This is a genomic window from Maribacter polysiphoniae, from assembly GCF_003148665.1.
GTDB lineage: Bacteria > Bacteroidota > Bacteroidia > Flavobacteriales > Flavobacteriaceae > Maribacter_A > Maribacter_A polysiphoniae.
On record NZ_QGGQ01000008.1, the window covers coordinates 175,580 to 223,141 of the forward strand.

General features: G+C 40.4%; 23 protein-coding genes, 1 tRNA gene and 1 rRNA gene (1 of these 25 running past the window's edge). 12 read left to right on the top strand and 13 right to left on the bottom strand.

The window, feature by feature from the left end:
* The 5 genes from LX92_RS16005 to LX92_RS16025 form a co-directional block, all read right to left on the bottom strand.
* A protein-coding gene (locus tag LX92_RS16005) for a carbohydrate binding domain-containing protein (RefSeq protein ID WP_109652827.1) crosses the window boundary here: on the bottom strand, nucleotides 1-315 show its beginning. It extends 951 nt beyond the left edge of the window; only the first 315 of its 1,266 coding nucleotides appear in the window; it begins with the start codon at nucleotides 313-315; its stop codon lies off the left edge, out of view.
* Nucleotides 316-435: 120 nt separating this feature from the next.
* A complete protein-coding gene (locus LX92_RS16010; protein WP_109652829.1) occupies nucleotides 436-1,926 on the bottom strand; it encodes a RagB/SusD family nutrient uptake outer membrane protein in 1,491 nt (496 codons plus the stop codon).
* A 12-nt stretch (nucleotides 1,927-1,938) separates the two neighbouring features.
* Nucleotides 1,939-4,929 (bottom strand): SusC/RagA family TonB-linked outer membrane protein, encoded by a 2,991-nt coding sequence (locus LX92_RS16015; protein WP_109652831.1) that lies wholly within the window; start codon nucleotides 4,927-4,929, stop codon nucleotides 1,939-1,941.
* Between the two features lie 388 nt (nucleotides 4,930-5,317).
* A complete protein-coding gene (locus LX92_RS16020) occupies nucleotides 5,318-9,502 on the bottom strand; it encodes a two-component regulator propeller domain-containing protein (protein WP_170117875.1) in 4,185 nt (1,394 codons plus the stop codon).
* A gap of 14 nt (nucleotides 9,503-9,516) precedes the next feature.
* A complete protein-coding gene (locus tag LX92_RS16025; RefSeq protein WP_170117876.1) occupies nucleotides 9,517-12,378 on the bottom strand; it encodes a DUF5060 domain-containing protein in 2,862 nt (953 codons plus the stop codon).
* 650 nt (nucleotides 12,379-13,028) lie between these two features.
* Here LX92_RS16025 and LX92_RS16030 point away from each other — a divergent pair.
* The 9 genes from LX92_RS16030 (at nucleotide 13,029) to LX92_RS16070 (ending at nucleotide 32,616) form a co-directional block, all read left to right on the top strand.
* Entirely contained in the window at nucleotides 13,029-17,240 is a 4,212-nt protein-coding gene (locus LX92_RS16030; RefSeq protein ID WP_109652837.1) for a two-component regulator propeller domain-containing protein, read from the top strand.
* Nucleotides 17,241-17,482: 242 nt separating this feature from the next.
* Nucleotides 17,483-20,590, top strand: a complete 3,108-nt coding sequence (locus tag LX92_RS16035; RefSeq protein ID WP_109652839.1) for a SusC/RagA family TonB-linked outer membrane protein — start codon at nucleotides 17,483-17,485, stop codon at nucleotides 20,588-20,590.
* 17 nt (nucleotides 20,591-20,607) lie between these two features.
* Complete coding sequence (locus LX92_RS16040) at nucleotides 20,608-22,071, top strand: RagB/SusD family nutrient uptake outer membrane protein (RefSeq protein ID WP_109652841.1); 1,464 nt, start codon at nucleotides 20,608-20,610, stop codon at nucleotides 22,069-22,071.
* 526 nt (nucleotides 22,072-22,597) lie between these two features.
* The gene (locus LX92_RS16045; protein ID WP_211315886.1) at nucleotides 22,598-24,040 is read left to right on the top strand and encodes a sulfatase; all 1,443 of its coding nucleotides are present in this window, start codon (nucleotides 22,598-22,600) and stop codon (nucleotides 24,038-24,040) included.
* A 74-nt stretch (nucleotides 24,041-24,114) separates the two neighbouring features.
* Nucleotides 24,115-25,437: an MGH1-like glycoside hydrolase domain-containing protein gene (locus LX92_RS16050; protein WP_109652843.1), complete on the top strand. Its 1,323-nt coding sequence runs from the start codon at nucleotides 24,115-24,117 to the stop codon at nucleotides 25,435-25,437.
* 26 nt (nucleotides 25,438-25,463) lie between these two features.
* Nucleotides 25,464-27,488 carry a six-hairpin glycosidase-like protein gene (locus LX92_RS16055; RefSeq protein ID WP_146197852.1) on the top strand — a complete coding sequence of 675 codons (2,025 nt, stop codon included), beginning with the start codon at nucleotides 25,464-25,466 and terminating at the stop codon, nucleotides 27,486-27,488.
* Nucleotides 27,489-27,575: 87 nt separating this feature from the next.
* Nucleotides 27,576-29,021, top strand: a complete 1,446-nt coding sequence (locus tag LX92_RS16060; protein WP_109652847.1) for an arylsulfatase — start codon at nucleotides 27,576-27,578, stop codon at nucleotides 29,019-29,021.
* 42 nt (nucleotides 29,022-29,063) lie between these two features.
* Nucleotides 29,064-30,788, top strand: coding sequence for a hypothetical protein (locus tag LX92_RS16065; protein ID WP_109652849.1), 1,725 nt, complete (start codon nucleotides 29,064-29,066; stop codon nucleotides 30,786-30,788).
* A 286-nt stretch (nucleotides 30,789-31,074) separates the two neighbouring features.
* A complete protein-coding gene (locus LX92_RS16070; protein ID WP_109652852.1) occupies nucleotides 31,075-32,616 on the top strand; it encodes a family 20 glycosylhydrolase in 1,542 nt (513 codons plus the stop codon).
* Nucleotides 32,617-33,113: 497 nt separating this feature from the next.
* On the opposite strand, the gene LX92_RS16090 is transcribed toward LX92_RS16070, so the two are convergent.
* The 7 genes from LX92_RS16090 to LX92_RS16120 form a co-directional block, all read right to left on the bottom strand.
* Nucleotides 33,114-33,188 (bottom strand) — tRNA-Val (locus tag LX92_RS16090).
* Between the two features lie 58 nt (nucleotides 33,189-33,246).
* Complete coding sequence (locus LX92_RS16095) at nucleotides 33,247-34,458, bottom strand: bifunctional folylpolyglutamate synthase/dihydrofolate synthase (RefSeq protein WP_109652858.1); 1,212 nt, start codon at nucleotides 34,456-34,458, stop codon at nucleotides 33,247-33,249.
* A complete protein-coding gene (locus tag LX92_RS16100) occupies nucleotides 34,459-35,358 on the bottom strand; it encodes an energy transducer TonB (RefSeq protein ID WP_109652860.1) in 900 nt (299 codons plus the stop codon).
* A complete protein-coding gene (locus tag LX92_RS16105) occupies nucleotides 35,358-35,744 on the bottom strand; it encodes an ExbD/TolR family protein (RefSeq protein ID WP_109652862.1) in 387 nt (128 codons plus the stop codon). Before LX92_RS16105 ends, LX92_RS16100 begins: the two co-directional genes overlap by 1 nt.
* Nucleotides 35,745-35,753: 9 nt before the next feature.
* Nucleotides 35,754-36,446, bottom strand: coding sequence for a MotA/TolQ/ExbB proton channel family protein (locus tag LX92_RS16110; protein ID WP_109652864.1), 693 nt, complete (start codon nucleotides 36,444-36,446; stop codon nucleotides 35,754-35,756).
* Between the two features lie 50 nt (nucleotides 36,447-36,496).
* Complete coding sequence (nhaD, locus tag LX92_RS16115; RefSeq protein WP_109652866.1) at nucleotides 36,497-37,834, bottom strand: sodium:proton antiporter NhaD; 1,338 nt, start codon at nucleotides 37,832-37,834, stop codon at nucleotides 36,497-36,499.
* 14 nt (nucleotides 37,835-37,848) lie between these two features.
* Entirely contained in the window at nucleotides 37,849-39,081 is a 1,233-nt protein-coding gene (locus LX92_RS16120) for a Glu/Leu/Phe/Val dehydrogenase dimerization domain-containing protein (RefSeq protein WP_109652868.1), read from the bottom strand.
* 270 nt (nucleotides 39,082-39,351) lie between these two features.
* Here LX92_RS16120 and LX92_RS16125 point away from each other — a divergent pair, with 270 nt between their 5' ends.
* The 3 genes from LX92_RS16125 to LX92_RS16135 all read left to right on the top strand — a co-directional run bounded on the left by LX92_RS16125 (nucleotide 39,352) and on the right by LX92_RS16135 (nucleotide 46,778).
* A complete protein-coding gene (locus tag LX92_RS16125) occupies nucleotides 39,352-40,494 on the top strand; it encodes an acyl-CoA dehydrogenase family protein (RefSeq protein WP_109652870.1) in 1,143 nt (380 codons plus the stop codon).
* 300 nt (nucleotides 40,495-40,794) lie between these two features.
* Complete coding sequence (gene gltB, locus LX92_RS16130) at nucleotides 40,795-45,303, top strand: glutamate synthase large subunit (protein ID WP_109652872.1); 4,509 nt, start codon at nucleotides 40,795-40,797, stop codon at nucleotides 45,301-45,303.
* An 8-nt stretch (nucleotides 45,304-45,311) separates the two neighbouring features.
* Nucleotides 45,312-46,778 (top strand): glutamate synthase subunit beta, encoded by a 1,467-nt coding sequence (locus LX92_RS16135; RefSeq protein ID WP_109652874.1) that lies wholly within the window; start codon nucleotides 45,312-45,314, stop codon nucleotides 46,776-46,778.
* A gap of 465 nt (nucleotides 46,779-47,243) precedes the next feature.
* Here the strand turns inward: LX92_RS16135 and rrf are convergent.
* Nucleotides 47,244-47,355, bottom strand: a 5S ribosomal RNA gene (gene rrf / locus LX92_RS16140).
* Between the last annotated feature and the right edge of the window lie 207 nt (nucleotides 47,356-47,562).

The window sequence follows — 47,562 nt, forward strand, 5'->3', positions numbered from 1 at the left end:
GGTGGTTTGTAAATAAGAACTGGTACCGACCATTGTCAACGTAACGGTCTTATCCCCAGCAGTACCGAATTGATGTTCCAAAACCCCATTATCAGCGTATTTAGCAGTTTCATCCGAAAACTCCCAATAACTATAGAATTCCCCTTTATCAGCAGTGGTATTCTCCAAGTAATAAATGCTGGAGTTCTCAGCTGATTCGGTTATCGTAAAAGAAGGTTGCTCGGAAAGAGTTACAATATCAGAATCGTCATTATCATCGCAAGACCATATCAATAGTCCCAGAAAAAATAAGTAGTATAATTTATTTGATTTCATAATTGTGATAGTTGAATTAATAATTTACGTTTTGAGTTTGGGAAAATTTGGGAAGAGACAGTGCATATCCCTATGCACTGTTCCCCAAATTAAACTAACTCTAAAACTAATTTTCTTAAATTAATAACCAGGGTTTTGGTCAGCACTGGTCAAATTGGCGTTAGAACTAATTTCCCTGTCAGGGATAGGCCACAATTCGTGCTTACCTGCCTGAAAATTAGTGTCCGCCAATTCTGAAGCAACTATGCCCCAGCGGATCATATCATCAAAACGAACCTGCTCGCCATTCAGTTCTACCTTGCGTTCGTGTACAATAGCATCGAAAACCTGTGCCTTTGACAAGTTAAGTGGTAGATTGGCCAAACCGGCCCTTGTCCTTACCCTGTTTATTAACCCTATCGCATCCGCCTGTGTTCCCACTTCATTCTCACACTCGGCCATCATCAAAAGAACATCGGAATAGCGAATGATTTTTACATTGATGCCTGACTCCGATGCCTCATCGGTCTGCTTGTAATAATTTTGATATTTTTTCCAAGCAACGCTACGGACATTACCCCCATTTTCTGCAAAATCATCTGCAACAAAGGTATTCTGCCCATTATTATAGGTATCTCCTGGGACATAAAAACTTCCTTGGAACCTATTGTCGCCAGGTTCAAACTCGGCAACCAAATCATCTGAAGGATATACGTTGAACCAGTTAAGAACACCATAATCCTGACCTCTAAATGTGGCATGGTTTGGTCCTGAACCACTAACAGGGGAATCCCATTTAGCACCTGTACCCAAAGCAATATCATATTCAACTTCAAACACGGATTCTATTCCATGTTCAGTCTCTTCCTTAAAGTTATCGTAATAATCAGTTTCCAAATCATAACCGGACATTGCCTGAAAAGCATCCAAAGCCGCTCCATATTCCTTTTCATACAACAACACTTTTCCTAGGAATGCCTGTGCAGCCCCTTTAGTGGCCCTACCTTTATCTTCCTCAGACTTACGCAATAAATTGGCCGATGCAAAAGTCAAGTCCTCAACAATCAGATTGATTACCTCAGCCTTGGTACTCCTTGGTGAACCTTCAGGAACATCTTCGGCAGTTCCCGAACGTATAGGGACACCACCAAACCTATTGACCAACAACCAATAATAATATGCTCTCAAGAACCGTGCTTCACCAATAAACTTCCGCTTCCTGGCTGGACTCAATTCACTGTCTGAAATTTCATTGATCTTATCGGCATTACCGATTATAAAATTGGCCTTATTGATTCCTCTATAGCAACTATCCCAATAATCGAATATTTGATTATTACTTGAATCGAATGAAAAATCCGCGAACGTAACCTTATCACCTTCCTGCTGGGAATTTCCCGCATTTTCATGTGACATGTTATCCATCATATAAAACATCAATCGTCCATACAGACCAAAGGGCTGAAGGTTTGCATATGCTGCATTTATTGCCGATTGAACCTGGGATTCATTCGAGAAAAAGGTGTCTGGTGACAATTGATTGGGGTTTGACAATTCCAGATCGTTCTCTGAACAGGAATCCACCAAAAACACTCCCATTAACAATATTACTAGTAGTTTATATTTTGACATGATTATTTTTATTTAAAATGTTACTTGAAGTCCTAACAAAAATGATTTTGGTTGTGGGTATAAACCTCGATCAATACCAAATTCATTACCGCCCAATTCCGGATCCAAACCTGAATAATCAGTTATGGTAACTAGATTTTGTCCACTGATATAAATTCTGAACTTGGATATATACTCTTCCAAGAAATTGCTTGAAAGGGTATAGCCTAAAGTCACATTCTTTAACCTGGCGTAAGACCCATCCTCAACAAAACGATCGGACACTCCGTTGTTTTGTGGTGCTCCCAATGCCCTAGGTTCCGTACCCGATGGGTTTGATAAAGACCAACGATTATTATTGTAGTCTTGGCTGATATTGAACAATCTATTGGCACCCCCTACCAAATCATAGGTGTTGGTATTGAATATTTCATTGCCGGATACCCCCGTTACGAATAGATTAAAATCGAAATTCTTATAATTGGCATCGAAATTAAAACCATAGGTAAGGTCTGGGAAAGGGTTGCCTATGATATCCCTATCTTCAGAAGTAATATCCCCATCATTGTTTAAATCCTTAAATCGAATATCTCCAGGTTGAACTGTAGTTTGACTAGGGTTCGCCGTGAATACAGCATCTACCTCCGCTTGATTTTGGTAGATACCATCGCTAACCAAACCATAGAAGTGAAAGAAAGACTCCCCAACCACTGTACGTGTAATGTTACCACCACCTTTAAAAGTTGAACCTACAACTCCATCAACTCCAGCTAAATTCAAAACTTTATTCTCTGTGGTACCCAAATTCAAGTTGGCCGACCAAGTAAAGTCACCTTCACTGTCCCTATACCCTAGGCTCAATTCAAATCCTTTGGTTTCACTAGACCCCAAGTTTACTGGTAAGCTACCTGAGTTAATACCGTTTGATGCTGGTGGTGGAATGTAAATCAATAAATCCTTACTGGTGTTTTTATAATATTCCAATGAAGCGGTAACCTTCTCTTGGAATAAACCAACGTCCAAACCAACATTCATGATTTCCTTGGACTCCCACTGTAAATCCTCATTGGCTCCACCATTGGCGGTAACCCCAAATGCGACCTCACCATTTATTGGGTATTCAAAGCCACCGGTCAATGTGGGCGCGTATAAATAGTCACCGATACCATCACTACCCGTTGTACCATAACTAGATCTAAGTTTTAAGGTACTGAAAGCCGTGTTTTTCATAAAGTTCTCTTTAGCGATATTCCATCCTAAAGAACCTGAATAGAAATTCGCCCAACGACTGTTGGCTCCAAAGCGGGAAGAAGCATCGCGTCTAATTGAAGCCGAAGCAATATACTTGTTGTCATAATTGTAGTTTACACGTCCTAAATACCCCAATTTATTGGTTTCATAGGAACTACTACCCAAGCTAGAATCCTCATTAGACAATTGGTCAACTTCATCGGTAACGGCATTTCTACTTCCCATGCCCACATTACTGGATTTACCTTCATATTTTTCAACCAATGCCAACAATTCAATATTATGATGGTCGGCTATGGTTCTATTATATCTAAGGCTGTTATTGAAAATAATGGTTTGTCCGTAACCTTTACTTCTTGAAATGGACGCATAATCCTGTGCATGGGTTATACTGCCCGTTACACTATCATCACTAAAGGAAGGTACAAAACGTTTATTGTCATATGTATAGTAATCCAACCCTACCTGGGATTTGAAATTAAGTCCGTCCAGAATCTCGAGTTCAGCATAAATATTCCCGATAATACCGACATTCTTATTTACCGCATCACCAAGTGTTTGCACCCTAACCGGGTTTTCTGCATCCTGACCATCCACTGAGGAGGAAGGCCCTTGAAAACCACCCAAATTATTTGGATTGTAAACCGGCAAATAAGGAGCGGCTTTTACGGCATGTTCCAATACCGTTCTACCCCCAGAGCTCAACTCTGGATTCTGTTTGCTAAAGGCCACGGACATAGACTCCCCAACCGTTAGTTTTCCAAACTTCGCTGAACTGTTGGCCCTAAAGGAATACCTTTCAAAACCAGTTTTCACCAAGGTACCTTCTTGCTTTAAATATTCAGCGGAAAAATACTGTGAGCCATTTTCATCCCCCTTGGAAAATGATAAATTATAATCCTGGATTATACCTTGCCTAAAAACCTCATCTTGCCAATCTGTATTATTTTGATAAAGCTCCAAAGGCCTATCTGGAAATACCCCCAAGTCAGCAGCATATTTTAAGTATTCAACAGTATTTAAAACATCATAACGCTTTGTTACGGATTGGTAACCTGTATAAGTATTAAAGTTAAGTTGGCCCTTACCCCCTTTTCCTTTTTTCGTGGTCACCAGGATTACCCCGTTAGATCCTTGTGCACCATAAACCGCTGTGGTAGATGCATCCTTTAAGACCGATACATTTTCTATATCATTTGGACTAATACCTGAAAGGTTACCGACAATAACCCCATCTACAACAAATAATGGACTGTTGTTGTTTAAGGAACCTAATCCACGGATCAACACCGAGGGCGTAGAACCGGGAACCCCACTATTGGCAATGGTGAGTCCTGCCGATCTTCCTTGTAAGGCAGATTCCGCATTGGTCACTGGCAAAGCACTGATCTCTTCAGACCCTACTGTTGAGATGGCCCCTGTCACTGCCACCCTACTCTGTTTACCGTAACCAACGATTACGACTTCCTCCAATTGTTCCGAAGAAGTTTCCAACACAACATTGATGGTGGTCTGATTACCTACCTGAATCGTTTGTGTGCGTGTACCAACGTAACTAAATACCAGTACGTCCGTGGCGTTAAGGTTATCGATGGAATAATTTCCGTCAAAATCCGTTGAAACACCGTTCGCTGTCCCTTGTACCACAACCGAGGCTACGGGTAGGGGCATACCTGAATCATCTGTCACAGTCCCTCGAACAGTCTGTTGCGACAGCATGCTTTGTGAAAAAATCATCACAACTGCGATAATTGCAATTTTCAATTTGGTCATCCTTGAGTTTGTTTAAGTTAATTTTAGTTTATTTAAAAGGTTGGTTTCTTTGAGGGAATTCCAGTTCCTTCAAATCACATACGTAAAAAGAAATCCGATAAAAATCAAGATCAAACCTATAAGCAAGACTTCTCCCAAGATTTTTAATTTTGAATATTTTTTCTTCATCCCTAATACGACTATGCACCACTATCAAAAATATATTTGTATTATAACTTTGAATGCCAAGTATTGAGCAGTAGGTGAAACTAATGTTGCAAATGGGCCGTACTTTACCCTTTACACAACATTTGTGTTAATTGACGCAACATTTGTTGTAAATGACTATGAATCATTAACATTAAAACAAAAATGAAGTGATAAAGGTGGTAATTTGTGCTAGGAAAAGTTAAGGTCTCACCACATCTGTCGGAAGGACCCCAAATAATGCCTTGAAACATTTTGTGAAATAGGAAGGGGATGAAAACCCTACTTGATAGCAAACCTCGCTGATGTTTATTTCCACATCAGTTTCAATGATCTGCTTGGCTTTCTGCAATCTGACGTTTCGTAAAAATTCATTTACGGTCTGCCCAGTAAGTGTTTTAATCTTTCGGTATAGTTGGCTACGACTTAAATTGAGCTCTTTGGCCAATAACTCCACACTCAAATCGGGATCGCTTATGTTCTCATGGACATAATTCAACACCTTTTGTATAAATCCTTTATCCAGTGAGGTGTTATTTGTGTTTTCATCACCACCACTGATATTCCTAAAATATTTATCAAAGATGATTTGTCGACTTGTGATCAATTGATTGAGTCTAAGCCTTAACAGCCTCATATCAAATGGTTTGACCATATAGGCATCGGCACCGAATTCTATTCCCTCGATCCTATCGTCTATTTTGGCTTTTGCGGTCAGCATCAACAAAGGTATATGGCTGGTCCTCAAATCCTCCTTAATAAACTTACAGAACATAAACCCATCCATATTCGGCATAATGACATCTGTCAAGATAATGTCCGGTAAAATATCTTTTGCGATTTTTAGCCCTTCTTTACCGTCTTTGGCCACGACTACCTTGTATTGTTCCTTAAACTCATCTTTTAAATAATTGCGTAGCTCCGCATTATCCTCAACGATCAACAGTGTGTAAGACTTATATTTAGGGGGTGATTTTTCCTCTTGCCCCTCCATTTCCCCTTTTTCACTATCAATTACCCCAAAGGATTCCCTAGAAGAAGGTCTCAAGGCTTTCGATTCTTCCAAAAGAAGCTCATTTTCACTAAAATACTCCTTCCCTTTGGGCAAAACTATTCTAAATGATGTGCCCTTTCCTAATTCACTGGTCACCTCAATCTTTCCTTTATGCAACTGCACGAAGCTTTGTACCACCTCGAGTCCTATACCGGTTCCCCCGTAATAGGTTTCATTAAGGTTTTTTACTTGATAGAAACGTTCAAATATTTTCCCGACCTGTTCTTCCGTTAACCCTGGTCCTGTATCGGAAATAACTATTTCGACAACCTTTATTGGTTCATTTTCATCAACCAATGGCAATTTTTCAAAAATATCGTTTGATACGATATCCAAGGTTATACCCCCACCCTCATTCGTAACTTTCATTGCATTGGAAAGAATATTGAAAATGATTTTCTCCAACATTTTCTCATCGGCATAAATGGGAATATGATCTTGGTCTTTATCGATGGTCAAGTGTATGTTCTTGCTTAATGCCTCCGCTTCGAAATAATCTATTACCTCATTCGATAATACACTTAAATCAAGTTCCTTTACTTTGATATTCACTTTGTTATGTTCCAGTTTCCTGAAATCCATAAGCTCATTGATAAGCCGATAAAGCCTATCCGTATTCTTATAGATAACGTTGTGTTTATCCCTGATCTTCGCCGGTAGGTTAAGGGTCTTATCCCCAATAATATCTTTAAGAGGGTTTATTATAAGTGTCAAAGGGGTTCTGAATTCATGAGAAATATTGGTAAAGAATTGTAGTTTCTGCTTATACAATTCATCTTCCCTTGCCCGTTGGTCCCTTTCGGCACGAATCAATTGTTTTTCCTTTATTCGTTTCTGTGTGACCAAATTCAACAGATACACCCCTAACATGAATAAACACAGATAACAAAGAAGTGCGATATTCGTTTTCCACCAAGGAGGTAGTACGGTAATCTTTAGTTCTAAGGGAGTCTCATTCCAAATTCCATCATTGTTCGCTGATTTTAATTTAAAGGTATATTCCCCCTGATCCAAATTGGTATAGGTCGCACTTCTTTGACTCCCCACATAATTCCAAGAATCCTCCAATCCCTCAAGGTAATAGGCATATTGGTTCTTTTCTGGTCGCGTATAATTAATGCCGACATAGTCTATGGTGAAAACAGACTGTGTATGATCTAATGTGATTTCTTTTGTTTCGGAAATGACCTTTTTCAAAGGGGATCCTTCCCCATTGGCAACTACCCCCTCATTAAAAAGCTTAAACCCTGTCAAATATAATCTTGGAACCCCTTTGTTTTGGCTAATCTCGTTGGGGTCAAAAAAATCAATGCCTTTATAATTCCCAAAATAGAGGATGCCTTGGTCATCTTGCAGTACTGCATTGAAATTGAAATCATCGGAAAGCAATCCATCGTTTTGGGTATAGTTGGTAAACTCCCCTTGCGACAGATTGATTTTGGTAATACCCGAGTTACCACTTATCCAAATATTGTCGTTATCACTTTCTAAAACACTGGATACCGTTTCATCATTTAGACCAATGATCTCATTGTAAAAAACATATTCATTCGTTTCATCATCATAACTACATAGGCCCGAGCCCCTAGTGCCTATCAAAATTTTACCATCCTTACTTTCATATAAGGAAAGTATATGATTCGCACTGGTCTTATTTTGACTTGTGTTATGAACCTTTTCCGCAAGGGATTTCACTACGAACCCTCCCGAACGTTCCTGAGTGACCTTAAAAAGGCCTTGGGTCGTACCCAACCATAGGTTATTCTTGGTGTCGACCAATACTTTTCGGATAGCACTGGTATGGATTTCATTTTGTACGAAGGGCTCTGAAGTATGCCGAATAAACTCCTGGGTTTTCGGATTGTACGAAATGAGTCCATCGTAGAAGGTCCCAATCCAAATTGTACCATCAGCACCCTCCGCAAAACTCATTATACGGTTGGAATTAAATACATCGGGTAGATTTTTGCTACTGAAATTGGTAAAAGAATAGGAGCCTTCCTTCAAAAGAAATAGTCCATTTTGCCAGCTTCCGACCCACAAATTTTTATGACTATCAAAAAATATGGTTTGAATATCCGAACTTTTTAGCCCGGAATACCTGCTTTTACCCCGCCCAATATGCTCAAACCTATTCGTCGTAGGATCATAGGTGTCAATACCCCCACCATCCATGCTTATCCAAAGTTTTCGATCATCACCCATTAAAATACCGGTAACAGACCCCACATCCAATGAATTTGTTTTATAGGGCAGACTTTCAAGACCCTTGAATTTATCGTACAAACTATCGTAAACAGATATACCACTGTTATAATAGCCGACCCAAATCCTGTTATCGGTATCCAATAACAACGCCCAAATTGAATTTGAACTAATGCTTTTTTTATCGGTTTTATCCTGAACATACCTATTGATGAGATTGCCATTGACCCCCATATGAAATAGACCGTCATTCTCTGTACCCACCAAAACAGTACCATCGGCAAGTTGGACCATATCCAGTATTCGTTTGTCGGTAATATCGTAATGGCTAATGGCATCCAAGCCACCCTTTTCGATCCCTTTTTCAATTTTATAGACCCCTTGCGATACGGTGCCTATCCATATAGAACTGTCATGGGCCAACAAAATGGACTGAACCTGATGCTTAAAGGTAACCAAGCCTTTATCGGTATTGAAATACGAAAATTTGAACTTATTGTCCTCTTTATGGTATTCCTCCAGACCTAAACTGGTACCCGCATAAATTTTGCCTTCCCCACTAACCTTTATATCATTGACATTCACAATATTCCTTGAGGAAGCAAAATTGGAAGCCACCCGTCTAATAATCGAATCCCCTGCCGCCAATCTGAAATAACCATTCTCAAAACTCCCAATGAAGATATTATCCGAAGCATCGCCATAAATCGTAAATGCCGAAAAATTGTAAATACCACTTTTATTGTTCCTTTCGAATGGAATCCGTACGAATTTATCCAAGTCCCTATCATAAAGGTTCAACCCGTTCTCGGTGCCTATCCAAAGTCTATTTTTCGTATCTAAATAGGTGCAGTGTATTAAGCTACTATTTAAGGAAGTAGAATCATTAATCCGATGTTTGTAAGATGTATAATCAATACCATCGAATTTATACAGGCCTTCACCGTTGGTTCCCATCCATATAAAACCATTTTGGTCCTGTATTATGGTAGAAACCGCAACCTTGGAAATACCATCTTTGATATTCTCAAATTCAAAGCGCTTGGTTGCTTCCTGAGCCATTACAAGCACAGAACCCAGTGTACTAAGAAATACAAAAAAAAGATTTATCCTATTTCTATTGCTCATATATATAACAGGGATTATTCAAGGGTTATGCTACCATCTGTGGTAAGAATCCATCTATCCATTTCAAAACCATCCTCCCTCATGGAGAACGATATTATATAATCCCCTGGTGAATCAAAATTAAGAAAAATAGTTTTTGGAATACCGCAATGGTTTTCTGGAACCCGCTGTGCCGATGACCATGTCCATTGGTTTTTATTATCACACCATTGCATCCTGGCACCACTTTCGGGCCATGTACCATCAACCCCAACATGCACCCCATTATCTTCGGATCCACTCGAATAGGCACTTACCCAAACATAATATTTTCCTGGAGTATTTATTTTGACTTTATAGGATACGATACCACCAATACCTGCTATAGGGAAAAAATTTACACCGTGCACCAAAGGATCGCCATGCGTAACCCTAGTGTCGGGTAAAGCTTCAATATAAGCACCATTGCTGGATGTTTCTAGATGGTGTTTTATTTTGGGATTGGAAGTTTCCTGTGACCGTAAAACCCAATCGCGTTTTGTGCCATTATTTGATTTATAGTGAAAGGATTCCGCCTCTACCTCCAAATACCCATTGTTTTCCTCAAATGGGGCTACGTTCTTCAATTGTTCTTTTACAGAAAGTCCGTCCGGAACCAATTTAAGGGCATTCCATCTACCTCTAGACCAAGCGGTTTCCCCATTTTCCGGTATTTTCCCATGGGTCATGACCTTTGATTCTATTTGGATGACATCATAGGTATATAAGTACATCTTATCCAAAGCATGCCTAATAGTCTTAAAGTTTTCAGTGACCTCTGGATTCACCAGTGTATCCAGTACCGTTCCATTAACACGGACAATATATTGTGATTCGCCATCGTTTTCAGCCATACTGATAAAAGATGCCTTATACAGGCCTTCCTTGCCCGTAAAAACGGCATATGCAGAAGCAAAACCTTTGCGTTGATCCTTTTGGGAGGCATCAATGGCCAAAACCCCGTTTAATTCATCACGGTAAAACGAAGGTTTTTCATTATTCTGTTCATAGACAAAATCACTCAAGGCATCCAAGGTTATAACCTCTGGTTTTGATTTTGCTTGTGTGCCTACAACTTTCTTGCGTTTTATAAGGGCTACCCAATCCCCTTCTTTGTTTGGAGGGTAACCAATATCCACGGCTTTCCCCCCTTTGATTTGTTTTAAAGTCCCTTTTTGGAGTTTCCCTCCGGTTCTCGGATTGAACCATGCTACCGTAAACATTGATGTTGTATTCAATATATCGATGGTCGTTTTCTGGACCTTTGGAAGGTATATGGCATAGATTTCCCTGTTTTTCACAAAGACATAATCATCATTATTACTTGTTAGATCATCCGCACTATGCATATCATAAAAAGGTAGATGGTCATGAAAAAAATCAAGGGCAATTTTCGTTTGGTCCCACAAGGCATCCCGCGACCTCCAGTCTTCACAATTCAAATCCATATGGGCAAACTTGTAACCAAAATACCATTCAACCCCTGCTCCCCCTGCCATTAAATTACCCCAAAGCACTGGCCCCCTTACTTCATCATGTGTTGGATCATCCGCATCGGGTTTTGCCCCGACATCCGCAGGGCCTATCTCATCGAGATTCACTACCCAGGTTTTTTCGGTTTTATGGGACTCCTGAATCCACTTTTTAGTTGTTTCATGCACCAGATGTGGATCATGGATTTGGATGGATGGCCCATCTAAATATGGGTTACCAAGAAGCGGTCGCAAGATCTGGTCTTGTTCTTTAGGAACTGAATGTGTGTGCAAAGCCACAAAATTTTGATACGGATCATTACGCTTAATGTACTCCATCATTGCCTTTCTATCTTCATCATCCTGACCTTTTGGCGACCAATGAACGGGACCGTTCTCTTCACCCAAATTCCAAGTAACACCCAAATGGTGGGAAAAACGGGCTATCAATTCCCTTAAGTATAACTTTCTTTGCACCCCCAGTTGTCCTATATCCAACAACAATTCATTTTCTGTCTCTTGCAAAACAATATGGAGCATTAATCCCAGTTTGTCCATATGGTCAAAAACAATCTCCCACTGATCCAACTTGCTACAATCGAATCGATACCTTTCATTTTCATGAATCCAGGGCCAGACATCCTTTCCATCCCCTTGAACGTTCATGGTTAGAAAATAAACAGCGTTCATTCCCTTAGATGCCAAATAATTCAATGCCCCTATTATATTTTTTCCCTTATTACCCTGCCATATCGGGTCACCTTGCTTCCAATCCCCGGCATGAGGGCCATATTTGTGGGAAGCAGGTGTTTGATCAAATTCATAATATCCCAAAAAATCCTCAGGGCTATCTGCACCTCCTTTTAAAAAAACCTCTTTGGTTTCGGCATATCTTAAATATCGTTCCCCTGTATATTGAATACGCCCTTTTGATTCCGGCCCCATAGAACCATCTTCTATATCGGTAATCACAAACGAACCTTTGACCCCGTCAAAAGACACGGGGCTCCCAGCATCCACTGAGTCGTTAACCGCAATGTTCTCTCCCTTCCTAAATGAAACTTCATACTTCCATTGCCCTATTTTATCAGGTCTAAATCGGACTTTCCAAATCTTCCCCTTGGTTGAACTGCTTTCCGATGCATTCCCATCAGCAGCATAAAAACCAGGTATAACATATTCGGTATTCCCATTTTTAAAAGTAACGTTGAGGCGATAATTCAAAAAGGGATTATAAGCGTCATCCTCACTCAATTCTTCCCCCTCAAAAGTTAAGGTCACTTTATGCCATTTCTGTAATTCCCCTTGTATTCTAACCTCTTGTCCAAGCAGATTGTTAAAACCGCAAACAATAATGAAGAAAAATAATGCCTTTGTACTTCCCATCAATAATCTCATTTAGCCGTTACGTTCGACGAACACAATTTCTATTTGTAATAGGCTTTAAAAATATTCAGTTATCCATATCATTCTTAGTACGCATGAAGCATCCTATGCGACAATTGTGGCATTTTAAATTTTAAACCCTAACCGGAAATACGATATGGGAATCCAATTTGGGCTTTGTAGCTTTTTACTGCTAATTAACATGAAGGTAATTTCCCTTTGAAATTTATACAACTAATGGGGTACAGAAAAAATTATGGACAAAGTAGCATGTTATTAGAAAAGGATTGGCCAAAGGCATATTATAGTGAATTACCCCTATAATGTTATGGGACATGAACCGTAAGGAAAAGGCATAAAATACTAGAATCAAGGATTCTTAATCCGTAATACTTTTTATGCCCAAGCTTTTTCCGACTACCTTTGATGCTCTTTCGTTATAATTTTATCCGAATAAATTTAATGGTTAAATCTATCTTCTACAGTCTTAGATTTGCAACCCGGGAGAATGCAACCTTCACTAAAAATAGTTTAAGTTACAGAACGATAGTATTACTATGGATGAATGAATGTATAAAGATTTTTTTAAAATTCTATTTCACTAACTTTATCCATAATTAACTCCAATTTCTTCAAGCCCAATTCTATTCATGCAGAAAAATAATTTGCTATTAATTACTCTGTTTGCTTTTATCACCTTTACTTCAGGTGTGGGACAAAGTTTCGATTACAAAATCAATTCGCTTAGTGATAATTTGAGTATTACCGACAATGTTACCTCCTCTTTTTATAAGGATAAAAAGGGCTTTTTATGGATAGGTAAGATGGATGGGTTGTATAAGTACAATGGTTATGATTATGAAATTTTCCCAAATACCTTTAATGGTGAAACCGGGTTGAGCAACCCATGGGTGACGGCCGTAAATGGTTTGCGTGATTATTTGGTGGTCGGTACCAAGAATGGCTTGAACTTATTTAATAAGACTAATCATACCTTTACTTACATTTTTCCATCGGAAACCAATCCGGAACAGAGTAATTATATCACTTGTTTAGATGTTGACGGTAATGAAGACGGTATTTATTTGGGTACGACAAACGGACTTTTTCGGGTTAAACTAAAAACAGAAGGCTCCTATGCTATCCAAGAAATTGAATTTGAAGGATCAAAGACCATAGAACAAACCCCAGAGGTTTATCAAATAATCGCTATGGCCGGGGGGGCACTAATAAGAACTTCCAAAGGGCTTTTTTATTTAAGTGTGGATGCTCCCGCTGCCACCCCTGTTTTGGTGGAAATGGATCAAGGTGATAAGACACTTAAGGAGTATAGAACCCTGTATCTTACCAAGTCTAACGGTTTACTGATCTTTGCGGATGGACAGACCTACTTTTCAAAGCTGAATATTGGCGCCTTTGCAAATGGCGTTCCTTTAAAGGTTCAGAAAATCTCAAGTATATACAGTAATTGGCCCAATCCTGAACTTATCAATAATTTTCTAGAGGACATAAATGGGTCTATATGGATTGGCACCGAAGGGGAAGGATTATTCGTGTACCATAAACAAACAAATAATTGGCAGAACTATAGGCATAAAATCAATTTTGCCAATGTACTGAACAACGATTTTGTAAGAACATTGTTTGAGGATCCCTCGGGAATGATCGTTGTTGGTACTGATGCTGGGGTAAATACCGTGGTTACATTGGAGCAGAGGTTCCATATTATCAATAAAATTGACAAAGGTGATAGGGTTGGAACAGAAATTGTCAACGTTCATGGAATTTTGGAAGATAACGATTCCAATTTATGGATAGGAACCCGTGGGAAGGGACTTTTTGTATTGAAAGGGGAAAAACAATTAAGTGTAGGCGCAGATGTCAACAACGCATTGGGGCATGTTAGATCAATAATTCAAGATAAAAAGGGATCCATTTGGGTGGGAACCCAAGGAGGGATTTATATCATAGAGAAACCGATACGGGATAATGAAGACCTCAAAAGGCAATTTCACCTTAAAAAACCAAGTCTTTTGCCAGGAGAGGGTGTTTATGCCATTTTGGAGGATAAGGATGCCAATAAATGGATTAGTACTTCCAGTGGATTGTATGTATCTACAGCCTTGGGAGAATTGAAACGGATAACAAACACTTCGATTGGAACTTCGCTAGACAACAAAATCATTTATTCCTTAATGCTCGATAGTAAAAACAGGATATGGTTGGGGACATTGAACGGAAGGATAGCTTATTTGGAGTATAAGGATTACGGCATTTACATATCAAAGTATAAGAATCTAGGAAAACCATTGAACTTTAAGATCATTAGGATTGCAGAAGCCTATAAAAAGTATTTTGAGAACTATGAATCCTATAATCTATGCGAGGTGGCCGATAACACCATTTTAGTAGGTACCAATTTTGGTATTTGTGAAATAGATTTGCCAAATAAGGAAATAAAGCCATTCCTTTCGCTAAAAAGGTCATCCAATCCGTTAAAGGTTGGTATGGGGTATGTATACGGGCTATTGTATGATAAGGACAAGAATAAAATATGGGCGAGTTCGAATAATGGTGTATTCAACTATGATTTCGATTCATCCGAAGAGGAACGGTTTGGTATTAAAGATGGATTGCAGTCTTTGGAATTTAATGGCAACTCTGTTTATGCGGGTAAATCGGGGAATTTTTATTTTGGTGGTTCCAGCGGTTTGAATAGCTACGATTCATCGATCAATATCAATAAGAACGACTACCGTCCAAATCTTGTATTGACCAAGTTGATCGTCAATGGCAAACAAGTCCGGGTAAATGATGACAATCAAATACTGAAAGAAGAAATATCATATGCCAAAAACATTAGGTTAAAAGCAAAAGAAAATACGGTCGGACTCGAGTTCGCTTCATTGCATTTGCCATATTCCAGTAATAATATGTATCAATGCAAATTGATCGGGGTTGACGATGATTGGCGCTATTTAGGTAATGAACGATCCATTAACTATGCAAACCTTCCCAAGGGGGATTATCAATTTCATCTAAAGGGGACCAATAATGATGGGGTTTGGAATGCCGAAGAGCTTGTTGTGCAAATTGAGGTTATGCCAGCATGGTATGCAACATGGTGGATGGTGTTCCTTTGGTACTTGTTAGGGGTGGGGATCATTATTTCATTCGTTTATATCCTAATAAAGAACCGGGACAGTCGTAATGAGCTGAAAATACAGGAAATAGAACGAAAGAAACTATCGGAAATTTATGAATCCAAATTAATATTTTTTACGAATATCTCCCATGAGTTAAGAACACCACTATCGTTGATTGTAGACCCTATACATAGTTTGATTCAACAAAAGCATGCAAATCGGAACAACGAATTATTGGGTATAGTTCAAACAAATGTAGAGCGATTAAGAAGATTGGTCGATCAAATAATGGATTTTAGAAAATACGAATACGGAAAATTGGAGTTGAATATAGGCGAAGGTGATATAGTGGAGAGTGTTCGAGTGATAACCAATTCGTTCGTACATGTATCAAAAAACAAGAATGTCGATTATCAGGTCAAACTTCCCAAGCACCCTATAATCATGTTCTATGATCATGATAAGATGGAAAAAATCCTATACAACTTATTGTCCAATGCATTCAAGGCTGTGAAATATGGAGGCCAAGTACGCGTTTCGATAGGGGTTTTAAACACTAAGAAAGGAAGGTTTGGTGGGCGTGGATACAAGCTGATCTGTGGCAAAAAGGAATACTCCGACAAGGACAATCATATTTTCTTGAAGGTAAAAGACGACGGAGGTGGCATTTCCGAAAAACATGTGCAAGATATTTTTACCCGTTTTTATCAAGATGACAGTGTAAACTCAGGTACAGGAATTGGTCTATATATGGTAAAACAGCTTGCTGAAATGCACTATGGATCAATATTATTGAAAAGCAAAAAGAACAAGGGAGCCTCTTTTGTGGTATTATTACCCAAGAACAAAGATCTTTATAAAGTTTCAAAAACGGTATCACCATCAATAATACCGGCGAAAAGCCAAGTGGAAACACTAGTCGTTCCCGTTTCAGAAGAATCACTGGCCGTTGACAAAATTAAGCAGTATAGTGTGGCCCTTATTGAGGACAATGACGAATTGCGCATGTATTTAAAACGGATACTGCAAAATGATTTTAATGTTTATACCGCCAATAATGGTCTGGAAGGAATAGATTTAATTCGGGAAGAAACCCCTGATGTGGTTGTCAGTGATATTGTAATGCCGGAAATCAATGGCATTGATCTTTGTAAAAGGATAAAAGGTGATTTCGAGACAAGCCATATCCCCATAATCTTGCTCAGCGCCAGGGCTTTCGACCAGCAAGTGGTTGAAGGTATAAATTCAGGGGCTGATGCATATATTACCAAACCTTTCAATAAGGATATTCTGATTGCCAAGATCAATAACCTAATCAAAAATCGAGAAAAGCTCCGATTAATGTTCCAAAATGCCAAAATATTGGAACCTTCAAAAGTAACGGTAACCTCCATTGATGAAAGATTTCTGCTAAAATTGAAACAAACCATCGAGAAAAACATCCAAGACCAAAACCTGACTTTGGAAATACTGGCCACCGAGACCGGTGTAAGTAGGGCCCAGATATTCCGGAAGGTGAAGGCGCTGACCGGACTTACCCCTAATAACTTTATAAAATCAATTCGGTTAAAATATGCCGTCCTATTGTTGGATGAGGGCAAATTCCAGATAGCGGAAATCGCTTTTCTCTCCGGTTTCAAAGAACCGAGTTATTTTTCAAGATGTTTCAAAGAAGCGTATGGATGTAGTCCAAAAGAGTATAAAAAAGACATCTAGAAAATCATTCTAAAATACACATCCATTATCCATAGTAATTTCATCGTATTTGTCGATGACCCCGTTAAACTTCGGTTATATGGAACCTATGGTACTATTTTATACGTATTTGATACGGAATTATAAGTTTTCAGGCCAATGATTCCGATAATTTTACAAGAAACAAATCCACTTTTTTTATTGGGTATTTGTTGAACCGAATAGAATAGGTTCTGAACAAACTAACTAAAAACTTTAAATCTATGATGAAACAAATTGAAAGCGTGGTCACTAAAGCCAGGATTCTCGGCTTTTTAATCTGCTATGTAGCTTTTGTATCCAGCGCAAGTGCCAACTACGGTCCGGCATTCTCGTTGGACAACAAGGAAAAGGAAGTAAAAGGTAACGTTGTCGACGACCAGGGTATACCTTTACCTGGAGCGGCTATAGTAATTAAAGGTACTACAGATGGTACGACTACCAACTTTGACGGTAATTTCAAAATTCAAGTACCTTCAGAAAGTTCAGTATTGGTATTTTCTTATTTAGGATATAAGACCCAGGAAATTATCGTGGGTGCACAAACCAATATACGGGTGCAGATGGAGCCAGAAGCCAATTCCCTTGAAGGAGTCATGGTTGTGGGTTACGGTAAGCAAAAAGTCAAAGATCTGACAGGGAGTGTCGGTTTTGTCAATGAAGATGTTTTAAAGGAGAGTTCCGTTCCTACGGTATCCCAAGCGCTTCAAGGAAAAGTTGCCGGGGTACAGATTACTGCGGATTCCGGTGAGCCGGGAGGAGGAGTTGCAGTGAGAATAAGGGGTACAGGTACTTTTGGCAACAATGATCCATTGTACGTTATAGATGGGTTTCCGACAAAATCGGGAATCAGTTCAATCAATCCATCGGATATAGCCTCCATTTCCATTCTTAAGGATGCTGCAGCTTCCGCCATTTATGGTGCCCGGGCAGCCAATGGGGTGATTATAATTACGACCAAAAAAGGAAAGGCTGGGGTTTCCAAAATCAGCATCGAGAGTTATTATGGTTTTCAACAGGCTGCCAAGCAGATTGATGTGTTGAATTCGCATGATTATGTTATGATAACAAAAGAAGCTTACAGAAACTCAGGTCTACCTGACGATGCGTTTTGGGGAGATCCCAGTGAGTACGGTCCAGGTACAGCTAATCCAACCGATACCAATTGGCAAGATGAGGTGTTTCAAAATGCACCCATTCAAAACCACCAATTTACTTTTTCAGGAGGATCTGAAAAATCGGATTATTTGTTTTCCCTTGGGTACTATCAGTTAGACGGCATCGTTATTGGTAGTGGATTCGAAAGAATTTCCGCACGTGTCAATGGAAGTACAAAATTTTCGGATAAATTTAAGGTTGGCACTAATTTGTCATTGACTACCAATACGCAGGATGTAGTACCTGATGACCATTCCTGGACGAGTGTCCTTTTCGGTGCATTACGGGAAAGGCCCATGGTTCCGGTAAAAGATGCCAATGGGGATTGGGGAGGAAACATCGGCCCTGCGGAATATGTAGGTGATGGTGGTAACCCCGTGCGCCTGGCTTTGATGAATTATGATACCAGAAAAAGTTATCGGGTCTTGGGCAACTCTTATTTAGAGTATACACCTATCTCCAATTTTACTTTTAAAAGTTCTTTTGGATATGATTTCCTATACTCTAAAGGAAAGGATTTTGATCCTACATATACAGAAGGTAGCTCACAAGCCATTCAAAACCAGCTTTCCGAAACATCTTCATTGTATACCACTTGGGTGTGGGAAAATACGGTTAATTATACCTTTGATATAGGGCAAGATCACCATTTTGATGTTTTGGCAGGTATTACCAAAGAGGAAAATAGATATGAAACCTTAAACGCCAGTAGAAAGGATTTCCCCAATAACCAAAAGTATATTTGGTATTTAGGTGCGGGAACAGGAACTAGGGACAACAGTGGCGGTACTTCGGAATATGCACTTATGTCCTATTTAGGAAGACTTAACTATAACTACAAAAACCGATATCTTTTTCAAGCGAATGTAAGGCGCGACGGCTCTTCCCGATTTGGGGAATCCAATCGCTTCGGAACCTTCCCTTCCGTATCGGCAGGATGGATTATAAGTGAAGAAGGTTTCTTCGATAACACGAAGGTTTTTAACTATGTTAAGCTACGTGCGAGTTATGGTAAATTAGGGAATCAGGATATTTACAGTAACTACCCTTGGGCGAACAATCTTGATTTGGTTTATTATCCTTTTGGTACCTCACAAGGGACTGTGCCAGGATACGCTCCCAATGCCGCTTCCAATCCGGATGTTACCTGGGAAACTACCATTCAAAGCAACTTTGGTCTAGATCTTAAAATGTTCAATAATAGTGTTTCTGTAACTGCGGATTATTTTATAAAAGACACAGAGGATATGTTGCTGACCTTGCCGGCACCGGCTACTTCGGGTTATTCAACTACGGCCTATACCAATGTCGGTAAAATCAGGAATAGTGGTATTGAGTTGGCCTTGGATTACCAGTCACCTTCCGATAAGGAATTTACCTATAATATCGGGGGTAACTTTACCAAAATAAAGAATGAGGTAAAGGACCTTGGTACCGTAGATTATATTTGGAGTGACCAGGCTTATTTGGGGGAACGCTGGACACGTACCGAGGTAGGTATGCCGATTAGCCAGTTTTTTGGTTATGTTGCGGACGGACTTTTCCAAAACAATGCCGATATTTTGGCACACGGGGTGCAACCTGATGCCAAACCGGGCGATATTCGATTCAAGGATGTCAATGAAGATGATGTTCTGGATGATAAGGATCGTACCTATATTGGTGATCCCAATCCCGATTTCACTTTCTCGGCCTACGCACAGACCAATTATAAAAACATTGACTTTAGTGTACGCCTTTACGGTTCTTACGGTAATGATATTTACAATGGTATGATTCGTCAGGTAGAGACAGCTTCTGAACCCTACAACAAATGGACGAACATTTTGAACCGATGGACAGGTGAAGGGACTTCCAATTCAGTGCCAAGGGTAACCCGTGATGATGTGAACCAAAATACAAGAAGCTCTTCACGTATGGTAGAGGATGGCTCTTTCCTAAGAATCAAAAATGTACAATTGGGTTATTCTATGCCGGAAAGTATCCTTGAAAAGTTAAAAGTAGACCGTCTGCGTTTTTATATTAGTGCCGAAAACCTCCACACCTTTACTTCTTATCGCGGTTTTGATCCGGAAATGTATCAGACTAAAGGGTCAAGGACCGACCTTGGTGTCGATAGGGCCAAATATCCTGTGGCCAGTTCTTTGGTACTTGGCATAAACTTATCCTTATAATTCAAATAAACGAAACCATGAAGAAATACATATATATCACTTTACTGGCTTTAAGCGTATGCGCTTGCGATGACTCTTTTTTAGACAAAGAACCCTTGGGTTCATTAAGTGTGGGTACTTTTTACACCAATGAGGAAGAGGCCACACAGGCGGTCAATGCCATTTACGACGGAATCCAAAGTTATACCGTCTACGGTGCAATGTCAATCGTAGAAGACGTACAATCCGATGATGCGGAAAAAGGAGGGGGCGGACCTTCTGATCAACCCGGTATGGATCAAGTGCAAAAATTCATTGCATCTGCCGATAACCATATCTACGTAGACAAATGGAAAGCATATTTCGTTCCGGTGTTCAGGGCAAATCTGGCTATCCAGAAAATCCAGGGAATGGCAGAGGAAGATATAGATTCGGACATTAAGAATACATTATTGGCCGAAGCCAAGTTCCTTAGGGCATTGTGTTATTTTGATTTGGTGATACGTTATGGCGATTTACCCATTGTAACAGAACCCAACAGCCCTGAGGATTATGACATTTCAAGAAGTCCCGAAAGTGAGGTTTGGAAGTTTATCGAAGATGATCTTAAAGCAGCGATGGAAGGACTAAAAACGCCTGACGATCTTTCTGACAACGATTTGGGAAGGGCTACTGTAGGAGCCGCAAAGGCCCTTTTGGCCAAGTCTTATGTCTTTCAGAAAAAGTGGAAGGAAGCAGATCCATTACTTACGAGTGTGATCAACGATTATGGCTATGGCCTTTCTGATGATTTTTCCGCCATTTTCGGTATCGGAAACGAAACGAACAAAGAAGTGATTTTTCAGATAAACTTCCAAACAGGGGGTGCCAGTGACCGTGAAGGATATAACCGTAACGGATGGATGTCTCCAAGATCCTCGGATATTGATTGGGGTGGAATCGGCTTTATGTTACCAACACAGGATTTGGTAGACGAGTTTGAACCCGGCGATATACGATTGGAAGCCTCCGTTCTAAAGGATGGTGACATTTTTAGTGGTGATGTCTATAAAGGGGAATGGTCTCCTACTGGATATAACTGTAAAAAAGGATTGGTGGCTTTTGATGACTATACGGCTGGAACACCATATTTTGTCGATAACAATTATGTAGTTATACGTTTAGGGGATATTTTTCTCCTAAAGGCTGAGACGTTGAATGAACTTGATCGAACAGGTGAGGCAGTCGATTTCATCAATCCCATTAGAAAACGTGCACAAGTGCCGTTTGTCGATGCGACCATTTCCAAAGAACAAATGAGGGAAGCTCTTTATCACGAAAGAAGGGTTGAATTATGTTTTGAACAAAAACGATATTTTGACCTTGTTCGTTGGGGCAAGGCAGCTGAAGTAATGACTGGCAAAGGGTACGGTTTCGTAGCTGGTAAGAACGAATTGTGGCCCATACCGCAAAGTGAGATTGATATCAATCCGAATTTGGCCCCCAATAACCCTAATTGGTAAGTTAGAATTTTTAAGAATTGAGTTAGTTGTTGTTAGTAGTAGAAAGAACGTTTCAATAGGCTTTGGAGCATCCGTGGATACCGGGGCCTAAAACGTTCTTTTCTACTAAATTATTGGGCAGAGCAAACAAATTATTGTGTTCTTTTTAGGAAAGTACCAAACACAACGGTTTTATTCTTTTATTAAAATATTTTATGAAAAGGATTCACGGGCATTTAAGCCTGTAAATCATAAATTTTATTAAATAGATGAAGAAAACACTTCTACCTTGTTTGAACGTGAAGATTATTGCTAGTTGTAAACAAAAAAAGCTGTAAAGAACGAAGCTATGTTGAATACTAGGCATGTAGATGAATTATCAAGTGAAAATAACCCAAAGGGTTATTACGTCCTATTGAGTGGGGGTTTTGTGGGACATATACATAAGGAATTTTAAATGCTCATTGTTTTTACCCTCCTTTACATAGGGTATGTTTTTCACACAATCTTCATATATATAACAAGAACCATCTATTAACTTTTAAAAATGCAATTTTTCAACTTCTCCAAGAAAAAAATATTGTTGGTTACCTTATCCATATTATGCCATGGACTATACGCACAGACCAATAAAAAACCAAACATCGTTTTTATCCTAGTTGATGATTTAGGATGGATGGATATTGGCGCCAACGGCAGTACCTTTTATGAAACGCCCAATATTGACCAATTGGCTGAGGAAGGCGTTCGCTTTACCCAAGCCTATGCTGCTTCACCGGTTTGTTCCCCAACAAGAGCTTCAATCCTAACCGGGAAAAATCCTGCTCGTATTCACCTTACTCAATGGATTGGCGGACCTGGGAATCCAAATTATGTAAAAAACCTTCCTCTCGAAGAAGTACTGTTCCCCGAAGTTCTAAAGGATGCCGGGTACAAAACTATTTTCTTGGGAAAATGGCACCTAAACAATGAGGCAGGCGAAGGCAAGTTCTGGCCGGACAAACAAGGTTTCGACATTAATATAGCAGGGCACTTTAGAGGTGGACTGTATATAAAAAACAAGTATTTCTCTCCATGGAACATACCAAATTTAAAAAATGGCCCAGATGGTGTATATATGACAGACCGCTTGGCAAAGGAGGCCGTTGACTTCATCGACAAAAATGCAAATGAGCCCTTTCTTCTGTATTTTTCCTTTTATTCTGTCCATGCTCCCTTTAGTGCCCCGGAGGATAGGATTAAAAAATATAACGGGAAAAAGGAAAAACTCGACTTGACCGATGAAGAGCGATTTGAAGAAGAAAAGAATAGAGGAAAACCGTTTCTCTACAGAAAAAAACAAGATCACCCCACTTATGCGGCCATGGTAGAATCCATGGACATAGCGGTTGGTAAAATACTCCATAAACTTAAAAAAAAGGGCATTGCGGATAACACGATCGTAATCTTTTTTTCTGATAACGGTGGACTATGCTCTTCAGAAGGGACTCCTACCGCAAACACTCCTTTAAGAGGAGGTAAAGGCTGGTTGTATGAGGGGGGCATAAGGGAGCCTGCTATTATTAAGTGGCCAGGAACAACAAAACCTGGAACCGTATCCGATGCTATCATCACCAGTATGGACTTTTATCCCACCATTCTTGAGATGACGGGGCTGCCTTTACGTCCAGACCTACACAAGGACGGCAAAAGCTTTGTACCTATTCTTAAAAACAAAAAACAAAAAATCCATAAAGCCACCTATTATCATTATCCCCACCGTTCCAACCAAAAAGGAGGGCCAAGCAGCGCCATACGTGAAGGAGATTACAAATTAATTGTGTTTTTCAAGGATAACAGATTAGAACTATACAACATAAAGAATGATATTGGCGAAAGACATGACCTAGCTTCGGAATTACCAGTACTTAGGAATCGCCTTTTTAAAAAAATCAATAAATGGTGGAGCGATGTGGATGCCCAATTCCCTAAACAATATACACGAAAATAACCAACTCGAAGGTTGATGCCTGTAGCTCCCGTAAGGTGCTAAACGTTCAACAACGATCTAACAATATAATTTAAATGAAGAAAACACTCCTACTTTGTATAACTATCGGCAGTTTAATGAGCTGTAATAACAAGAAAACGGCAAAAAATGAATCTGTAATAAAAACCGACTCATCCCAGGTAACCATAAACAAAGAAGAAATGGAAAACCTTTACACTAGGCTGCGCAATGATTTTGAACGGCAGTCCAAGAAAGTAATACAGCCCGCCGAAGGATATTTGGAATATCCATATCTCATACCTTCCGGTTTTTATAAACAAATGTGGGATTGGGATGGTTTTTTTATGGGAAACTATTTTGTGAGCAAGGGTAAACCGGAATACTTGAAATATTGGGCGTTAAACCTAATCAAAGGAATTGATCAAGATGGATATGTGTCCGGTTGTGCAACTACCAAGGGACCTCGACCTATTTTTGGTAAGTTCGCGATGAAACCCTTTTTGTCCCAAGGCGTATATCTAGCCTCAAAAGGATTAAAGGATTTTTCGTGGGTAAAGCCTTATTATGGGCAGTTGAAAAAAGTATTGGAATACAGGGAACGTACGCAACAAGACGAAAAGACCGGACTATTTTATTGGGATATTGCCATGCAAAGTGGAGCGGACAACAATCCTGCCATGAATTATTTCCAAGAAGACAAACGGTCCTTTCTTGCTCCCGATGCCAGTACCCTTCAGTATAAGGAATATCAAGCCCAAGCGGCTATAGCCAAAGTACTGGGTAAGGATATGGATGCTATCGTCTATATTGAAAAGGCAAACAAATTGAAAAAAGCTATCAATACATATCTTTGGTCAAAGGAAGATCAGATTTATTATACCATTGATCGGGAAACAGGCGATTTTTACAAAAGAATCAGTTATTCTTCGTTTGTGCCCTTAATGGCGGGCATAGCCCCGGAAGTAGAAGGTAAGGCAATGATCGGGAAATATCTTTTGGAACCGTCGCACATGAAAGCGAAATATGGTTTTAGGTCACTTTCCGCCAAAGATCCAGATTACAACAACAAAAATATAATCGTGCCTTTTTCCAATTGGCAAGGCCCTGTGTGGCCTATTGCAAATTACATTTACTCCATTGGCCTCAAAAAATATGGCTTTGATAAAGAAGTGGCTTGGCTGGGCAACAAGATAGGTACTTTATTGTTGAAGGATATGGAAAGACACGACACCATGCATGAAAATTATAATGCCGAAACAGGGGTAGCTTTAGCCCCTAGTGATGACCATGTTGATGAAAATGGGAATATTGTTGGTTTCGTTAGTTGGAATCTATGTATAGAAAATGTTCTTGATGGGGTGGTAAATGATAATTGGATGTTATTGGATATTAATTGAGGATGATATAATTTCTAAAATCGAAAATGATGCTAATTAAGAATATATTGGTGATTTCAGCACTACTGGTTTCTCAGTGGCAGATAGCGCAGGAAAAGCATTGGAGTATTAATAAATCCGATGAAATACGGCTCGATGTTACTCAAAGTAACAATCACCCATATCAAGATAATATGGAACTTTCAGGAAAAAGGGTCTCTGGTATCGTAACCTATGCCATTAATGACAAAAGGGAGGTAGCGGTAAGCCGTGAGATATTTTTTCCGCAACTACGCACATTTTTAAAGACCAACGACCCGGATTGGAAAGCGTATCGAGCATACCTTAAAGAAACGTATTCGGACGAAATTCTTCCTTCCATAGCCTTGGGTGATAGAATTTATGTACCTGGACCCGTTTCAGAGGTTTCCATTAATGGTATGTTGACATTAAAGCACGAAGCTGTTGACGGGGTCGCACTGACGCGTACTTTTTTCCCCTCTATGAGTCAACGATTATTCGTAGAACAATGGACCATGACCAATACCGGCACATCATCCATTGTATTAAAAGGGGGGCGTAAAGAAACCAAATCGATGACCGAAGGGGCAAAAGGCAACTATGCCATTTATATCGATTCCAACATTAAGAACGAAGTAACCTTGCCCCCCGGTAAATCATATACTTTTTCAATTGGAATCTCTGCTACAATGAACGATGAGGAACGCATTCAAATATCCGGGAATGAATTTTATAAAGAGCGACTAAGTTTTTTGGACCAAATGAAGAATTCTTTGGAATTGGTTACTCCCGATCCTACGTTGAACACCTTGTTCGGTTTTTCCAAGATTAGGGCCTCTGAAAGTATTTTTGAGTCAAAACTAGGTTTAATCCATTCTCCCGGTGGTGGCCGCTATTATGTCGGTTTTTGGGCCAATGATCAAGCGGAATATGTAGGACCCTTTTTTCCTTATTTAGGATATGCCACCGGAAACGAGGCATCTTTAAATGTTTATAGGATCTTTGATAAGGAAACAAACGATGCGTACACCAACCTCCCCTATTCTTTTGAAATGGAGGGCGATGCACCCAAAAGCACTTTAGATAGGGGTGATGCCGCTATGATCGCTTATGGAGCCACACAATTTGCCTTGGCAAGTGGGGATAAAAATATCGCAAAAGAGCTATGGCCATTAATAACATGGTGTTTGGAGTACAATAGAAGACAATTGAACGATTCGGGCGTGGTTGTTTCGAAATCCGATGAAATGGAAGGAAGGATTCCTACGGGGACGGCCAATTTATCCACTTCCAGTTTGTACTACGGAGCCTTGGGATTGGCAGTAAGTCTAGGCCGTTCGTTAAACGAGAACAGTAAGACGTTACAAACGTATTCCAGACAGGCCAAAACCCTTAAAAAGGCAATCGAATCTTATTTTGGAGCGACTATTGAGGGCATAGAAACCTATAAGTATTATAAGGAACATACCAAATTAAGGCATTGGATTTGCCTTCCTTTGGTCGTAGGTATTTACGATCGTAAAGAAGGCACCACAAAGGCCCTTTTTGATAAACTGTGGTCAGAGAACGGGGTGCATGTCGAAAAAAACGATGAAAACAAGGCTATTTCCGAAATTTTCTGGGACAGGGGAACCTTATATGCCCTTAGGGGAACATTCCTGGCCGGATCCACGGAAGAATCACTGGAAAAACTGGATGAGTTTTCAAACAAACGACTTTTAGGCGATCGGGTACCATATGTGGTAGAGGCTTTTCCCGAAGGTAACATGGCACAATTATCCGCGGAGAGTGGTCTTTACTGTCGCGTGTTCACCGAAGGAGTCTTTGGAATCGTCCCTACAGGGCTCCACAGTTTTAAAAGCACTCCCAGATTGCCCAAGGAATGGGACCATATGGCCTTAAAAAAAATAAAGGCCTTTGGTGAAAATTTTGATATCTCTATCGTAAGAAAAGCGAAAAAGCTGCACGTTAAAGTCGTCGATGGAGGGAATAAAACAATATATGAAAAGTATATAAGGGAAGGGGATACCGTACATGTACATTTCAAATAATGGAATAATCGGTCCTATTGGATTTGTTTATCACAGTTAACGTCCAAACCCAAAATAATGTATAAAATAATGATCTAATAGTCTACTATGAAAATCAAAACAATTTATTTACTACCCATACTTTTTGCCATTGTCTTTGTGGCCTGCAAAAACCCTAAAAAAACAAGCGAAAACACGGCAACTAGTCGGATCGAGGGCAAGGATGTTAAGCAACCGAACATCATTTATATTATTGCCGACGATCTAGGTTATGGGGACTTGGGTTGTTTTGGGCAAAAGAAATTCAGTACATCCAATATTGATAAATTGGCTTCAGAGGGTATGGTCTTTACCCAACATTATGCAGGCACGAGTGTATGTGCCCCCTCCCGATGTTCCCTAATGACCGGATTTAACACAGGGCATACCGTTGTTAGGGGAAACAAAGAGCTTGAGCCAGAAGGCCAGTATCCTATACCCGATAGTACCTACACGGTCGCCGAGGCCCTAAAAAAAGTAGGATATGTAACTGGGGCCTTTGGAAAATGGGGACTGGGACATCCTGGTTCTGAAGGTGATCCAACCCAACAGGGCTTTGATGTATTCTATGGATATAATTGCCAACGACAGGCCCATCATTATTATCCAGACCATTTGTGGAGCAATTCAGATTCTATTGTGCTTTCGGGAAATGAAAATGGTAAAAGGGAAATATATGCACCCTCTTTAATCCAGGAGAAGACGCTCCAATTTATCGAGAAAAATAAAGACAATCCCTTTTTCTTGTTTGTTCCTTCGGTAATTCCCCATGCGGAATTGGCTGCCCCAGAGGATTTAATAAAGGAATATTCGGGAAAATTCCCTCCGGAAAAACCTTATAAGGGCGGCTATTATGGTGCCCAGGCAACACCGCATGCCGCATTTGTGGCGATGATTGAACTTTTGGACCGACAGGTAGGTGAAATCGTTCAAAAGGTAGAGGATATGGGCATTTCGGACAATACGATCATTATATTCACTTCCGATAACGGTCCCCACAATGAAGGAGGTGCCGATCCAGAATATTTTGATAGTAATGGTCCTTTAAGAGGGATTAAAAGAGACCTGTATGAAGGTGGAATCCGGATTCCTATGATTGCCAAATGGCCAGGAAAAATCAAATCCAACAGTAAAACGGAACTAGTTTCCGCTTTCTGGGACGTGCTACCTACCTTCTCGGATATTGCTGGTGTCGATACCCCCCCGAATATTGATGGAATCTCCTTTTTACCCACCATGTTAGGGAAAAAGGATAAACAGGTCAAGCATGAGTATCTATATTGGGAGTTTCATGAAATGGGTGGACGAAAGGCTATACGCATGGGGGATTGGAAGGCGGTTCGTAACAATGTATTTAAAAACCCCAATGCACCGATGGAATTGTACGACTTAAAAAATGATATTGGCGAGAACAATGACATCGCAGGGTCACATCCAGATATCGTTAAGGAAATGGAGGATATTTTCAATACGGCCAGAACCCCATCCGAGGTCTTTAACTTCGATAAACATTAATGCGTGCTACGTATTTGAAATCTTAAAATCAATCTAGGGAAAATGAATTATAGAACACTATTTACGATACTTCTTTTGGCACTTGTACTTCCTGTAACCGGCCAAACCGAAAAGGACAAACAATACAATCTTGCCGTAGGGTTTAGACTAGGGTTGCTCATGGATCCAACATTGGAAGGGAACTTTGAAATGACCAAAAAGAAGATCCTTGAATATGATGTGGATGAAGTACGGATTTATGGGGGGGGCAATGCGATTACCTATAAATACCTCGATATAAAGGGTTTTCCTAAAATAAAACAGCAAGGCAATCCTGAAGAGTTGGCCAAATATAAAAAGGGATTGAAATGGTTTAAAGACCACGGAATCCGAATTACTTTAAGTGGTGGTGAACCCAGTTTGCCGGGAATGGATTACTATAGCAAGGACAAAAACAGTTTTTTCAACCTTTATCCGGAGGCAAAATATTTGGAAAATGGCCTGCTTTGGAAATTTTACGAGGAAAGGACCTATGCGCTTTTCAAATCGTTCCCCCAAGTAGATGCTACTGATTATTTTCTTTGGGAAACCCCGATTTTGGATGACCTTAATTATTTTCCGGGTATAAAATGGCAAAAACCCATTACTTGGCATAAAGGCGAGAATCAATATTATTCCCTAGCGGATTATTTAACCGAATTCATGGCCGCCGTTATTAGGGGTGCCAACCGTGCAAAAAAGGATTTCTCTATTTTGACTTTTAGCCATTATCCATATCAGGAAAAATTATTGTTGGAGTCTTTGAAAGAACTTGAACGAAGAAATGAATCCTTTTTAATGGTGCATAAGTCCCAACCAGGGGATTGGGATCCGTACAAAGGGCCAAACAATATCATGATCCAGACGCAAACCAAAGCTTCCCTATTATTTGATGGTGTTGGGGAGTATTGGGGAAGGTCCCTCGTACCGTATTGTTTCCCTGAAGAGATACAAACCAGGGTTCAACATGCCATTGAGCACAATAAAAGTATTCAAACATTAGCCATGCGTACCTATTGGGAAGACGACCAGACGCTGTTCAATAATTATAACGAGATAAATTTGTATGCGCTTGCACGCTTTGCCAAAGACCCCTATATCGATGTGGAGGAAGTATGGAGCGACTGGGCAAAAGGGAAATTTGGTGAGGTGGCGGCGCCTACAATGATAAAGGTCCTGAAACGGACCAATGATATTGGTAACTTGGTCTATTATTTTAAGGGGATTTGGGTGCAGGAGCATAGTAAAATCGCTTCCCTTGATTATATGACGGGCCAAGTGTTACATACAGGTAAATCAATGATCAATTGGAATCCTGATGATATCAAGAACAATGCGTTAATCGAGGCGTTTGTTTACAATCCTACAGAGGAAATAATCAAAATGGCGATTGCCGATCGCAAACAGGCTTTGGCTATGTGTCAAAAATCGATTGCAGATGTTGCATCGATAAAAAAATCACTTTCAAAGGAAGAGTATCAAAAGATTAAAGGGGAGCTTTTGATTATGGAAGATTTTGTGAAGGTGAGCTTGCCCCATATTGAAGCCTATCTACGATATATTATCAACCGGGATCAACCTACAAGTCAAAACTTGGTTTCATTATCGAATTGTCTTGAAGAATTGAAGGGGATGGCCCTTCAAATGCATAAAAAATACGGAGCTGATAACTATTTGATTTCAAGTGATACGATTTTAAAATTTGTTACGGATATTGAACAACGTGTAGCAACGTCACAGAGCAAATAACCAAGTAGTGGATTTGCACCATATTCCTAGTGGATACGCTAAATAGATTGTAGATAAGTTTGTGTTCAGCGATTTTGAGGCGGTACTAATTCTTGTAAAAGAAAATCCGGGACCTTGGGATTATTAGGCTGACCTGATATGGTTGATTTTAACGGGCAACCCGATAAGCTTGGTTTGTTTGCGAAGATCAGCAATTTTTTATCTGAAGTAAGCAACAAAAATCAAAAGAAATAAAAAACACCCAACCATTTTTTTGAATGACCCTTTATAACCTAAAAAATTAATTATGAGGATACTATCAATAACGATCTTTATGCTTTTTTTTATTTCCTGCGACCAAACTACGTCACTTAAAAAAAAGGATTTCGATACGAATATTATTCCACAACCTAAAATGATCGACAAGGGTAGCGAAGTGCTCTTGTTATCCGGCCAAAGCAAATTGTATTCTCCCCAATCCGATGTTTATCCTTTATTGGACCTATTCATATCGGAAATAAACAAAATCACGAACATTGAACTTGGCACTACCGACACCAACAACGATGAGGCGGATATTCTTTTTCAAATTGATGCTTCAATGATTGGCGAAGAATATTCCATTGAAATAGGTAATTCGATCAATGTAATCGGAGGAAATTACAAGGCTTTGGCAAAAGCTAAATCAACTTTGCTGCAGCTGGCAGGTAAGGAGGAAGGAAAACTGATGTTTCCCTTAGTTACGATTAAAGATAACCCCAATGCTTCCTATAGGGGATTATTGGTCGATTTGGCCAGACAATGGCATGAAATCCATACGATCAAGAAATTAATTGATTTGGCCGCATATTACAAAATCAATTATTTACAGCTGCATTTCACTGACTATCAATCCTATACATTACCGTCCACCAAGTATAAAAATCTATCAACCCCTAACAGACATTATACTTTTGAGCAGCTAAAGGAACTCGAGGCATATTCACAATTACGGGGAATAACTATCATTCCTGAGATCGATATACCGGGCCATTCAAGTCAGTTCGTAAGAAAATATCCTGAAATATTCGCTATCAAAGATACCATGACAAATCCTTGGATAATAAACATGGGAAAAGAGGATGCATATGAAGCCTTGGATTTTATAATTGGGGAAATCTCATCCATATTCAAGGCTAGCCCCTATTTCCATATTGGTGGGGACGAAGCTATTTTTGATAAAGTTAGTGAAGACCCCTTTGTCCAAAATTATATAAAGGCACATCATATAGACAATGATGTGCATGAATTATATAGGCACTTCTTGGTAAGGATGAACGGAATTGTGAAAAAACACCATAAACAAATGTGTGTTTGGGAAGGTTTTAGGCCGAATTGTAAAATAAAGATTCCCAAGGATATCATTGTTTTTGAATTCGAAACCAATCGTTACTTGCCAAACGAACTGATCAAAGATGGATATACAGTAGTCAATAATTCTTGGAAACCACTTTATGTGGTCAATGAAAAGAAATGGGAACCAAAAACGATATATTCATGGAATATGTGGAAATGGGACAATTGGTACGATAAGGCCCCTTCCTATAATCCTATACAAATAGAAAAATCCCCTTTGGTGATCGGCGCCCAAATGTGTTCGTGGGAACAATCGGAAAAAGTAGAAATACCAAGCCTCAGAAAACGATTGCCCGTATATATGGAAAGAGTGTGGAATACGGACGAAAAAATTCCTTTTGAGGAAGTCATGAACCATATTAATATCTTGGATGACCGCCTTTCTAAATTAATCAATGACAATGAACAGGATAGTTTGTTACACGGTCATAATTTTACAAAGGATACCCAATAAGATCCCAGTTCACTATAGCATCCTGTAACCTTCAATACAAAAATAAAAGTTTTTAGGGCCCAGTTCAGAGGCGTTAGAAATACAGAATTCTTCTTATTTAGATTAACTCAATTATTTGCATAAATATCCAAATACCCAGAAATTGTATTTGATCCCCAGAAACCGTCCTTCCAACATATCGCTGGTATGGACCTACCTAGTAAGAATCTATCTTTTTTGAATATAATACGCAGAAAGAAATTGTACCTATAAAAAAAGGCTCCCGATTTCTCGGAAGCCTTTTTTATTACTGTGGGCCCTACTGCCCCGAAGCGTCGGGGGAACCAGTTACCCTTGGAATGCACTGGAACAACAACCCCAAATCACCAGAAACCATCCTTCCAACATATCATAGGACAACCTACGCAGTATCGGACCAACCTTATAGAATAAAAATTGTAGAAATAGCACAAACAAAAAAGGCTCCCAATTTCTTGGAAGCCTTGTCTTTATTACTGTGGGCCCTACTGGATTCGAACCAGTGACCCCCTGCTTGTAAGGCAGGTGCTCTGAACCAACTGAGCTAAGAGCCCTAACGGGGTGCAAATATAGAATAGTTTTCGTTTTCCCAAAAGAAAAAAACAAAAAAAATCAAACAACTTCGGCTACCGTAAAAGTACTACCCCCAATAAATATAAAATCATTCTTTCCCGCTTTCTTCTTAGCTGCTTTAAAAGCCTTATTTACAGAATCATAAGCTTCACCCACCAATCCTTGTTCCCTAGCCTTCCCCACCAAGGTCACAACCTCCAAACCACGCATTATATTAGGACGGCAAAAATAATACTTGGCATTTTTGGGGAAAAGCGGCAATATACGATCAAGGTCTTTCTCCTTTACAAAGCCAAGAACCAGATGTAAGGTCTTGAACTCTTGCTGCGCCAGCTGTTCCGTTACGTAAGCTAGTCCCTCTTTATTATGTGCCGTATCGCACACAACCATTGGTTTTTTACCTAGAATCTGCCATCGCCCCAACAAACCGGTATTCACCACCACTCGCATCAATCCTCGTTTGATGTGCTTCTTTTTGACGTTAAACTCCTTTAGTTCATCCAAGACAGAAAGTACTCCCTTCACATTCCTGAATTGATAATTCCCCAATAAGGAGGTCTTGTACGTTTTGTGTTCTACATGATCCGCAAAAACGATCTTCGCATGCTTTGATGCAGCAACAGCCGAAAAGACTTCTGCGACTTCATCTTGATATTCACTAACCACGACTGGGATATCCGTTTTGATGATACCCGCTTTTTCTCTTGCGATTTTCGAAAGGGTATCTCCAAGCATATCCAAATGATCCATCCCGATATTGGTTATCAATGCCACTTCGGGGTTTAGGATATTGGTAGAATCCAACCGCCCGCCAAGGCCTACCTCAACCACGGCTATATCGACTTTCTTATGGGCAAAGTAATCAAAGGCCATACCTACGGTCATTTCAAAAAATGATAATCGGTTTTCCTCCAAAAAGACCTTATTCCCTTCAATAAACCGTACTACTTCCTTTTTTCGAATGGTCTTCCCATTGATTTTTATACGTTCCCTAAAATCCTTTAGATGTGGGGAAGTGTATAAACCCACTTTATACCCTGCTTCTTGAAGTATTGAGGCCAACATATGACTACTGGAACCTTTTCCATTGGTACCTGCCACATGTATACTCTTGAATTTTGTTTCCGGATGCTTTAAAAAGGTTGAGAAAGCCTGGATATTATCCATTTTGCCATTATAGGCGACCTTTCCTTTTTGCTGATAGACGGGAAGTTGGGTGAACATCCACGCCAAGGTTTCTTTATAGGTCACTTATCCCCCTAATTTAAAATTGACCACCACAAAACCAACTTGTTGGCTGGGTGCGTTGGAATCCAAATTCCACTTATGCTTAAATGCAGTTTTCTTTGCGGGTTCCAACAAACAAGGATCATTATTGGTTGTGCCCTTAACCCCTGGTATTGCACTGATTACCTTTCCGGTGCGGTCTACCACTATTTTTACGACGACCCGGCCCTCTTGGTTGCATTCTTGCTGTACTTTGCCCTTACTGACTAGGGAACGTCCGTTTAAGCCGTACCCTCCGGTTCCACTTCCAGAACCCGGACTACCGTAATAACTCGTTGCATAGGGGTCACCATCGGGTTGCCCCTTGTCACCTGGTCGATTATCGTCGCCTTCACTACCTGAAGCCGTACCATCGGATTTATTGAGTCCCCCCATAAGCTTATCCAATTCCGCTTTTTTCGCCTCTTGTTCCTTTCTTTTTTGTTCTTCGGCTTCCCGCTTTTCACGTGCAACCCTATCTGCTTCGGCCTTAGCTTTCTTTGCTGCCGCATCTGCCTTACGTTTGGCTTCCTGCTGTTGTTTGATTTTGATGGATTCCTCGCTTTCTTGGGTAAGTACCTTTTCTGTCGGCTGTTCTTTCTCCACTACTTCTTCCTGTACCTCTTCAGGCACGGCTTCCTGTACTTGTTCTTCCTGCACATTGGGAGGTTCGGGAATATCCAAGGGTTCCGATCTGATTTTTTCTTTGGGTTGGGTATCGCCCATACCAAAATCCATTGTGCCAAAGTTCACCGAAATACCATTCTCGATGGGCGGATCCATATAGGTAAGACCAATATAAAAAAGCAATAGTACAAGTGCACTCAACAAAGCTGTTGTGAGTGTAAATGATTTTTTCTTGTGTCTCGTATCTAAAAACGACATTAATTAGGTCGCACGGCCAGGATAACCTTATAATTGTTCCTATTGGCAATATCCATAACGTGTACTGCCTCTTTTATGGCAACGCTCTCCTCTGCCCTTAGGATTATTGTGGGTTTCTCCTGTCCTTTCAGTGCCTTTTTTAATTCAATTTCAATGTATTCTCCGTTGATTCTCTCGTTGTTCACAAAATACTCCAGGTTCTTATTAATACTGACGGAAACATTTTGTGTATTCGTGGATTTTCCTTTCGCCTTTGGCAATAGTAAATCCAACGCATTGGGCGAATTTGCCGTTAACATAAAAAATATCAACAACAAGAAAACAATATCTGTCATGGACGACATACTGAAGTCCGGACTTACTTTATTTCTTCCTTTTAGTTTCATATGGCTCTGTTACAGTGGTTCGTTCAATAAATCGAGGAACTCCACTGCATTCGCTTCCATTTTATGGATTACCTTGTCTGTTCTATTCACCAAGTGATTATATCCGATATAAGCAATAATCCCTACAATCAAACCAGCAACCGTGGTCGTCATCGCTGTATAAATACCCGATGCCAAGGAACCCATTTCCGCCTGCCCACCGCTGGTTGCCATTTCATGGAATGCCAAAATCATACCAATAACGGTTCCCAAGAAACCGATCATGGGAGCTGCCCCGGCTACAGTAGCCAAAACACTTACGTTCCTTTCCAATTTATATACTTCCAACGTACCGGCATTCTCGATGGCCGTGTTGATATCATCCAAGGGTTTCCCTATTCTCGAGACCCCTTTTTCGGTCAAACGGGCCACCGGTGAATCGGTCTGGGCACACAATAATTTTGCAGCCTCCAATTTCCCATTGGTCACATGATCCCTGATCTGGTTCATAAAGTCCTTATCTATTTTTGAAGCCGCCTTAATAGCGAAAATGCGTTCAAAATAAATATAAAGGGCTACAAACAACAACACAAACAAAATTGCAATTATGACAATACTGCCCGTACCACCACTAAAAATCAAATCTATAACCGAAAGTGTCTTTTCCTCGGATAGAACCTCCCCAGCTGTTGGGTCTTGTGCAAGATCTTGTAACATTGACATATAATTTCTCTTCTTTAATTTGCCTTAATAACGGTGTTTTAATGATTAAATTATGCGTTTAACACAAAATCTCTCATTAATATAAAAGTTGCTGCCCCGGCCAAAAATCCAAGCAAAGCCAACCAAGCGATTTTCTTAAGGTACCAAAAGAAATCTATTTTCTCCATTCCCATAGCCACAACACCCGCAGCTGAACCAATGATCAGCATACTTCCCCCTGTACCGGCCGAATAAGCTATAAAATGCCATAATGGATTATCGATTCCTTCTGAGAACATTCCCATACTTGCCGCTACCAAAGGTACATTATCGATTACCGCCGATCCAACACCGAACAACATCACTACAATATCCGTGTTGGGTATGGCCGTATTCAAACCACCCGCTGCATGGAAGAGTATACCCAATGATTCCATTGCCGCAACGGCCATTAAGATTCCAAAGAAGAACAAAATACTGGGCAATTCGATTTTTGACAAAGAGTGATGCACAGGACTGTGGTCACCAACAGGTGCATTTTCATGTCCATCCACATTGGAAATATTGAACTTCGCATTACTGTATAATTCAGCAAATGTCGCTACAACCGCCAAGGAGAGCATCATTCCTACGTAAGGAGGCAAATGGGTCACCGTCTTGAAAATCGGAACAAATACAATGGCTGACAATCCTAAATACAACATGGTAGGTCCAAACTTGGATTTCGGACCCTCATCCTCAGACATATCCCCTTCGATATTACCCTTAAAAGCTTTATTTCTACTGGCCAATAGTACCGGCACTACCATACAGATAATGGAAGGAAGCAATACATGCTCTATCAATTGCATGGCACTTACCTTATGCGCAATCCATAACATCGTTGTGGTAACATCACCAATAGGCGACCAAGCCCCACCTGCATTGGCTGCAATAATGATCAACCCCGCAAACCATAAACGGGTATTTCTATCACTGATTACTTTCTGTAAAATGGTAATCAATACAATAGTTGCCGTAAGGTTATCAATGATTGCAGAAAGAATAAAAGCCAATATGGAAAACAACCATAGTAATTTTCGCTTACTTCTCGTTTTTATAAAACTTTTTATTGCAGAAAAACCATCAAAATAATCTATAATCTCAACAATGGTCATGGCCCCGAGCAAGAAAAACAATATTTCCGCCGTCTTTCCCAAATGATGCAACAATATCTCATCAATGTGGGTAGGCTCCAATTCCCTAAGTTCCGCATTGACTTCGAAAACCGGCATTTGGGCTAAGGCAATTACGGCCCAGAGCAGGGCCATCATAGCCAAAGCTGGGATCAGCTTATCTATTTTCAGGTTGTGTTCGAGGGTAATAGCGAGATAGCCCGCTAAAAAAATTGCAATAATAATGGTTTCCATATATATGATATTAATTAAACTAATTGCCTTAACGCAATTTCAAATCCGGTTTTACTTACATTCAGTTTTGATTGATTTTGTTTAAAGATATTTAAAATTGCTTTTCTAATGGTATCGGAAGTATCTTTAAATATCAATTCATCATCCATCCCCACTCTTTTCTCCATAAAATAGGCGAAAACCCTCGCCATTCCGCAATTGGAAATAAAATCGGGAATCAGACTTACCTTGCCATCGGCGTATTCCATAATTGGCCCAAAGAATATCTCCTTATCGGCAAAAGGAACGTTGGCCCCACATGAAATGACCTCAAGCCCTGTTTCGATCATTCTGGAAATCTGGTCCTTGGTAATAAGTCTTGAGGCCGCACAAGGTGCAAATATTTCGGTTTGAAGACCCCAAATCCTTTGATTGATCTCTTCGAAGGGAATCATTTGATCAGCACTTGCCATCAGATTATTCCCCTGTTTATTCAAATAAAATTCCTTTATGTCCTCGAAAGAAAAACCGTCCTCCTTGATTACGCCCCCAGCCCTATCTATAATCCCAACGATCTTAGCTCCCATCTGGGCCAGATAAAATGCGGCAGCACCACCTACATTACCAAATCCCTGTATAACCGCCCGTTTACCCATTACGTTACCTCCAAAAATATCGTAATAATGACGTACAGCCTCTGCCACACCATAGCCCGTTATCATATCGGCTACCGTATATTTTCGGGTAACATCGGGTGAAAAACGATTGTTTTCAAGTGGTTTTATCACCCCCAACCGCAATTGCCCGATCCTATTTATCTTATCGGCTTCCGTAGGTCTGAAATGACCGTTGAAAACCCCTTCCTGCGGATGCCATACCCCTGCGTCCTCGGTAATGGGAATAACCTCCTTTGTTTCATCAACATTTAAATCCCCCCCAGTACCATAATAACTTTTCAATAGTGGCGATACGGCATGGTACCATCGTTCCAAGACCCCCCTTTTCCTAGGGTCATGGGGATTGAAATTAATTCCTGATTTTGCACCGCCAATTGGAGGACCTGACACTGTGAATTTAACTTCCATGGTCTTCGCCAAAGACAGCACCTCGTTGAGATCAAGGCCTTCCCTCATTCGCGTACCACCACCGGCAGCACCGCCTCTTAGTGAATTTATTACCGTCCACCCTTCCGCTTCAGTTTCTGGATCTTTCCAATTAAATATGATTTCTGGTTGTTTATTCTCGTATGCCTGTAGTAGTTCCTTCATGATTTGATTTTATCGATTATGTGACCTTGATTTCATTTTCATATTCCTGTCTGACCAAAATGTACTCCCCAAAAGGGGTTAGTGCTGTCTCATAATCTTATATTAAATCAATTTGAGGATTTCTACAACAAATATAAAATACAGAAATTAAATAATGGCGCTTCCTCCTTTTAAACTTAAATATTTAGCACTTCTAAAACATCTTCCCAAAGCATATGGAATTATATAACATAACTGTATATTTGTTAGTACTAACTTAAACTCAACATAATGGATTTCACTCTTACTGAAGAGCACTTAATGATTCAGGAGGCTGCTCGTGAATTTGCCCAGAATGAACTGTTACCAGGGGTTATTGAACGTGATGAAGCACAAAAATTTCCCACGGAACAAGTCAAAAGAATGGGTGAGCTCGGCTTCTTGGGCATGATGGTCGACCCCAAATATGGAGGTAGTGGCCTAGACACCCTTTCCTACGCCTTGGTCATGGAGGAGTTATCAAAAATAGACGCATCATCATCGGTGGTCGTATCCGTTAACAACTCATTGGTATGTTACGGTCTTGAAGCCTATGGCAGCGAAGAACAAAAACAGAATTATCTAACACGGTTGGCCAGTGGGGAAATCATTGGTGCCTTTTGCCTTTCGGAACCGGAAGCGGGCAGTGATGCCACTTCGCAAAAGACCACGGCATTGGACAAAGGGGACCACTATATTATCAACGGCACCAAAAACTGGATTACGAATGGCAATTCCGCCTCTGTTTATATCGTGATTGCACAAACCGATAAAGAAAAAGGACATAAGGGAATTAATGCCTTGATCGTAGAAAAAGGAATGCCCGGTTTTGAAATTGGCCCTAAGGAAAATAAACTTGGTATTAGGGGAAGCGACACCCATTCCTTGATCTTCAATGACGTTAAAGTCCCTAAGAAAAATAGGATCGGTGAGGACGGATTTGGATTCAAGTTCGCCATGAAAACCCTGGCCGGAGGTCGAATCGGCATCGCTGCCCAAGCCTTGGGAATAGCTTCTGGTGCCTACGAATTGGCAAAAAAATATGCCAAGGTACGCAAGGCCTTTGGCACCGAAATCGTTAATCACCAAGCCATCGCCTTTAAATTGGCCGATATGCACACCCAAATTGAGGCAGCAAGACTTTTGGTCTACAAAGCCGCAAAGGACAAGGATACAGGTGCCAATTATGATCTTTCAGGTGCGATGGCCAAATTATACGCCTCACAGGTAGCTATGGACACCACGGTAGAGGCTGTCCAAATCCATGGTGGAAATGGCTTTGTCAAAGATTATCATGTTGAACGATTAATGCGTGATGCCAAAATAACCCAAATATATGAAGGTACTTCTGAGATACAGAAAATCGTTATTTCGCGGAGTATTACAAAGGACTAATTCCATCCCCACCCCTATTACGATCTATTGCTCCATAATATAGATTGTAAAGGACTGCATAAATGACTGTTTATTGGGGTTATTTTTCTTTTTGGATTATCATCAAGTACAACTTCACCAAACCAAAGTTGTGGATTCTTATATAATTGTTTGCGGAATTCTTAATAAACGTCATGTAAAAATTCGATATTGAAGATATTAAATCAAATATTTAAAAACGTTGGTTTTTTTTGTTACAAAACGGTCCAATGATAATTATAATTCATATAATGTAATATTTTTGCGTAAATACCATAATTTATGAAGTTGACTAAACAAGGGTTATACCTGCCGGAATTTGAACATGATAATTGTGGCGCCGGTTTTATATGTAGTCTTAAAGGAGAAAAGTCTAACGACATTATCCATAAGGCTTTGGAGATTTTGGACAAACTCGAACATCGTGGCGCGGTAAGTGCTGATGGAAAAACCGGTGATGGGGCCGGAATCCTTATTGACATCCCCCATGATTTCTTTGTCGATGTATGCGACTTTGAACTACCATCTGCCGGGGAGTATGCCGTAGGCAACATCTTCCTTCCCCAAAAGGAAAACCAAAGGACCTTCTGCATCAAGGAATTCGAAAAGAATATCGAGGATCAAGGATTGCGATTACTTGGCTGGCGTGATGTACCTGTAAACCGGTCGATTCCTGGCCGCATCGCCATGGAAACGGAACCTTTCGTAAAACAGGTCTTTATCGCCAAAGAAAATGCCGAACAGGATTTCTTTCAGTTCAACTTAAAATTGTTCATTGCCAGAAAAATAACCGAGCATGCGATTTTAAATTCAAAACTATCCGAAAGCCAGTTCTTCTACGTACCTAGTCTATCAACGAAAATAATCATCTTCAAGGGGCTTTTAATGCCGAAAGACATTAGCCTTTATTATACGGATTTAATGGACTCCAGGGTGGTCACTAGACTTTCCTTGGTACACCAACGTTTTTCTACCAACACCTTCCCGACATGGGATTTGGCACAACCCTTTAGGTATATGTGCCATAACGGTGAAATAAATACTTTACGTGGTAATGTATCACGTATGAAATCAAGGGAAGAATTGCTCGAAAGTGAGTGGTTCGGTGAGGATATCAAAAAAATACTGCCAGTCATACTTCCGGGTAAATCCGATTCCGCCACTATGGATATGGTTGTGGAACTACTTTTAATGACAGGACGCTCCCTACCTGAGGTAATGATGATGTTAGTGCCAGAGGCATGGGAAAAAAACAGCGAAATGTCGGAAGCAAAACGTGCTTTCTACGAGTACAATTCCTGTAGTATGGAACCTTGGGACGGACCAGCTTCCATCCCTTTTACTGACGGTAACTATATCGGGGCTCTTCTAGACCGGAACGGTTTACGCCCTTCAAGGTATACCGTAACCAAAAATGGCAATGTCATCATGTCTTCTGAAACCGGGGTCATCGACATAAAACCTGAGGATGTTGAATTTCACGGTAGACTCGAACCTGGTAAAATGTTCTTGGTGAACATGGAAGAAGGCAGGATCATCAATGATGAGGAAATAAAGGAAGAGATTGCCCAAAGGCATCCCTACAAAAAATGGTTGGATGAAAACCTGGTTCACCTTAAGGACATCCCTTATAATGATTGCCCTCTCTTTTTAGGGGAAGCCTCCCTGGAAAAACGCAAGGCTGTTTTCGGTTACACCCTAGAGGATATCAATACACTTATCCTCCCTATGGGGAAAACGGCGAAGGAACCTATTGGGTCAATGGGGTCGGATACGCCTATAGCGGTCCTTTCTGAACGTCCACAGCATATTTACAATTACTTTAAGCAATTGTTCGCCCAAGTCACGAACCCACCCTTAGACGGGATACGTGAGGAGTTGATAACCGATATCAGCCTTACTTTGGGAAGTGACCATAATCTTTTTACAATCACTGAAAAACATTGTAGAAAACTTAAGATCCAAAATCCTGTTATCTCAAAAGAGGATTTGGATAAAATAAAAAATTATGATGCCAGTCCGGACTATAAGGTAGTTTCCATTCCTATATTGTACGAGATCACAAAAGGTCTAAACGGATTGGAAGATGCCCTTGAGTCAGTACTACAACAAGCTTCCAATGCCATTGACGATGGCGCGAACATCATTATACTATCGGATAGGAACACCAATGAGGAAATGGCCCCCATACCTGCCCTATTGGCATGCTCCTTCGTGAACAGTGGCCTTCAAAAGAGTGGTAACCGTTCGAATCTGAGTATAATTATTGAGTCCGCAGAACCTCGTGAAGTCCATCATTTCGCCCTCTTGTTCGGCTTTGGTGCCAGTGCGATAAACCCTTATTTGGTCAATGAGATTATTGCTGAGCAAATAGAAGAACATGATATTACAGAGCTCACCGCTGAAGAAGCCATAAAAAATTACAACAAAGCCATTGGCAAAGGGATACTCAAGGTCATGAACAAAATTGGTATTTCCACCTTAAATTCATATCGTGGATCCCAGTTGTTCGAGTGTATTGGTATCAACACCAAGGTGGTCAATAAATATTTCCCGAACACCCCCACCCGAATCCAGGGTGTCGGACTCTATGAAATAGAAAAGGAAATCGCAAAAAGACATCACAAAGCCTATAACAAAAGTGAAATTGCCGCAAACCTCGATTTGGAGGTCGGCGGGGAATACCGATGGAGAAGGAATGGGGAAAGACACATGTTCAACCCCCTATCGGTCGCTAAACTGCAAAAAGCTGTTAGAGGCAACGAACCGGACACCTATAAGGAGTTCGCTGCAATGGTGAATGAACAATCCAAAAATTTAATGACCATTCGTGGATTATTTGAATTTTCCAATTTCGACCCCATTCCCTTGGATGAGGTTGAGCCTTGGACCGATATTGTAAAACGGTTTAAGACTGGAGCCATGTCCTATGGATCGATCAGTAAGGAAGCGCACGAAAACCTGGCCATTGCCATGAACCGTATTGGCGGTAAGAGCAATTCCGGTGAAGGTGGCGAGGATGCCGATCGTTTTTATAAGAACCAAACCGGTGAATGGCGAAATAGTGCCATTAAACAGGTTGCCTCAGGTAGGTTCGGGGTTACTTCGAATTACTTAACGAATGCCCAGGAAATACAAATAAAAATGGCGCAAGGGGCCAAACCTGGTGAAGGTGGACAATTACCCGGCCCTAAAGTGAATCCGGCCATTGCCAAAACCAGGAATTCAACCCCATATGTTGGGTTGATATCCCCACCACCGCATCATGATATTTATTCGATTGAAGATTTATCACAATTGATATTCGATCTTAAATCTGCCAATAGAAAAGCCCGTATCAACGTTAAGTTGGTATCTGAGGTAGGAGTAGGTACCGTCGCCGCAGGGGTCTCGAAGGCCAAAGCGGACGTTGTTCTTATTTCCGGTTTTGATGGTGGAACAGGGGCATCTCCCCTAACATCATTGAAGCATGCCGGACTCCCTTGGGAATTAGGTATTGCCGAAGCCCAACAAACACTTGTTTTAAACGACCTTAGAAATAGGATTGTTTTAGAATGTGACGGACAATTGAAAACAGGACGCGATGTAGCCATTGCATGTCTCTTAGGTGCTGAGGAGTTTGGTTTTGCAACCGCCCCGTTGGTAGCCTCTGGCTGTGTAATGATGCGTGTATGCCATTTAAATACCTGTCCAGTGGGTATTGCCACCCAAAACCCGGAATTACGTAAGAAATTCAAAGGGAAACCTGAACATGTTGTGAATTACATGTATTTCGTAGCCCAAGAGCTTCGCGAAATTATGGCACAACTCGGATTTAGGACAGTCAATGAAATGGTTGGTCAAGTCCAAAAATTAGATCGCAAAAAGGCTATTGACCATTATAAGGCCAACGGAATAGACTTAACACCTATACTGCATGAAATAGATGTTCCCAAGGGTACTAAATTCTACAATACTCAAAAGCAACAGCACGATGTCCACAAATCCATCGAATTCCAAATCCTGGAAAAAGCCAGACCGGCATTATTCAGAAAGGAAAAGATATCGTTGGACTTTCCTATAAAGAATACAGATAGGGCTGTTGGAGCCATAATGAGCAATGAAATATCAAAGGTTTATGGTGCCCAAGGATTACCGATAAATACCATAAAACTCAATTTTACAGGTTCCGCCGGACAAAGTTTCGGGGCTTTTGCAACACGCGGCCTTACCATGACCGTGAATGGCAATACCAATGATTATTTAGGTAAAGGACTTTCCGGTGCCAAATTGGTTATAAAGGTACCTGAAAAATCAACCATCATTCCCGAAGAAAATGTCATTACTGGCAACGTTACCCTTTATGGTGCAACCGCAGGACGGGCTTATATCAATGGGAAGGCTGGCGAACGTTTTTGTGTTCGTAACTCTGGGGCCAAAACCGTTGTAGAAGGCATCGGAGATCATGGCTGTGAATATATGACCGGAGGGGTTGCCGTCATTCTTGGTGAAGTGGGTCGAAATTTCGGCGCTGGAATGAGTGGTGGTATTGCCTATGTTTACGACAAGAACAAAACCTTTGAGAAAAATTGCAACAAAGAGGCACTGAACCTATTACCTGTCGAAGAAGATCAGGATATCAAACAATTAAAGGAACTTATCGAAAGTCACTACAATTGTACAATGAGTCCTCTGGCACAACGTATTCTTGAACATTGGGAAGAATGTCTTCCTAGTTTCATTAAGGTATTCCCAGAAGAATACAGACAGGCATTGATTCGTTTAGAAAAAGAAACATTACAAACAATTTAAATCGAAACATGGGAAAGATCACAGGATTTTTGGAATTCGATAGAAAAATAGAGGAATACGCTCCCGTGGAAACACGTGTAAAAAACTATAAGGAGTTTACCATTCCATTGAAAGAATCAACACTGAAAGAGCAAGGAGCCCGTTGTATGGATTGTGGTATTCCTTTTTGCCATAGCGGTTGTCCTTTGGGCAATCTTATACCGGATTTCAACGATGCCGTATACCGTGGCAAATGGGAAAAAGCGGCAAAAATATTACATGCGACCAACAACTATCCTGAATTTACAGGAAGATTATGTCCTGCTCCTTGTGAAGAAGCGTGTGTACTAGGGATCAATGAAGACCCTGTTACCATTGAAAATATTGAAAAGAACATTGTCGAAACCGCTTTTGCGAATGGTTGGATCAAACCTGAACCGCCTAAGGAACGAACAGGAAAAAAGATAGCCGTTATAGGTTCTGGCCCTTCAGGATTGGCCGCCGCACAACAATTAAACCGTGCAGGACACCTCGTAACCGTTTTCGAAAGGGATGAAAAACCGGGTGGACTCCTACGTTATGGTATTCCAGATTTTAAAATGGAGAAAAGCGTGATCGATAGAAGGTTGGAAATACTCAAAGAAGAAGGTATTGATTTCCAATGCGGGGTTCACGTTGGCGTAGATGTAAAAGCCGATCAATTAAAGAATGAATATGATGCCTTGGTATTATGTGGAGGAGCTACGGTAAGACGAAATCTTCCGATAAAAGGTGCAGACCTTAAAGGTGTGGTACAAGCTATGGATTTCCTAGGCCAAAATAACCGCAGGGTTGATGGTTTAAAGTATCAAGGGGAAGACATATTGTCCACTGACAAAAATGTAATTGTTATTGGAGGCGGTGATACAGGTTCGGATTGTATTGGTACTTCAATCAGACATGGTGCATTATCAGTAACAAACTTTGAAATCATGTCCAAAAGCACACCTGAGCGTCCTGAAGGGCAACCATGGCCATTTTGGCCCATGCGCCTACGTACCAGCTCCTCCCACAAGGAAGGTGCTGAACGTTATTTCAGTATTTCAACCAAAGAATTCGTTGGAGATAAGGATGGTAACCTTACCGGATTGATCACTACTGAGGTTGAATGGATCAAGGAACCGGGAAAACGTCCTATACTAAAAGAAGTAGAAGGCACTGAGAAAGAATGGAAATGTGAACTGGCTCTATTGGCCCTTGGTTTTACAGGTTCTGAAATGACCATTGCCGAACAATTGGGACTGGAAGCAGACCCAAGAACAAATATCAAGGCTTCTGAAAAAGATTACATGAGTAATATCCCGGGGATATTTGTCGCAGGTGATCAACGCAGGGGACAATCCTTGATTGTTTGGGCTATTTCCGAAGGAAGACAGGCCGCTTACCATGTAGACACTTACTTAATGGGTGAATCGGAATTACCTCTAAAAGGACCAGGGGATTTACCAAGAGTATAGCTAATACTATATAATAACATTAAAAAGCCACTTTTAAAAAAAGGTGGCTTTTTTATTTCCTTTATTTACCCATAATTTTCTTCTATCCTCCTTATTTCATCACACAAATTTACATTCCACGTATATTCTAGTTGTAGTCCCCTACCGAAGTAATACTACCCATACCTAAGGTCCATCACAAAGTTCTGTTGGAAAAGACATGGCTCAAAGTACTCCGTTTGCTTAAAATAAGCAGAGTAAAAGCGCTTTGATACTTATATAGGTAGATAGATCTATTTAAAAGGTATAAAGCTGCAGTAATCCTTTCAAGGTGTTTGGCGTGAGCATTCAGTTCTAGCCCACATAATCGCATAAAAAAGCCCTTCACGAATTGTGGAGGGACTTCAAGAGGACGGCGTCATCGGCGCTCCCTAAAATCGGTCAAAAAAAAAGGATCCCGACCAAATTAATGATCGGGATCCTCGAAAAAGGCGGCGGCCTACTCTCCCACTTAGTGTAGCAGTACCATCGGCGCAGACGGGCTTAACTTCCCTGTTCGGAATGGTAAGGGGTGGGCCCCGTCGCCATGGCCACCTAAATTATTCGGTCAATGTTTTGATTAACGATCAACAGTTACCAATATATATTGATAATTGCCCATTGTTCATTGCCAATTGTATGATAATGACATAATAAAGGGACAGTTGAAGAAAAAAGTACGGTTTTTTTAAGTAAAGGGTTCGTTTCGAACTAAGTAAAGGTATTCGTCCCTTCCTTTCCCCTGTAACGGGTTGGGGAAGGGACC

Coding starts and splice junctions, on each gene's coding strand:
- LX92_RS16010 (WP_109652829.1), bottom strand. CDS start 1,926: ATGTCAAAATATAAACTACTAGTAATATTGTTAATGGGAGTGTTTTTG.
- LX92_RS16015 (WP_109652831.1), bottom strand. CDS start 4,929: ATGACCAAATTGAAAATTGCAATTATCGCAGTTGTGATGATTTTTTCA.
- LX92_RS16020 (WP_170117875.1), bottom strand. CDS start 9,502: ATGAGCAATAGAAATAGGATAAATCTTTTTTTTGTATTTCTTAGTACA.
- LX92_RS16025 (WP_170117876.1), bottom strand. CDS start 12,378: ATGGGAAGTACAAAGGCATTATTTTTCTTCATTATTGTTTGCGGTTTT.
- LX92_RS16030 (WP_109652837.1), top strand. CDS start 13,029: ATGCAGAAAAATAATTTGCTATTAATTACTCTGTTTGCTTTTATCACC.
- LX92_RS16035 (WP_109652839.1), top strand. CDS start 17,483: ATGATGAAACAAATTGAAAGCGTGGTCACTAAAGCCAGGATTCTCGGC.
- LX92_RS16040 (WP_109652841.1), top strand. CDS start 20,608: ATGAAGAAATACATATATATCACTTTACTGGCTTTAAGCGTATGCGCT.
- LX92_RS16045 (WP_211315886.1), top strand. CDS start 22,598: ATGCAATTTTTCAACTTCTCCAAGAAAAAAATATTGTTGGTTACCTTA.
- LX92_RS16050 (WP_109652843.1), top strand. CDS start 24,115: ATGAAGAAAACACTCCTACTTTGTATAACTATCGGCAGTTTAATGAGC.
- LX92_RS16055 (WP_146197852.1), top strand. CDS start 25,464: ATGATGCTAATTAAGAATATATTGGTGATTTCAGCACTACTGGTTTCT.
- LX92_RS16060 (WP_109652847.1), top strand. CDS start 27,576: ATGAAAATCAAAACAATTTATTTACTACCCATACTTTTTGCCATTGTC.
- LX92_RS16065 (WP_109652849.1), top strand. CDS start 29,064: ATGAATTATAGAACACTATTTACGATACTTCTTTTGGCACTTGTACTT.
- LX92_RS16070 (WP_109652852.1), top strand. CDS start 31,075: ATGAGGATACTATCAATAACGATCTTTATGCTTTTTTTTATTTCCTGC.
- LX92_RS16100 (WP_109652860.1), bottom strand. CDS start 35,358: ATGTCGTTTTTAGATACGAGACACAAGAAAAAATCATTTACACTCACA.
- LX92_RS16105 (WP_109652862.1), bottom strand. CDS start 35,744: ATGAAACTAAAAGGAAGAAATAAAGTAAGTCCGGACTTCAGTATGTCG.
- LX92_RS16110 (WP_109652864.1), bottom strand. CDS start 36,446: ATGTCAATGTTACAAGATCTTGCACAAGACCCAACAGCTGGGGAGGTT.
- nhaD (WP_109652866.1), bottom strand. CDS start 37,834: ATGGAAACCATTATTATTGCAATTTTTTTAGCGGGCTATCTCGCTATT.
- LX92_RS16120 (WP_109652868.1), bottom strand. CDS start 39,081: ATGAAGGAACTACTACAGGCATACGAGAATAAACAACCAGAAATCATA.
- LX92_RS16125 (WP_109652870.1), top strand. CDS start 39,352: ATGGATTTCACTCTTACTGAAGAGCACTTAATGATTCAGGAGGCTGCT.
- gltB (WP_109652872.1), top strand. CDS start 40,795: ATGAAGTTGACTAAACAAGGGTTATACCTGCCGGAATTTGAACATGAT.
- LX92_RS16135 (WP_109652874.1), top strand. CDS start 45,312: ATGGGAAAGATCACAGGATTTTTGGAATTCGATAGAAAAATAGAGGAA.